Origin of the sequence: Siphonobacter sp. BAB-5405, from assembly GCF_002872335.1 — a bacterium.
Lineage (GTDB): Bacteria > Bacteroidota > Bacteroidia > Cytophagales > Spirosomataceae > Siphonobacter.
On sequence record NZ_NJAG01000030.1, the window covers coordinates 1 to 57671 of the forward strand.

Here is a 57671-nt window from a genome sequence, read left to right on the forward strand (position 1 = left end):
CTCCAGTAACGCTCCCAACGGAAAAGGCACCATCGATGTCGTGGAGATTAACTACCGGGATACGAAAAATGTAGCCAAGAAAACGACCCTGTATTTGACCATCTTCGATTTAGCTCCCAAGCTCCCCTGGGTCTGAAAAGTGTAGTAGCCGTGGCTAGCAAATAAGTAGTATTTCTTGTAGACACACGAACGGCTCGCTTCAGAAAGCGAAGCCGTTCGTGTGTCTACGCCAWTGTTGGGAATTGGCATACCATCATCAGAACCCGGCTATGGCTATACGCTCAAGAATCTTAATATAGTGATTACATGGAATAGGTTATTCCTTCGGATGGATCGTTTAGCTTTGGCACCCGTGACAAGACCTTTGCCCTTTCTAATCAAACGATTATGCGTGTATCCTTCGTAATCATCCCCAACCCACTTCCCCTTTTTTTACTGTTCCTTTCGCTGGTTGATGTTTAGCATTGCCTTACCAGCTACGACCAGACGCTTCACAGATTCCACCGTTTGAATCCAGTGGGTGGATTTACTTTCTTCTTGTCTACTTTTTTTATAGCAAGTTCAGGTACACGACACCTTTCCTTATGCTTGCCCACTACTTCAACCCCAAAACCGAACAGGGCGTTCTTCGCCTGTCCATCGTTGTTACGATTGTGTTGGGCGGTTTCGGTATAGCTTTTGGACTGCTGGCCAGTTCATCGGCCATTATCTTCGATGGCATTTATGATCTGACCGATGCCGGGATGACCTTCCTTGCTCTGCTAGTTTCCAAACTAATAGCGGCCTCTTCGACAGGTAATACCGTCAGGAGCAAACTAACCGAGCGTTTTACGATGGGATTCTGGCATCTGGAGCCCATTGTTTTAGGATTCAATGGCACCTTGCTACTGGGCTCTGCTCTGTACGCTTTGGTGAATGCGGTGGATAGCTTTCTGGATGGGGGTCGAAGGCTGGAGCTTAATTATGCCATCATCTTCACGCTGATTTCGCTGGTATGCACGCTTAGTATGGCTCTTTTCGCCAGCAAAGCCAATCAGTTCATCCGCTCTGAACTTTTGGCCCTGGATGCCAAATCCTGGTTTATTTCCACCGCCCTCAGCATTGCCTGGTTAGTGGCATTTACGTTTGGTATGATCATTGAGGGTACGTATCTGGACTGGATGGTTCCTTACATTGACCCGGCTGTTCTGGCCATTGTTTGTCTCGTCGTTATTCCGCTTCCCATCAGTAATATCCGGCAGGCGGTAGCTGATATTCTTCTAGTAACCCCCGCAGACCTGAAAAAACACGTGGATGAAGTGGCCCAGAAAGTAGTCGAACGCTATGGCTTCATCGCATACCGAGCCTACGTAGCCCGGGTAGGTCGGGGTCGTCAGATCGAGCTTTACTTCATCGTTCCCATGAGCTGGCCCGCCAAACGCCTGGAAGAATGGGACGAACTCCGGGATCAGATCAGCGAAGCCATTGGTGAGGATACCCCCGACCGCTGGCTCACGATCGTCTTTACAACTGATTTGGAATGGGCGGAATAAGGCTTGGTGACGGTTGTTGGTGACGCTATGCTAAACACCAACAACGGCGGGGAGTACTAACGAAATGAGCCCGCATTTGCCAAAAAGGCCAATACGGGCTCATTTCGTTAACGTATTTTACTAAATCTCTTCTGTTACACTTTTCACACCCAGTTCCGTGAAAAACGTTTTCCAGTACTGCGTGATATTCGGATTGTTGATTTTGGATGAAGTCGTCGGTTCGAAGGGTAATACCATGTGAACCGCCACACCCGTCAAATTCGGATACTGACTTTTCAAGCCCAGAGCGTCGGCCTTGGCCCATTCGTCAGCCTGAGCAGTTGTCTTGGGAGGAGTATGATGAAAATCCCGACGACTTTTCTGGGGCATGCTTTCCACCATGTCCGAAAAGTAATACACTTCCACCGGCTCTCCCTTGGACGCGACGGTCCCAATGGCCTGCAAGCTTGCCTGAATATCCGTTTGTTTGTTACTGCGGCTTTCGTTAGGCGTAGCCAGTTGTGAAAGAATTTGCTTGGTAAAGTTGAGCCGCTCTTTCTGTAAGGAAAAATCGTAGTTGGTCTGGGCCGCCTCTACATCGGTCTGACTCATTCCTTCAGTAGTTTCCAGGACCGTGCGGCTGGTAAGCTCCAGGGCTTTCCCTTTAGCGGTATTTTCGTGCATCAGCCATACTTCAATTTTATCACCTATTCCGTTAATATCCTTCTGTACCAAATCCGTCAGCACTTTCGTGTATTTTTTTTCCACGTAAGCGGCATCCTCATTCACACTCAGGGATTTATCCAGAAAAACGAGGGTGTTTTTTGATTTTGAGGACGAAGTAGTTTCGCTCGCTCCGGTTTCCTGTTGGGTATTTTGTTCGGAATTATCGCCCCCGCAAGCCATCAACAGGCCCAGCAGAGCGAAGGTAAGCCAATAGATTTTCATGAATGAATCAATGTTTCGGCGAAGGTTTTCCTCCGCATGCTTCTTGAGGTATCTACGAAAAACCGGCGTCTTTGGCCCGTTACCTCAGCAGTACGATAATTAACGCGAGGGCTGCGGGAAGGGCCTGTACCAGCAGAATCGACCGTGAGGCGGTCCAGCCACCGTAGACCCCGGCTACGACTACACAGCTTAAAAAAAATAGAGCCACATTCCGCGACCATTCGCCGTCGCCAATGAGTAAGGACCAGAACAAACCCGCTGCCAGAAAACCGTTGTACAGGCCCTGATTGGCGGCTAGTCCTTTCGTAGGCTCAAACAGTTCGGGCGGTAAGGACTTAAAGGTGGCTTTACCACGCGTCGTCCACGCAAACATTTCCATCCATAAAATATAGACGTGTTCCAGAGCAACGACGGCGACAAGAATCTGGCTGAGAAGGTACATTTGGCTGGGGATTATGGGTTCGTGTCAAAGGTAAACTTTTTCGGCATTTCATCATTTTTTCGACTTCAGGCAACCCTCCCCTACGGCTTTGCATATATCCCTTTGAAAACCTGTTCGTCGTGGAATTACTCGAAGCCTTACGTAAACAAAATCCTTTTGCCCAGAAACGGGTCTACGATCAGTACGTAGGACGGATGTTTCGCGTATGCCGCCGCTATGTACGCAACGACGAAGAAGCCCGCGACTTGCTGATGACTGGTTTCGTCAAGTTTTTTCAGCGAATACAAACCATTGAATGGCGGGAGGAGCAGGCTCTGGAGCCGTACCTGCGGAAACTCATGGTCAACGAATGTTTGCAACACTTACGGCGGCAGAAGATTTCGTACGTGGCCGTCGATGAGCTTTCCGAACACCAGCAGCCTTTCCAGCCCCCGGATGACCACTGGAGTAGTGAAGAAGTATACCGCCTGATTCTGGAACTACCCGATGGGTACCGCACCGTTTTTAATCTTTACGCCATCGAAGGGTATACCCACCGGGAAATTGCCGAGCAGCTTCAAATCAGTGAAAATACGTCTAAAAGCCAGCTTCATAAAGCCCGGCAATTATTACAGGAAAAACTTAGAAAACGCGGATACGATTATGGAAAATCCCATGGATGACTGGTTTCGAAACCAGCTGGAGGATGTACCGGAAACGGTACCCTTTTCAACGGAATCACTCTGGAAAGACATTCAGACCGCACAAAAAACCAAACCCCTCCCCTACTACCGCTGGGTTGCGACCGCGTGCGTTGCCGTGTTGGTACTGGGAGGACTCGGTTGGTTGTTGACTCAACCCGATCCCGTTGCGGCTACGCCTGAGCTGGCCCAGCGTTCGACTCCTCGTACCACCGCACCCGCCAAACCTGCGATGCCAACTCCCAAACAAGTCCTTCTGGTGCCGGTGCCGTCCACTCCAGTCGAAAGTCGTTTGGCAACGGTTACAAAAAAACCGGCTCCGCAAGTGACTGTACCCCGTGATTCAGCCGTGGATGTTCTCAGCGTTACACCAACGGAAATCATTGCGGTAGAAACCCCGGTCCTTCCGCTGCCTTCATCCGTGGCCACTCGCCCCGTCAAACGGTTCCGGGTCTTGCACGCCAATGATGTACAGGCTCAGCAGGACGCTCAACCTAGACTGTATCGCTCCGAAGGCTTTGTCCGGTTGGGGCCACCAGCGGCCGATTCGGCTCCGGTGCATACCCCTCACCTTTCTACGCATTCTCAACCCTAAATTTCTCTTTCGTATGCTACGTACCTGTTTGCTGAGCTTACTTCTCCTAAGTAAGCTGGGATCGCTATGGGCTCAATCCATTGATCAGACGTATAAAAGTCACATTACCCTTCGGCTAGCCAACAACCAGTCGGTACAGTTGGAATTCAATCAGTTTTCGGACCTGCTGGCACACCGAAACCTGGATTCCGTACTCCATCTGTTTGTAACGGATTACCAGAAAGTACGGGATACTTCCGAAGCCTTGACGGCTCATACCATTCGTTTCCGCTTCGACGAAAACCGGCGACAACTTGATGTACGCTCCTACCCGCAAACGCAGCAGGCTTACCATTTCTCCAGTACGGAAGAACCCGCCCTACTCAAAACCCAAAGTGATACGCTTGAGCTACCCGCCTGGCAAGCTCCTGCTGCTGTAGGCTGGGGTTCGGGTTCGCCCCAATTCTGGGTACGATTCGTACTTAATGACCTGTCGTTTATTAAAACGCAACTGAAAAAAGGTGGTTTCAACCCCTTACTGGAAGAGGCCATTCAGTCGGTGTATCAGTACAAAAATCATCATCTGACCTCGTCTAAGGTAACATTCGATTTAGTACAGGAGGGTAAGAAAGCGACGTTCAGTCAACTGAATTTCGTTCGGGCGGCCTTTATCTCTTTTCAGCCCCGGGCTGAAGTGGGTCTCATTCGGCATCGACTGGTACCCGCACTGGCGGCGGATGTCATGTGGGTACCCGACTCGTACCGGGGTATGGGCTTCTCGATAGGTTTGCAATCGCACTTCTTTTTTCGGGGTACGCCGGAAACGGGTTTTCATACCGATCGCAATGATTTCCTGAATCTGGGCGTCCACTTCTATAGCCGCCGTCCCAACGGTCAGAAAGCGGAGTTCAGTAAACTCCTGACGCACCTGAGTGTGGGCGTTCCGATTCGGCGAACGGGTGGGTACTTTCCCAAAAATACAGTCCGACTGAGCGGGACAGTTTTTAGTCGCGGATTCATTAAACTTGAGCCCGAACTCTACATGACCGGTTTTTTCAGGAACGTCTATCCGGGGGTACGCCTTCGTCTGGGGTTATAGTTTTTCCCGGGGTTTAGCAACAGATCGTCCCTGATTTCCGTATGTATTGCTGTACAGATGCCGGGCGGCTAAAACAATCAGGCTAATTGCTTGTTTATAAGATAATTACGCATCGCCCCCCGATTGAAGCGTCGCTCCGGACTCTTCCAGCCCTACGAGCAGGCTGGCTTGAAAGTTTTCAGCAGATCCAAAAGAATTCCATTTCTAGTTCCAACTATTTGGCTTTAAGCTGTGTCTGTAGTGTAATTTTGCCTGTACCACCGCTAAATGAACCAGAACCTTATCGCTGATTTATAATGAGCCAACCCATCAAAAAAGCAGATATCATCTTCGACTGTGAACGGATGAAGCATGCTCATACGGGTCTTTATCACTTCTGTTTACAACTGGGTAATGCGTTACTTTTGAATCGAAAAAGTATGCAACACCGGTTGGGATTTTACCTACCTTCTTCGGAAAGCGATTTATTTGGCGATAATCCGTTTAACAAACGGCAACATTCGCTGCATAAATATGCCATGCCCTTTGCCAATCAGTACAAAGTCTGGCATGGTACCTACCAGGACTCCAATTATTTTCCCTTACGGAGTTCGGCGAAGAAAGTACTGACGATTCACGATCTGAACTTTTTACACGAGAATAAACCCCCGGAAAAAGTTAAAAAGTACACGCAGAAATTACAGGATAAAATCGATCGGGCGGATCGCATTGTGACCATCTCCAATTACGTAAAAAATGAGATTGAGTCTACGATGCACATGGGTGGGAAGGAAGTACAGGTCGTTTACAACGGCTGTAACATCAACGAACACATCAACCCGATTAAACCCCAGTTTTCAACGGATAATCCCTTTTTGTTCAGTATTGGTACGGTAGCTCCCAAGAAGAATTTTCACGTTTTGCCCGCCATGCTGCTTCAGAACGATCTGGATCTGATCATTGCCGGCACGACTACGCATAAAGAGTATTATCAGAAAGTACTTAACGAATCCAAACGGCTCGGCGTACAGAACCGCGTTCACCTGACGGGACCGATTACTGAAGCCGAAAAATACTGGTTACTGAAAAACTGTGACCTGTTCTGCTTCCCCTCGCTGGCGGAAGGTTTTGGATTACCCGTTATTGAAGCCATGCATTTTGGCAAGAACGTAGTACTCTCCGATGCTACTTCCTTACCCGAAATCGGTGGACCTTACGCTCATTATTTCAACGGCTTTGATCCCGAACAAGTGAGTGATCTAACCACCCAGATTCTGGAACAAATCGATACCAAGTCCGAAAGTGAACTCATCAAGGAATGGTCACAGCAGTTTAACTGGCGGAATACGGCCAACGAATACTGGCGGATCTACGAAGAACTACTGAATGAATAAACGATACTAAAAAAGGCCACCCGATGGGGTGGCCTTTTTCGTGACTATGCTTAAGGATTCGCTTTAGCCGGAGCATTTTTCAGCGAATTAATCCAGGCTGCGATTTTTAACGCATCCCCTTTCGGTACCTGCGGCATGGGGGGCATTTCCGTCGCGTAACCCGGCCAGTTTTGCGGCTTAGGATTATAGATCAGATCCACAATTTTCTCGTTGGAGTAATTGCGTTTGGCCACGTCCCGGTACGCCGGTCCTACCTGACGCTTGTCGGCGTTGTGACAGGCCAGACAGGTATATTTCGAAAGTAGCGGCTTCACTTCTTCGTACGAAGGCACTTTCGCAACGGCAGTTTTGCCGTTTTTCGCTACGGTTTCTTTCGTTGTTGTGGGCTTCTTCACCGTACTCGCTACTGCCGAAGTTTTCGTACTGGCTTCCGAAAGACTCAGTTTTTCACCCGCCGGGATATTATTCAGCGTGTAGTAGGCATTGGGGTGTACCAGACTGAACTTCGTACTTTTTTCGCGAATGCCATCGAGCGTCAACTGGTGGATGTAGTACTGACGCAGGTTATCCACGATGATACGGGCCTTGAGACCATCACTGGATACTTTCACGCCTTTCACCGCATTTTCCACTTCATTGATCGTGGGGCTACCATAGGTGGAGTGGTACTTGTAGATAAAGCTCTTCACCTTGTAGCTGGCCAGATCTTCGGCACTGGCCGCATCAATCGGTTGCGTAAACTCGACTTCGAAGCCGTCCGGCATGGCCCGTACCGCCTTCATTTCGAAGGGTGTTTTACCGGTCCATACGAGTCGTTGCAAGCCTTCGTTGGCTTCGCCAGCAGAACCCCAGCCCCGGTTGGTTTCACCCACGAACAGCGAATGATCTTTACCGAAAGCCATCCGCAGTACACCCGACTGGAAGCCGGAACGGAAGTCGAAAGCCACACCCTGGTATTCACCGTTTACTTGTTCCATGAACACTCGCATGATTTTCGACTGTCCCTGATCACCAATCAGCATTTGTCCGGCGAAAGGTCCGAATGCTCCCTGCGTATCATCACTGATGATCTCCGAGTTCGAAATGCCCAGTACGCCATGGGGTAACCATACGGCGGGCAACTGAATTTCGGGGAACTTCTTTTTGGCTTCAAACAACAACAGCGGATTCTTCTCCGACGCATCGTTTTCGGGTTTGATGGCCCGGCCATTGTTGTCGCGGCGACGGCGTTCGTCGTACGTCTTGTAGAATTCTTCCTGCGAAAGTTTCACGGGTGAGTTCGGCAGCGACGTCCAGCGTAAACCTGCCGGATGCCCTACGAACGCTCCTTTTTTCACGTGCCATACGCCCCCTGAACCCATCCAGTCACCCTGGTTGTCGGTATAGAACAGATCGCCGTTGATCATACCCAATCCGCACGGCGAACGCATCCCGGTTGCCCAGGGCTCCATTTTTCCGTCGGGAGAAATTTTCATGATCCAGCCGCGGTAGGGTACTTTACTTTCCCCCCGCCACCATTCTTCGTCCCCGAAGGCCACGTTGGCACTTACGAAGAAGCTGCCATCGGGAGCCACTTTCGGCCCGAAGCTGTACTCGTGGTAGTGACCAGAAATTGGCCAGGCGTATACCGTCTGGTACTTGTCGGCTTTTCCGTCCCCGTTGGTATCAGTCAGTCGGGTCAATTCACCGCGTTGAGCACAGTAGAATGAACCGTCCTTGTACACCAAACCCAGGATTTCGTGCAGACCGCTGGCAAACTTGCGGAAGAAAGGTCGTGGGCTGCTGGGGTTTTCAATGACCCATACGTCTCCCCGACGCGTGGATACTGCCACATCGCCGTTGGGCATACTGGTTACGCCACCAATTTCGAGCACAATGCCTTCGGGCGTACTCACTTTAACAATTTTGTAGAGATCGCTTTCGGCCGGAGAACTGTCCTGAGCCAGGGCCGCCGTAGTCAGGCCCAGTCCGAGAAGCGTCGTATGAAGAATCCGTTTCATGCGTATATGCTTGTAAAGTAGCTGCTTCGCTTAAAGTCAGCTACGGATCTTATTAAAACAGAATTTCGTATTTGATCGCGTTGGTACTCACCGGCATCAGCAGCTCCTGACGATTGCCGGATTTGCGTAAGGTTGCACCCGTCACGCGGACGTAATACGACTTGCCGTCAATGGCATACAGACCGGGCTGTACCTCTACGATGTCGCTACCCGTGGCTACGAGGTGGTACAGATTGGCCGTCGGATTTTTCACTGTGATTTCGCGGACGAGGTATTTATTACCTTCGGCCGGACGGATTTTATCCGAGACTTCGCTACCGAAATAGGTATAGTTGAAGGTCGGCAGACCCGCTTCATCCACGTCATAACCCAAGGGCTTGTACGTGCCGCCTTCTTCGGGCAGATTCTCCGTCCAGGCTTTGGAAGAAGAACTTAACACGGCAAAATCAGGAAAATCATTGAAAGAAGCCAGTACACCCCGGGGCCGCGAGGAACCATCCCCCCGGTCGTGCCACATCGGTGTAGCATCCAAGAAATCGCCTTTCCAGGCCTGTACCAACGCTCCGTTGTCGAGATCAAAGGTGTAATGCAGACCATCGGCAGAACCTACCTGTACGGCGTGTACAATCCGCTTGCGTTTGCCATCGGGGTAAATGTCCATGAAGCTACGGGTAATCGTATTTTCACGAGCATCAATCAAAATGGGGTCCGTCGATGGATTGGTCAGCAGGGAAGCAGGAGCCGTCAGGCTCGTATGCCGCACACCGGGGCCTTCCACTTCGAGGGCTAAGCCGGGGCGTACCCATTCGTCGCGTTTTACGTAGGCAATTTCTACGTTCGCCGTACCAGCGGGCAGTTTAATGGTCCCCGCATTGTACTGACCGGGTTGCAGAAATCCTTCTTTCACAACGACCTGATTGTTGACTTTCAAACGAGCCGTACCCCCCGCGGAAAGGAAGAATTTGTATTCACCCGCCGTAGGAACCGTAAGCTTACCCGTGTAAAGCAGACCAAAGTTGTTCGTCTGATTGGTGACGTCCCAGTTTACTTCCGAAGGCGTACCCGTACTGGTCGATTTCAGTTTGGAGAAATCGGGAATCTGGGCGAAAGAATCGTTATTGGAAGGCTCGTAGGCTTTGAACTGCGTACCCGTCAATTGCAATTTTTCGTCACCGTAGCTGCGGTAACGAAGATTACGGAAGGCAATCGCCCCGTGATCCCCCTGAATCATGATGGGTCCTTTGGCGGCTTCTTCTTCCGAGATCGGGCCACCCGTCGGTCCGGAAAGTTCTACGTTTTCCTGAATGGTAATGCCGTTCAGCGAAATTTTCAACACCTTGGCGTTGGCAATTTTCTTACCGGAAGCGTCAAAACGAGGAGCCTGGAATGAGATTTCCATGTGTTGCCACAGACCAGGAGCCTTACCGGCATTGATCCGGGGAGCGTGTCCTTCGTACATACGGCCCGAAGGCAGTTCCCGGCGTTTGTAAATTCCGCCCACGTCGCTGTCTGAAGGAGCTTTCACGCCCCAGCTGTCGAGCAATTGAATTTCGTACCGACCTTGCAGGTAGAATCCGGAGTTCGAATGCGAAGCCATCATGAAGTCAAACTCCAGATCAGCATCCCCGTGTTCGAACGTCGTCAGCAGATTCGCCCGGTTGTTGGCATCGGGCTGGTTGACCAGCACGCCCGAACCGGCTTTGGTGGTAAGTACTTCTTTTTGCTGCAAATCGGCCGCTACCTCACCGACAATTTTCCAATTGCCCGCTTTCGTAGGACGAAACGCACTCATATCGGTCAGTGAAAGGGTCTGGGGAACCGTACCAAACTGAGCGAAAGCCGCCGCGTTTAGTCCGGCCACAAGCCACCCGGCAGCCCACAGCCGAAGAAGAGGTCTTTTCATAGTACTGTTGAAATGTTGGTTAGCAATGAACTTGCAAATCAAAGCAGTGAAGCCCACATTCCAACTATACTGATACCCACTTAACAATAAATAATCGTATCTAACCTACTTTAATTAAAATACGACTGGTTTCCGCTAAAGCCGTACAAGTTAAAATCTCGCCTTGGGCCAGCTCCCGTTCGGTCAGTACATCGTTGATGGTCATTTTCACCCGACCTTCCAGACACTGGGCCACACAGGTACTACAACGCCCACCCCGGCAACTATACGGTAACAAAATGCCCGCTTTGAGAGCTGCCGTCAGCAGGTACGTTCCAGCCGGGACTGCGAGCGTATACCGCTGGTTCTGGTACTCGATTTCAACCTGACTCGCGACGCCAAAGCCCTCGGGAATGGCGGGCGTTTGCGGAGGAATGACAAAGTTTTCCTTACGAATCGATTCGGCTGGGAAACCCAGAAACAGCAGTACAATCCGGACGAGTCGCATGAAATCTTCCGGGCCACAGAGGTAGAAAGCAGGCTGATTACGTGTGGGATCCAGATGCCGGGCCAGCAACTTTTCAAAAAGGGTATTGTTGAGGCGGCGGGCCCGTTCATCCGCGGGCGGATTGCTATACAGATACTCGATGGTCAGTCGCTCCGGAAATTGCTGCGTGAGGGCATCCAGCTCGTCTTTGAAAATCGTACTGCTTCGACTGGTATTACTATAAAAAAGTACGATCCGACGCTGCGGCTGCTGATACAAAGCCGCTTTGATCAGCGAATAAATGGGTGTGATGCCGCTACCTGCCGCTACAAGGAGCAGATCCGTATCCGCCTGCGAATCCAGTGTAAACCGGCCAGCGGGCGGCAGGCTTCGTAGCGTATCGCCCACTTGCAGGTTTTGTAAAAGCCAGCGGGACACTTCACCATTAACGACCCGCTTGATTGTCAGACTGAAGCTTGTATCTACTTCCGGCGTGGAGCTGATGGAATACGAACGCCGTAGCTTGTGTCCTTCGTGCTGCAACAATAGCGTCAGAAACTGGCCTGCCCGATACGGTACTGGCAAGCCATCGACTGGCTCGAGCACATACGTTTTACAATCGGCCGTCTCGGGGCGTATGGCCGTTACTTTCCATTCAATCCATTCAACCTTTGAATCCATTGTTTATCTTACGTTAATTTCTGGGCAAAACCCAACCTATCGGGCAAACGCTGTGTCTTAAAGGCGATTAGATATTTCAAGACAATTGAGTCCGCTTTTCCAGCGATTGATCTGATTTTTACAGCAATTCATTCGCTAGCTTTTTATCATTTTTTTTAACATCAGCCAATTTTGTTCCAGACTATGGGTTTCAGAAGCGTCCGTTTACCAGATTGTACTAAAAAATTTTAAGACTCGTGGGGGTAAATCGCTTTCTGACTGTCCTACTGACGATGTTCAGCTTATACACGGTCTTTAACTTCAGGTAAAACAATCCACCCCATGAAAAGGATAAAAAACGGTTCGCTTGAGAAGACACTCCACCAACGTATAACTATCTGTTCCATAGCGGTACTCCAGCACCTTCATGAAACCGTACCTCCTTTATACTTCTGTTATTTTCCAGACCTGGCAGATTAACTGTTACATGCCCCGGTCTGTTTGGATGATGAGGTGCTTCTAACCCTCCTTTTCTGTCAATCGTTTCCTACGGATTCATCCAATTTTTACAGAGCGTTTCTAACCGGCTGTTCATCACCAGGTCTTTAGTAAACGTCCTGCTCCCAACGCGTTCATTACCCCAAGAACTCTATCCATTACCGATCCCGTTGTCCACACCTGCCATGTATCATTTCCCTAAACTTCCTTTTTCCTGGATACTACTCTGCTCATTGAGTGTACTGCTGAGTTTTACGCTGGCAGGCCAGTCTCCTACGCACGAGGTTTCCGGTCAGATTACTGATCAGAAAACGGGCCTGGGTATTCCCTTTGCTTCGGTGGGTGTACTGGGAAAACCCAACGGCACCGTCGCCAACGAAGAAGGTCGTTATCAGCTTCGCTCCAGTCAGCCCCTTGATTCACTACTTATTTCAGCGGTGGGTTACCAGACGACCCGGGTAGCCGTCACGGGGTCTTCGCTTTCGATTTCCCTGCTCCCCATGGCGGCAACGCTGGGTGAAGTAGTCATTCGGGCGGGTGAAAACCCGGCTTTTCGGCTATTGCGGGAAGTGGCAACCCGCCGTTCACAACACGATTTTCAGCAACAGCCCGCCTATACCTATCAGGCGTACAGTCAGCTTACGGTAGGAATCAACAAGATCGATGAGCATTTTCAGCAACGAAAACCCGTTCAAACCATTCTACAGGCCTTACCTAAATCCGAACGGCAGTCGGGCAACCTTCCGGTATTTACTTCCGAAACGCTGTCGAAAATCTACGCTCGTCACCAACCGAACCTGAGCAAGGAAGAGATTCTAAAGACCAACATCAACAGCGTCGGAATTACGGACGACAGCTTTATTGCTCTCTTCACCGGAGCGGGTTTTAATACCCTCAACTTTTACGAAAATCAGGTCAGCCTGTTTCGGAAAGAATTCATGTCGCCCCTCTCCTCCCACGGACGGCAGGCCTATACCTACTTTCTGGCCGATACCACACAACTGGAAGGCCGCTCCTGCTACGTCGTTGAATTCGACCCCAAGCGTAAACACGACCTGGTTTTTGAAGGTCGCCTGTTTGTGGACACCCTCACGTATGCCCTGGCGGGCATTGAGGCTCGTCTGGGGCCCGAAGCAACTATTAATTACATCGAAGGAATGGACCTTTCCATTACGTATGAACCCACTTCAACGGGTGTCTGGGTGCCAACGCTCACGCAGGTAACGGTTCAGGCAGGTGAGGTAGTCAAACACACGTTCGGAGCGATGGTCGCCTACGCCATGGCGTTAACTGATTTCAGCGTGGAAGAGCCCCGTAGCATTCGATTTTTCGATACGGAAGTAGAACTGGCCACCGATCGGCAGCAGGATAGCGAAGCCTTCTGGCAACAGCACCGGGAGCGAATTCCTTTCAGTGAACTGGAGAAAAATCGCCAGCTCGTGGATACCATTCGGAATGTTCCCCTGATTAAGGCCGCCACGCAGGCCGGTGAATTTGTGTACAAGGGAGGTTACGTGCCCATAGCCAAAGGTCTGGAACTGGGTTCCGTATTTTCAACCTGGGCCTACAACCGCCTGGAAGGTCACCGGCTTCGGCTCGGCTTGCAGACGAATGCCCGCTTTAGTAAAACCTGGCAATTTCTGGGCTACATGGCCTATGGCTCCCACGATAAAGTCTGGAAACGAGGTGGAGAAATCCGGTTTATTCCCAGGCGTTCGCCGCTGACCCTTTTTACCCTCCGGCATACGTACGATCTGGAACGACTGGGGCTTCGCCTGGAGCAACTCGCAGATGACCCCATGTTGAGAATTATCAACCGATTCGGCCATTTCAAAAAAGCGTATTACCTGCGAGAAAACGTCCTGACCGCCCAGCAGGATTTAGGACCCAATTTCACGCAGACAGTGGGCGTTCGTCAGCAATGCATGGATTTCCGCTTTCCCATCTTTGTCCCGCTGACCGATCAGTCGATAGCCAGACTAGGCAAACTCTGGAGTCGGGAAGTTTTTCTGGAAACGCGTTACGCACCAGGTCGTTTGCCCAACCGACGGGTGACCAGCCGACGCGTCCGGCAGCGTCCGACGGAAACGGCTCCTGTTGTTACGCTTCGCTATCAGTATGGTACGTTGTATCAGCCCAAAGGATTGGCTACGCCCTATGAGGCTACGTCTTACCAAAAATGGCAGTTGCAACTTGATCATGCCATTCGCTGGGGCATTTGGGGACGAACCCATTACACCCTGCAAGCGGGCTATACCCCTTCAACGTTACCCTATCCTTTGCTGGAAGTGCATCAGGGCAATTCTACGCCCTTTTACAATCGTAATGCTTTCAATCTTATGAACTACGCCGAATTTGTGAGTGATCGGTACGTGTCGCTGGCCGTGGAGCATAAATTTGAAGGACTGTTTACGAATCGCATTCCCGTCGTTCGTGACTGGGGCTTACGAAATTTTATCACCGCAAAAATCCTCTACGGTCAGCTTAGCACTGCCAACCAGCGACTCTTACTGGACCTGGAACGAAAGCCGGTTATTCATACCCTCCAAACCTTGCCCTACGTAGAAGTAGGGTATGGTTTCTCGAACGTATTTCGGGTAGCCCGCATCGAAGCGATGCACCGCCTAACCTATCGAGATAACCCACGTATTCAGCGTTTTGGGGTAAAAGTCTCGTTTCAGTTGAGTTTATAGCCCGTCTATTTCCCTTTCAACGATTTTCTGCTTTCGTCATAACGGAACATTTAACGTTGTGTAAGAGCCTGAGCCGCTATTCCACTATTTAACCTTTCAGCCAGACTCGCTCCGGTAGCCAGCCTGACTGAGATGTATAAGCATTCGGAAAACACCTGCTCATCCCTGACCTGGTCAGAGTCGGGTAAATAGCCTGTCGTATAGCGATGGGGTAGGCGAAAATTAGCCGGATTCAGTAAAAAATAAATGCTCCTGCTGACATAGGGTTGTCAATACCCGGTCTTAGGTTTGCTTCAGAAAATTTACAGCATACCTGTGTCAGGCTGGGGTTTCGTACGGTCCGGTAGTTCATCATGAAAATTCGTCCCTCTATCCTAAAAGTATAGGTTGGTAAAGCCACCCGTCTGACTTTTGAAGTCTCATCCTTAACGCTATGATCCCATGATTGTTATGCAGCGTCTGCTTCGGCGAAGTTTTCTCATCCTGGAAAAAACTTCGTAGCTTTGATCGGTTCCTGTTCGGCCTATTCTTAACCAATCAACGATTCCTTTCACTACGAGTATGAGCTTGTAAAAACTCGGGGGCCAGGCACCTATGGCCCCTATCCGGCTTCATCCCCGGACCCATCATCTTCGGAGTACGTATTCATCCAACGAATCCTTCAACGGGATTCAACGCTTAAGCCGCATTTCGCTTCATAACCGAAATGCGTTCAACACAACCATATCCCATGAAACCACTCATTCTGATCCGATGGGGCACACTTTGGTGTAGCTTCATTGTCAGTTTTACGGGTTTGTGCCAGCAAACCTTCACCCTCAAAGAGGCTGTTGATTACGGGGTCAAAAACAATCGCAATGTTTCCAATACCCAACTGGATGTAGCGATCGCCCAGGCTCGTATCGGCGAAATCAAAGCCACGGGTCTACCCCAGGCCAGCGTAGCACTCGGGCTTTCGCATACCATCAAACCCCAGCCTTTCTTTATGCCACCCGGTATGAGTTTCATTCCCGGTGAGCCCGCTCTGCCGGGCGACGAAGAACTGGCCCTGGCGTTAGGTGGCGTTCGTTACAATTCCAATGCAGTCGCTAATCTGAACTGGCTGTTATTCAGCAGTTCGTATCTGCTAGGTCTGAAAGCCGCCAAGGTGTATACCGAGCTGGCGAACAAAAACCTGACGGCCAGCAAGATTACCATTGCTGAAAACGTAACAAAAGCGTACTACTCCGTACTCGTCAACGAAGAACGGCTGAGTTTGCTGGAAGTAAACGTGCACCGGCTGGATACCCTATTGCGAGATACGCGGGCTTCGAACGTGGAAGGCCTCGTTGAAAAAATCGACGTACAACGAATTGAGGTCCAGCGAAATAACCTTGTTACGGAACAGCAGAATGTACAGCGATTACAGGATCTCGCCTACCTGCTACTCAAGTACCAAATGGGTTACCCACTGGATCAACCGATGGCCTTAAGTGAAAAGCTGGCCAAAACGGAATTCAGCGAAGCGATGATTCAGCAGGTCAAGAAACCCTTTCAATACGCGGACCGCATTGAGTATTCAACCTTGGAAACGCAACGCCAGCTACAGGTACTTGACGTCAAGAATGTCAGCCGCAGTTTATGGCCTACGCTTTCGCTGACGGGGAATTATGGCTTTTATAACGGTCGGCAAACCATTGCCCGCTTTGTTACCCGCCCCTGGCTGGACGCTGGCTCGATTGGCTTCGCCATCAACATACCGGTGTTCGATGGGTTTACGCGACGGTACAAGCTTTCCCAGTCCCGTAGTAACCTCCTCAAGATTGATAACAGCATGAAACTTCTTGAGCAGAGCATCGACTTGCAACTCAGTCAGTCGGAAGTACAGCTTCGTAACTACTGGTTTACCCTAGGCGAGCAACAAAAGAACCTCGATCTGGCTCAGGAAGTCCTGCGAGTTACGCAAATCAAGTACCGGGAGGGTGTAGGTTCCAACATTGAAGTCATCAACGCCGAAGCCAGCTTCCGGGAGTCTCAGACCAATTACTACACTGCCCTGTACAATGCTTTGGTCGCCAAAGTTGACCTGGACAAAGCCGCGGGTAAACTGTACACCGAATAACGGACTTAACCAATCTCTTCACACACGGAAACGATTCTCATGAAAGTCACATACCTACTTGCTATTTCCCTCTTCGTAGTTGCCTGTTCCCAGAAAAAAGAAGGGCTGGAAGGCAAAAGAGCCGAACTGGCTGAATTAAAGAAACAACAGGCCGAGCTAACGGGCCAGATTAAAACGCTGGAAGGTGAAATCGCCAAGCTTGATCCTAAAAAAGCGGAAGAAACCAAAGTGAAGGCCGTCTCCGTAACGCCGCTGCAACCCAGTACCTTCGAACACTTGATTGAGGTGCAGGGTACAGTGGATGCGAAAAACAACGTACAGGTGAGTCCGCAGGCTTCGGGTGTGATCAAAGCCATTTACGTCAAGGAAGGCGATGCGGTGGGCGTGGGTACCCCGCTGGCTAAAATTGACGATGCCATTCTGCGGGAATCCGTGGAGGAAACCAAGAATCAGCTTTCCCTGGCCAGTACCCTGTACGAAAAACAGAAACGCCTCTGGGATCAGCAGATCGGTACGGAGATTCAGTATCTCCAGGCTAAAAACAACAAGGAAGCTCTGGAAAAACGGATTGCGACGCTGCAAGTGCAACTGAATCAGTCGAAGGTTACTTCTCCCATCGCCGGTACGGTCGATCAAGTCGATGGTAAAGTGGGCATGATGGCGACGCCGGGGGTAAGCATCCTTCGCGTCGTCAATTTGAGCAGTCTGAAAGTAATGGCGAAAGTAGCCGACACCTACGCTGCCAACATTCGCCGGGGCGACGCCGTGACCATCAAGCTTCCGGATCTGAAAAAAGAAATGAAAGCGAAACTCAGCTTCGTTGCCACTACGGTAGATCCGCTCTCGCGGACCTTCACCATTGAAGCGACCCTGCCTCCCAGCAAAGACCTCAAACCCAATATGCTGGCTCAGGTACTCATCAATGATGTCACGAAAACCAATGCACTGGTAATTGACCAGAACCTGATTCAGAATACGGAAAACGGTCAGATTGTGTACGTTGCCGCTACTGAAGGCAACAAGAAAGTAGCCAAAGCCCGCCCCGTGAAAACCGGCCTGAGCTACAGCGGCAAGATCGAAATTACGGAAGGCCTGCAAGCCGGTGATGCCCTCATTACGGTGGGTTACCAGGAGTTAACGGACGGACAAGCGGTTAGTTACTAACGAAACGCGGGGCCTGTCTCCGCGTTCTCTCAACCATCCAAGCAATGAAATTTGAAGAATACAAAACCCTCGGTTTTACCAACTGGTGCGTAGAAAACCGAACGACCGTATACATCTTCACGGTCATCATTACGCTGGCGGGGTTTCTGGTGTACACGAACCTGCCCAAGGAGCAGTTCCCGGACATCAAGGTCCCGCAGGTGTACATCAATACGGTCTACTTCGGTACGGCTCCGGCGGATATTGAAAACCTGATTAATAAACCCATCGAAAAGCAGTTGAAGTCGCTTTCGGGGGTGAAGTCGGTCAAGTCGAATGCCTTGAATGATGTGTCGGTCATTCTGGTGGAATTTTTGCCGGAAGTGAACTCGGAAGTCGCCCTCCAACGCGTACGCGACGCCATCGACAAATCGAAACAGGATTTACCCGCCGAACTCGACGCCGGGCCGACGGCTCAAAATGTCGAGTTTTCGGAGTTCCCGATTATGAACGTCAACCTGGCGGGCAATTTCCCCTTACAGAAACTCAAGGATTACGCCGAGGATTTGCAGGATGCCATGGAAGGGCTGCCCGAAATCAGCCGCGTGGATATTGTCGGAGCCTTGGAGCGGGAAATTCAGATCAATGTGGACTTGCCCCGCATGCGATCCACGGGATTAAGCTTTTACGACATTCAGCAGGCCGTTCAGGGTGAAAACATCAACATTTCGGGCGGCGAGTTGAATGTGGATAACGTGCGGCGTACGCTTCGCGTCAAAGGTGAGTTTACCGACGTAGCCCAAATGCGGGAGTTACAGATTCGCACGTCTACGGGGGCAACGGTTCGTTTGGGCGACGTAGCCGACGTACAGGACAGCTACGAAGAACGGCAGGATTTCGCTCGTCTGGACAACAAGGCAGTCGTTACGCTGAACGTCATTAAACGGGCCGGAACTAACCTGATCTCTGCCTCTGAAGGCATCGAAAAGATCATCGAAGAGTACAAACAGGATCGTTTTCCGGCGGGTTTGAAGGTACAGATTACCGCGGACCAGTCCGAGCGAACCAAAGCCGACATCCACGATCTGATCAATACCGTAATCCTCGGTTTCATTTTCGTGGTACTGGTTCTGATGTTCTTCATGGGCGTTCGGGATGCCATTTTTGTGGGACTTTCGGTACCGCTGTCGACGCTGGTTGCGTTTGTTTGCTTCCCGCTCGTAGGGCCGCTGATTGGCTCGGCGTTTACGCTGAATACGCTTGTACTCTTCGCCTTTCTACTCGGCTTAGGGATCGTGGTGGATGACGCCATCGTAGTGATCGAAAACACCCACCGCCTCTTCAATCAGCACAAGGACTGGGACATCAAGCAGGCCGTAAAAGCCGCCGCTGGTGAAGTATTCGTGCCGGTACTTTCGGGTACCCTCACGACGATTGCTCCCTTCTTCCCGCTGTTATTCTGGCCGGGCATTGTGGGTGAATTCATGAAATTCCTGCCCATCACGCTCATCATTACGCTGTTTGCTTCGCTGTTCGTTGCCTACGTCATGAACCCCGTTTTTGCGGTAAGCTTCATGACCCGGCACGACGACGAACACGGCGAACACGTACAGAAACAACACTGGCAACAGCTCCGCAAACCCACGTTTGCCATGCTGGCACTAGCACTGGTAGGCTATTTGATTAACCGGGGTGTGGGTAACTTTTTCGTGTTCCTGCTGCTGCTGTACTACTTCAACCATTTCATCCTGACGCCGCGAATTCTGGTTCCTTTCCAGGAAAACACGCTACCGAAACTGCAACACGGCTATCGGCGACTGGTCAGTTGGGTAATTCAGGGCTGGCGTCCCGTAATGGCCGTTGTCGCGGCCTTCAGCTTGTTGATTGTAGCAATCGTCGCTACGGCGATTCGGCAACCTAAAGTGGTCTTTTTCCCCAGCGGCGAGCCCGATTACATCTACATTTATAACGTGATGCCGGTCGGTACGGATGCCGTCGTTACCGATAGCGTCACGAAGGAAATCGAGCGGCGGGTCTTCAAGATTCTGGCGGATAATCAGGCTACGAAAGCCGTCAACTCCGTTATTTCTAACGTGGGTAAGAATGCGGGAGATCCCTTCAACCCCGACCGCTCGGATACGCCGCACAAATCGAAAGTGACCGTTGCCTTTGTGAAAAGTACCGACCGCGGAGATATTTCTTCACAAGCCATTCTGGAAAAAGTACGCAACGCCATGCAGGGCATTCCGGGTACGGAAATCTCGGTGGAACGCGAGCAGAACGGGCCGCAAACGGGGAAACCCATCCAGGTGGAAATTGCGGGGGATGAATTCGAGCCGCTGATGAAGATTGAAAAGGAATTTCGGCAGAAGCTCAAGGAATCGGGCATTACGGGGATCGATCAGCTGAAATCCGACCTGATTACGAACAAACCCGAAATCATCGTACAGATCGACCGGACCAAGGCCCAACGCGAAGGCATCAGTTCCCAGCAGATTGCCGGAGCCATTCGTACGGCTTTATTCGGCTTAGAAATCAGTAAATTCCGGGATGCGAAAGATGAATATCCGATCATGCTTCGTCTGAAGCCCGACGACCGCAGTCAGATTGAACGCTTGCTGAGTCAGGACGTGGTGTACCGCGATATGAATCTGGGCGGGCAACTGCGGCAGGTACCGCTATCGTCGGTAGCCAACATCAGCTATTCGACCACGTTCAGCCAGATTAACCGGAAAAATCAGGAGCGGGTCATTACGCTGAGTTCGGACGTAGTTCCCGGAGCTAACGCCAACGAAATCAACGTTCAGCTCCAACAGGTGATTAACCAGATGGAATTGCCCAACGGCTATACGATGGCTCTGGGCGGTGAACAGGAAGCTCAGGCCGAAACCTCCAACTTCCTGGGCGGTGCGTTTCTGGGAGCCATTCTGCTGATTTATCTAGTCCTGGCCACGCAGTTCAACTCGGCCGTTAAGCCCGTCATCATTTTCAGTACCATTCTGCTCTCGCTGATTGGGGTACTGCTGGGCTTTACGATTTTCAACCAGACGTTTTCGGTGATCATGTCGGGCGTAGGGATTTTCGCTCTGGCGGGGATCGTAATTAAAAACGGTATCCTGCTGATTGAATTTACCGAAGAATTGCGACAACGGGGCTTCCCGCTCCGGCAGGCGATTATTGAAGCCGGTGGGATTCGGATGACGCCTGTACTGCTCACGGCTTCGGCGGTAATTCTGGGTCTGATTCCGCTGGCCATTGGTCTGACGGTAGATTTTGCCAGCTTCTTTAGCGATTTCAACCCGCATATTGTGATCGGTGGCGATAGTGCCGTATTCTGGAATATCCTCGCCTGGACGATCATCTACGGGGTTATTTTCTCGACGGTACTGACGCTGATCGTGGTGCCCTGTCTGTACTACATCAACGAACGAGTACGGATGAAGTGGTTCGGAAAAGTGGACCCGGCCGAGGGAAAACCCTTACCGGAATCCGCTGAGATGGCGATTTAATTTTTCCTTACAATCCCCGGCCAAGTAGCCGGGGATTTTTCTTTTGCTGCTGAACGTAGGCCCACGCGGCCGGAATGGCAATCGCCAGGGTTTTACTGATTCCGGCATACGAAGCCCAGGCCTCCGACCAGGAATGGCCTTTCAGCCAGGGATACACGACTTCCATACCTACGCCAATGCCCTGCATTATTAGAGCATAGCCTAAGAAGTAAACGAAATAGCGTTGGAGCGAACGACCTCTTTTCATACGCCTATTACTGAAACAGGAACATGACTAGAATACAAACCAGGTTATGTAAGCCATGCTGTCCTACACCATACCAGAATCCGTACCGCATCCGGGTGTAGCCCAGTAAACAACCGCTGATCAATTGGGGTAAGGTGACCAGCGGGTACAGCAACAGCGGAACGTGTGTATAGTTACTCACGTGAACGAAGCCAAACATCAGTACCGAACCGTAAAATAGCAGGGGAAAGATTCGGGAAAAGAAGGGATACAAAGCCGCATCGAGTCGATGGATTCGCGTCCGGCCCAGTCCTTCGATCAGGATTCCGATTACTAAATACCCCAGCCAGAAATAAAGCACCGGCATGGTCCATACCGGTTGCAGGACGACAAACAAGCCATAGAGTGGCAAGGCACTCAGCACATACAAGGCCTGGTGGGGACTGCGTAACCAGCTCCGAAATAGAAATTCTTCCAGCAGCGGAGCAATCCCTACGCCCGCCAGCAGGGCCATCGGCAGATGCTCAAATAACTTCCTGTATTCCGGACTCAGCTCGGTTTCTTCCAGCATGCCCTGCTGTCGCAGAAAGGTCAGCAGCAGACCCACAACCGCCGCCAGGAAGAAATTCGCAACCGTCAGTAACCCCACCTGACGCACCCGGATAGCCAGCGATGAATCAGACGAAGCCCGTACCTTGGGGTGGCGGAGAAATCGCAGTACATCTTTGAAGAGGGCTTTCGGTGAAAAAGAACGGTGACCCGCGTAGGTCGTTTTGAAGGTGTACGAGGAAAGTAGCAGCGTTTTCATGCGTAGGTCTTGGGTTTAGAGGATCGTGGATTTACGGAAGGCCTGTACCAGTGTTGTCACCAGTACGAACAGCAAAAGGGCCGGGAGAATGATATTCAGAACGCTGGTTGCTCCCCAGTACCCGAGGTTGTACCAGATGGACTTATCCGTACATTTTCCGAAGTCCATGGTAGCTAGTTTCTGGCTACCCTGAACCAGTTTTACCAAGATTTGAAGGGTCAGTACAGCCGTGGCTAATCTCAGACGAATGGCAGTGTTCATGATTTTTGGATGGTTTGTGTGTGATTGATGATCCAAAATTGGCCGCTCTCCGGGGCTTAGAAAAGTTAAGATGACCAAGCCCGCCTACGCCGTGACGAAGCCGGGTTACACCGGGTAAAAGGCTTCGTACCGCCGAATCGGGGATTCGTCCATTCCAGTAGGGTTCGTACAAAGGCTACGGGTATTCATCCACCCGGACGGGGGATTGATCATACAAACCCGTCGACCATTTCTTTTCTGCGTACTTTTGATTTTCTCTGAACTCCTGCGTATGCCCCTGTTTATAAAAGCGTTGCCGAAGTGGTTGGGACTAGTCGTGGCGTTTGGCCTGTACGGGCTGGTGTTTTACGGATTGATCGTTGCCGACGGAGCTACGTATTTACGGAACTACGCTCTGGTTTTTATCAGCTCGGGTGTATTGTTGTTTGTCAGTCAGTATTACGTCTGCCTCCCCTACTGGCAGCAAAGCAAACGGGCGGAGTTTCTGCTGGCTACGCTCCTGCTACTCGGAGTCTGGACCGCGTTCCGTTCCTGGTTCCTGTTGCAGTATACCCCGGTCGATCGACTCCTTTCGACGAATTCCGATGCCCAGCGGGGCTTCAGGGATGGGTTGATGGAAAGCAAACCGGCCTTTGCTCCCGTGTTACCTCAGATCGTCGGGATCCTGCTGAATCTAGGCTTCACCCTACTGGAAGGACTGATTTTTACAGTATTAATTCTTTGGTATCAACGGGGCAGGCAGCCCTTACCCCTCTTTTCCAAACGGCTGGAACAGTGGATACAACCGTCAAAAACCAGCAGTCTGGTCTTAGGTCACCTGCTGGGCTGGGTAGCGTATCTGCTCCTTTCCAACCTGTTTGATTTCTTTCGAAAAACGTTTTATCTGCCCATGGAACTGCTCCTGCTGGTTCCTACGGTAGCGGCCTTTTACCTTTGTCTACGCAGCAGTTTCCGTTTTTTATCCCAGAACCGGTTGATTGTGGCCGTGGTGAGTGCCTTAGGTATTGGGGTGATTTCGGCGATCCTGAAAGGAATTCTCTTCGGTATCGCCGTGAAAGCAGGCTGGCCGCCGTACCTGGATGGCATCGACGTGTTGGCGAACCACGCGAACTTCCATACGATTTCCGTGGCTAAGCTTACCGGCTATGGCATGGCCCGTACCTTGTCGAGCGAAGCGTATCCCATTCTGATCAGCTTTATTTATGGCTATGCCCTACAGGCCGTACGGGATCAGCAGAAGCTCCGTCTCTTGAGTGAAGAACGGCAAAGGGAAATCCAACGCCAGCAACAACTCGAAAATGAAGTCACCGCGGCGAAACTTCAAACCCTCCGCTATCAGATCAACCCGCACTTCCTCTTCAACAGTCTCAACTTTCTGTACGCCCAGGCTCTGCCTTTATCCGAAAATCTATCCCGGGCGACGTTGCTGCTTTCGGAAATCATGCGGTATGGCCTGCAGGAATCCGAAACGAAAGTACCGCTGGAACAGGAAGTACGACATCTACAGAATTTTGTGGATTTCAATCAGTTGCGGTTCGCCAATCGCCTACAGGTACAGTTTACGATGGAAGGCAGTCCCGCCTTTCGTCGTATCATGCCCCTGCTTTTGATCACTTTTGTAGAAAATGCGTTTAAATACGGCGAGTTACACGACCCTGGTTTCCCTTTACAGATTAACTTACGGGTTGATTCCGAAAGGCTTTCCTTCTTCGTTCGTAATAAAAAACGGCAGGGACCGAAGGAAGAATCGACGGGTATTGGGCTGGATAATATTCGCAGGCGACTCGAACTGGCTTACCCTTCCCGCTATACGCTGAATTTACACGATCAGCTCCAGGAGTATACCGCTGAACTTCAGATCCAACTCTAATGCATCCATTGAACTGCCTGCTGGTCGACGACGAGCCCGCTGCTCTCGACATTCTGACGCACTACGTCAATCAGACGCCTTTCCTGAAACTGGCGGGGCGTTGCCTGGGACCGATTGAAGCCCTGCAAAAAGTATATAGTGAACCCATTGACCTGATTTTTATCGACATTCACATGCCCGAGCTTTCGGGGCTGGATTTTATCAAGGTACTCAACGGCCGGGCCAAAGTAATTCTGACCACAGCTTATAGTCAGTACGCTCTGGAGGGGTACGAATACAACGTAGTCGATTACCTGCTCAAGCCCGTAGCGTTTGACCGGTTCCTCAAAGCCGCCCAGAAAGCTCTGGACCAGCGTTCACCCCTAACGCCACCCAACCCTACCGTACCTCCGCAACCCGCCGAGGAAGATTACATTTTCGTCAAAGCCGACAACCGTACCCAGCGGATTACGCTTTCCGACATTCAGTACGTGGAAGGGCTGGGCAACTACGTGAGCATCTATACGGATCAGGGCCGCGTAGTCACCTTACTGACGATGAAAGAAGTGGAAGAACGCCTGCCCGAACGCCGCTTCATGCGGATTCACCGGAGCTATCTGATCGCTCTGGATCGTCTCCAGTACATTGAAGGCAATGAAGTATTCCTGGATAAAAAAACGGCGATTCCTTTGGGTGAAACGTACCGGGAAAAGTTTTTCAAAGCCCTGGAGTCTAAGACGTTAAACAAACGCTAACGTAGACCGTTGCGGATAAAGCCCTGGCGAAACTGGAGAGATAACTCCTAAAACCAGGCAGACCACCCGCCCTAAAGGAGCGTGGGTGGTCTGCGAGCAATCCTTCACTGTCTTACGAAATGGCGGCGTAACGAACGACCTTCCTTACCAGCCGGGGTTTTGAATCATCGCCTGATTTTTATCCACTTCACTTTGGGGAATGGGCCACCAGTAGTGCTTATTTTCAAAAACTCTGGTTTCAAAAACGGTTCGTTTGAAGAAACTTTCGTCGGTTGCACTGGAGCCTAAATCAACGGACATGCCCTCAAAACTTCCCTTTAAATCCGAGGCCTGTTTCCAGCGACGTAAATCGAAATAGCGTAACTGTTCGCTGGCCAGTTCAATCGCCCGCTCATGCTGAATTTTTTTACGAAACTCGGTTTGCGAAAGACCGGAGGCTAGAGCCGGAAGCCCCGCTCTTGAACGGATTTTATTCACGTACCCAATGGCATCAGCGGTTGGTCCTTCCAGTTCATTAGAAGCCTCGGCGTACATCAAATAAATATCAGCGAGTCGAATGTAGGGGAATAGTTTCGCCCGGTTCCGGTTGGCGATCGGATCACTGACAGGGTCTATGAATTTACGCAGCAGATAACCCGTCCGGGAATGATCATCCCGGCCCACTTCCTTGCCGTCTTTTCCTTTGTAAAAGAATTCCGCTTTGGTATTGTCCCACCAGGGTGCTCCGGAGTAGTTGACCGTTACGTAGAAACGAGGCTCACGGCCCACGTACATGTTCCAGGTTCCTTTGGGGGCGTAAGTCGTAGCCTGTTGGGAGAAACCCGTTTCCACGTAGCCCGAGCCCGACTCCGTGATGGCTTTTCCATTCGCCATTTCATATTCATCAACTGATTTCTGTGTAACTGCTACGCCATTCCATCCGCCTTTGCTGCGTAACATACAGTGTCGATCCAGCACCAGGGAATTACCCCCGTCCAGATTCCGTCCCCAGATCATTTCTTCATTGGCGTACTGGCTAATAAACAATCCCTTGTAGGAAGCCATGGGATTGACGGCTCCTTTATCATCCAGTACGGTATACAGATTATAGATACCCAAATCAATCACGGCCTTACTGGCTGCCTTGGCCAATTGCCACCGCTCTTTACTGTAAGCCGTAGGAAATAATGCTTTTCCATCGCGGTTCACCAGTCCAGCCAGGTCAGGATTTCCGTTGACTAATGGGCTGGCAGCCCAGAGCAGGATGCGGGCTTTCATCGCCAAAGCCGTTCCTTTGGTAGGTTTCCCAGCCCAGATGTTCTCATGTTTCAGGGGCAAATCGGTGGCCGCCTCGTCGAGGTCTTTCAAAATTTGGGTCAGGCACTCGTCGAACGTATTACGAGGAATATTGAAGGTACTGGCTTCAAAGGATACCTGATCCAGAATCAGCGGAACCGGCCCGTACAATTGAACCAGATTCATGTAATAATAGGCTCTCAAGAATTTGGCTTCAGCCTTGTAGAGCGTCTTGTTTTGCGTAGAAATCGGGGCTTTATCGACATTATCCAGGAAAATTGCAATTTGCCGGAACGACTGATAGTAATTTTTCCAAAGGTTCGTCACCAGACCCGTGGTTGGATTCCAGTTACCTAAATTCATATCGTAGCTAGGGTAATTACTGCGATTCCAGGTAATGTCTGTATCATCGGCCAAGCCATTATACGGGAGATCCGTCCAGAAGTTATAGCTGGGTAAATACGCGTAAATGCGATACAGGAAGTTCTCCGTATACTGACGATTGGCGAACGTAACTTCCAGCGATAGAAGCTCATCGGGGGCTTTATCCAGGTACTTTTCGCAGGAAGTAAACAGGCTAACGGTAACCAGAATCAGGAATCGTACTACTATCTTTTTCATACATTTAATAGTCTTAGAAGTTCACATTGAGGCCCATGTTGATAACGCGTGACGGCGGATATTTTCCAGCACCGTCGCCGCTCTCCGGGTCATAGAGTTTGATCCGATCCCACAGCAGTAAGTTCAGGCCATTCACATACAGCCGGATATTGTCAGCCTTGATCCGTTGAGCCCAGAGTTTCGGAATTGTATAGCCGAGCTGGGCGTTTTTCAGGCGTAAATAATTACCATTGATTTGCCAGAAGGTACTGTTGCGATAGTTGTTGTCATTGTTCCCAGGATACAGTCTCGGGAAAGAAGCGTTAGGATTGGGATTTTCCGTGGTCCAGCGGTCTAAAGCTACCTGCAGGACATTCCCAAACTGGCCCTGAGCAAAAGGAATATAGCCCTCGTAGTTGCGGAACACGGATACGTTACCTACGCCCTGGAATAGAAAAGACAAGTCAAATCCTTGATACGTGAAGGTTCCTCCAAAGCCGTAAACCATTTCGGGAATGTTAGAAAACCCAATGGGCTTTTCATCATAGATATCTATCGTTCCGTCGTTATTCGTATCCCGGTACTTGACATCACCCGGAACCACCGTCGAGTTAAAAACCTGTTTGGGGCTGTTGTTGATTTCTTCCTGACTGCTAAAGATCCCCATAGCTTCCAGACCAAAAGGCTGACCAATTCGCTGGCCTGTCCGACGTAAATAATCGTATCGGCGTGAAGGTTCGTCGTTATGAATAATGCGATTACGGGCAAACGTATACGTTCCTTTCAGATCCATTCGGACGGGTCCAATGGACGTTCGATACGTCAGGGTCGCATCAATGCCTTTATTGTCTACGATTCCGATATTTGCATAGGGCAGCGACTGAATTCCTAAAAGGTCGGGTACCGTTCCTCGTTGGGTAAGAATATTGGTGCGGTGCTCCCGAAAAAAGTCAAGTATCAGGGAAATTCGATCTTTCATCGCACGCAGTTCCATGCCCACATTCGACTTGCGAGAAGTCTCCCAGGTAATGTTGGCATTACCAATGGCATCTTCCATAATGCCTCCGATTCCATTATTGAACTCGGTTCCAAACAGGTATCCATCGGTTGTTTTTAGGGTAGTCAGGTACATAAACCGCTGGTTGTTGATCTGGTCATTCCCTACAATCCCGTAAGAACCTTTCAGTTTCAGGAGCGAAATAAAAGGCACGTTATTCTTGAAGAAAGGTTCATCCGAAACGACCCATCCGCCGGAGAAAGCAGGAAACAAGCCAAATCGCTTACCCCGTGGAAAGTTTTCTGAACCATTATAGCCAAAGTTAATTTCGGCAAAATACCGCTCTTTCCAGCCGTAGGTAGCTCTTCCGACCAGGCCCATCCGTCGGTAAGGTAACGACCCGATGGCTGAACCAGCCGTAGCCTGCCGGCCACCCTGATTGTAGAGAAGCATCCCGCCAATGTCATGCCTGCCAAAACTGCGACTATAATTCAGGCTTGCTTCCAGGTAACTGCGGCTTTCACCCCAGGTATCAATACCGTAGCCTAAAAACTTGTCCCCTTCAGCCGTCAGATTGTAGATCGGCTCGCTGGTAGTGGGGTCATTCTCAGCAGAAACCAGCCACGTTTCAAAGTTTTTCTTACGAGCGATATTACTACTACTATAGCTATCAAAAGCAAAACGCCCCATCGCACTCAAGCCTTTCGTTAATCGGCCGAGATTATACTTCAGTCCAAAGGTTCCCTGCGTCGTTCCTCTGAACTCGGTGGCGTAGCCGGTTTGCGTCAGCCGACCGTACGGATTTTGCTGGGCAGAAGCAACGGTGCCAGGTATACGTCCATTCGGATACACCATCGGATACAGAATCGGGGTTGCTTTGTTCATCAGGTTGAAAATCTCCTGAGTCCCGGTTCCGGGGAAATTCCGGTTTTCCGTAATGCCCGTAATGCCAATGCTCAACTCCAGATCTTTACTGAGATTGATATCGACATTGGTTCTTAAATTGAAGCGACGGCGACCCAGATTGGTTGAATAGGCGTTGCGGGGATCTTCAATAAAAAAACCTTTATCATGAAAATAGGACGTAGAGACGAAATACCGTACCGTTGTATTTCCACCCGAAATGTTGAGGTTTACGTGTTCCTGACCCGCCGAACGCTTCATTAGCTTCATCCAGTCTACGTTAGGGTATCGAAGAGGATCACTCTGGTCTTTAATTTTCTGTAATACCTCGTCGGTAAAAGGCAGGGGTAAGTCAGCATTCCGGTTCGCTTCATTATACAGCGTAGCGTAGGTGTATCCATCTACATATTCGGGCAAACGAGTCGGACTTAAAAATCCTTTTTCTACGGTAAGAGATACCTTGGGTTTACCCCCGGTTCCTTTACGCGTGTTTACCAATACCACGCCATTGGCCCCTCGTACCCCAAACACGGCTGTAGCAGAGGCATCTTTGAGAATGGTAAAGCTCTCGACTTCGTGTGGGTCGATGTTGTTGAAATCCCGTTCTACCCCATCCACGAGTACTAAAGGCGACTGGTTTGAGCCGAAAGTACCCAGGCCCCGAATCCAAATGTTGGCCCCATCGTAACCGGGCTCCCCCGAACGCTGCACCGTAACCAACCCCGCCATACGCCCGCCCAGGGCATTACTCAGCAGAGCCGTTGGGCTTTGCTTCAATTCACGGGTTGTGATGATGGACTCGGATCCGGTGAAGCTTACCTTCTTTTGTTCGCCATACCCCACGACTACCACCTCCTGTAAAGCTTTTTCATCGGGTTTCAGCTGTACGTTCACCAGCGTTTGACTGCCCAGGGGAATTTCCTGTTTGAGATAGCCAATGGAGGTTATTACTAAAATGGCGGATGAACCCTCTGGTACCGACAACTGGTAGTTCCCATCGTTATTGGTATTGACGCCCACGTTTGTCCCTTTCACCATGACATTGACGCCGGGCAACGCCTCGCCCGTTTCAGAGGTAATCTGTCCACGAACGATCCGATCCGGCAGGGGTTGAAGCTCTACGGATGGCAAAGGAGACCCTCTTTCCTGCAACGACATAGCGAGGGCCGAAGCGGGTGTGCTTACGGTTGAGGACATTACCCGACTCAGTACAATGTTTCCATTGATGATTTCATACTTGATCTGCAAGGGTATAAGCAAACGATCCAGAATGTTTTTTACCTTTTCACGTTTGCTGACCAGGTTCACTTTCTGATCCAGTGCAATAACATTTTGACTATAGACAAAATGCAACGAAGCCCTTTTTTCCAGCGATTGAATCGCTTGTTTCAGGGTAACATTGGACCAGTTTACGGAAATTATTTTTTCAATTTCAGGCTGAGCATGGGTTACTTCTGCTTTCCCGATGCTGACCAGAAGTAAGAAGAAAAGCTGCATGCGTGCGATCCGCATAATTTTTCCAACGAATGGTGAAATAAGGAGATTTTGCTTCATAGATTTAGGGTGAATTGAGTCAATAAGCTCCCTGTCACTCGGTTAGAGTGATGCCGGAGGTGAGGAAGGGTGCTGGTACCACCCTTCTTCTTTTTAGAAAATAGCGTATACGAATTGAAAAGAGGGTTCTGTTGCTATAGGGAACAACCCTGACCTTTAACGATGACTCGGTTCTGGTTAAGCTCGTATGAAATGTTTAGTGATTTACTGATCATTTCCAGGATATCAGGTAAATTTTGATTAGTGAAATGAGCAGAGAGCTGGCACTGATAAATTTTTTCGTCTTCTATCTCGAATACAACGCCAAATCGCTGGGTTAAAGCCTCCGTAATAGACGTTAAGGGCGTATCTACAAATACGAAATCGCCTTTCTCCCAGACCTTCGAAGGATCTCGCTCTGACGTTTCATATACTTTGGTCTCTTCCCCCTTTTGATAGTATGCTTTCTGTTTAGGTAACAGCACGATATAGTTTTTCGACTGTTCCTCTTTCACCCGTACTTTCCCCGTAAGCACCGAAACCTCTACCCTACGCGAAGTCGGATTTGCATCAATCAGAAAGCTGGTTCCCAGCACCTGCGTTACCAGTCCTTTGCTATGAATGATAAAAGGGCGACGCTCATCACGCTTGACCTGAAAGAAGGCAATCCCTGTTAAGGTTAAGGAGCGGGTATCATCGCCAAAATCTTTGTCTAAGTTGACACGTGCACCAGGATACAGACATAGTTGGGATTGGTCAGGCAACGTGAGTCGCTTCAGTTCTTTGGTTGGATTCTCGTAAACCATCTGTTGCGAGCCCGTCATTTCTCGCTTCCAGACATAGAAACCTAAGGATAGAACCAGGACAATTCCAGAAGCGATAGCAATGGCTCGTTTCCAGTCGAACAGGGAACGCTGCCTGGGAAGGCCGACTTGTTCTGTAATTTTACTGTATAGCTCCTTTTTTATTTCTTCCCGTTCGGGTGCACGCCAGGAGTCGGATAAATCTTTATCGGACTCGAAGGACTTGTACCATCGTTCTACCTGCTCCCGTTCCTCGGGAGAAGCGTTTCCAGCTGTATATTTTTCTAGTAACTCAACGGGTAAGAGTGGCTTCATACCTAGACAGCGAAAGTACACATTGATCTTCTATGTACCAAGTGTGGCAACGCAGGGTTTACCCCCAAGCCTGTCACCGAAAAATTTAAAATTTTATGAGAAAATAAACAAAACGAAGACGCTGACGTATTCTCGCAGGGAGCTACGTAAGGCTCTGATAGCTCTACCTAAGTGATTTTCAGCGGTTTTCTCGGAAATATTTAACTGCTGAGCAATTTCTGGAATCGTCAGGTGATGCTGTCGGCTCAGCTCATAGACTCTTTTACTTTGCGGAGGTAAGTACGCAACGTGTTGCTGTAAGACATTTTCTAACTCATTGAAGGCCAATTCTTCTTCCGTACAGGAAGTCTCTGGATCGTTATTCTGTTCGTAATAGGCTAAGTACCGATGGCGAACTTCTTCCCGCTGGAAATAGTTGATAACCAGATATTTTACTGCCGTTCTTAAATACGCTTCGAGGGAAGAAGTAATCCGTAAGTCGGCTCGTCTTTCCCACAAATCGGCGAATAACTCCTGGATGACTTCTTCTGTACTATCTCTAAATTTTAAGCGTTTATAGGCCTGACTATAGAGTTTCGACCAATAACGGTTGTAAATTTCTTCAAACGCTTGAGCGTTGCTCTGACGAAGTAACAGCAGCAGGTTTTCATCAGTATGAAGAAGCCGTCTTTTCATTGCTAAGCATGGTCTAGGGTATATCGGAACAAACTATTACAAAAATCATAAAAAAGGTACAAATAATTCAAAACTTATTCAATTACATTTAGTGGAAATGGTACCTTGTGCAGCGTTATTCGCTTTTTGAGCGTATACGTTCAAGGTTGGACTTGACCAAGGCTCTTAAGTGTCGTCTTACCTAGAAATGGCATTTTGGATAAAAGCTTCCCATGCGTTTCTCTGGCAAAGACGGGTAGCTTTTTCCCCAAAGGAATACTTTTTTAATGTATTGTAAGCAGAAGTAAAGCGAATCCTTATGAACTCAACAAATCTCTGGAGTAATTCGGCTACTCCTGACCCTCAGCCCAAAGATAATCAAGAAGGTAATGATGAAGAACCTTCCAGTACTAGTGTTCGTGAAGACGCAGATTTTCCAAATACGGAATCCAAAATACTGGAAAAACTAATAGAAGAACTGGAAGGAGGTTCTAAAAAGTAATTACTTCCACCTAGTGAAAAAGCCGCCCACGGTATCCACGGGCGGCTTTTTCTATGCATTACAGTTAACCAAACTATTTACCGGCTAGCCAGCTTTCCGGGTTCATCTTTCCGCGACCTTTCCAGATCTGGAAGTTGATTTCCGCTCCACCGTTTCGATCTGACAACGCTGTTCCAATAGCTTCACGAGCTTTTACCCGATGCCCCTCGGATACCGAGGCACTGGCCAGCTTGGCGTAAATAGTAAAATATTCGCCATGCTGTATGGTAATTACAGTTCCCATGCCCGGTACGGACATGACGTTCCGCACGATGCCTTCGTACACAGCCCGAACGGGCTCACCTATATTGGTAGCAATATCCACACCCAGGTTCCGGGTCGTAATTCCCGGCAAGGGAGAGTTCAGTCCAAAATGTTCGGAAATATACCCTGAACGAACCGGCCAGGGCAACCGTCCCCGGGAAGAGCCAAACGAAGCCCCAGCTTCGGCCTCAGGAGCCGCTCCAATATTGGCCCGAACGGGTTCGGCTGGCCGCACTTCGGGGGTCTTCGCGACTTCTTCCTCGGCTTCTTTAATAATTTCTTTCGCTTTTTCGGGCGTTTCGGCTTTCGCTGCTTTGGCAGCAGCATCCGCCCGGGCTTTAGCAATGGCTTCGGCTCGGGCTTTGGCGGCAGCTTCCTGCCGCTCGGCCTGCTCGCGGGCAATACGTTCCCGCCGGAGTCGCTCCTCCCGCTCTCGGGCAGCCCGCTGAATTTCACGCTCAATCACATTCGCGATGGCATTATCCAGTCGGTTGACAGCTTTGGTCCGTTCGCCCAGTTCTCCTTTCAGGGTAGTTTCCTGTTTGCTTAGTTCACTGGCTACGGCAGCTTGCCGTTCTTTAGTAACCTCCAGCGTCTTGGTTTCCGTTACCTGAGCCTGTAAGACGTCGGTTTTTCGAACCTGCTTGTACTTGATCGTTTGCTGCTTGGTGGCGAGTTCGCCGCGTACTTGCTCAATGTGCCGGGCCTGCGTTTCGCGGGCTTCCGTGTACTGACGCAGGTATTGGTACCGCATCACCAGGGAATTGAAGCTGTTGGCTGAGAAGAGAAAACTCAGCTTATTGTACGTGTTGGCCGTTTTGGAAGCCGCGTACACCATGGAGGCATATTCCCGCTTCAGGTTTTTCAGATCACGGGCCAGTTTGCCGGACTGTACGGCCAACCCCCGCATTTCCTGATTCAACAGGTTCAAATCCTGGGAAAGCAGATCAATCTGCTTGGACTTGGTTTCGATTTTACTGTTAAGGGCCTTGAGTTCGGTCAGCGTAGCCGTTTTTTTGCTGGCAGTCTGGTTGAGTACCCGGTTGATCTCCGTAATACGTTCCTGATTTCGGCGTTTTTCGGCTTCGAGCTGCTGACGGCTTTGTCGTAAGGAGACTTCGGTATCCTCCGTTTCGGCTCGCGAGGTACGCCGGGACGTGGGCCTTTGCGACGTTGTTTTTTTCGGAGCTGGCTGGGGTTTCGTCGGTTTTTTAGCCTTCGCGGGAGCCTGTTTCGCTTTTGCTTTTCCAGCAGCAGACTGCTGACGCGTAGGCGTTTTCTTTTTTCCCCGCTGGGCCAGTACGGGCTGAAGACCTACCAGAAAAAGTAAAATGCCCAGCCCCATCAGCTTTGGCTGTACGATTCGCTTTACCAAAGACAAGGTTGGGAAAATACGCAAAATGTGAAAAGGCAAAAGTTGAACCACTACTATGAATAAATTACGACTTGGCTAGTTACGGGTGTACCGCGAGGGAATACTGAACGGAAAGGTTTGTACCTGATTGGTCAGCTCCACTTTGCGGTGCCGGAGTTCCACGACGGTTTGCTGCGGCGTTCCCGTTCCGGTCTTTCCTGCCAGGGTCAGGGTACTACTCAGCGGAAACAGGAAACGTTCAATGGTTGTGAAATCCTGGAATGACAAAAGTAAGTGACGGGAGCCTTCCGAAGCTTCTACCTGCACAATTTTACGAGTAGCTGGATTGAGATAACTGGCAATCTGTACGGGTCCCGAACGCTGACGAAGGATATAGGTACTGCTATCTTTTTGAATTTGCTCGATCTGGGTTTTCCAGGGCATGCTGCCAATGATAATGGATTGTAACAGATCATAACTGACTTCAATACCCAGGCGGGCACTCAATTGCGGGAAGCTCAGTTGCGTATAACTCCGATGCAGCACATCGACGATCGTGACCGAATCACGCGTGATACGTCCCCGGGCTCCGGTAATGCCAAACTGACCAGCCGTGAACCAGATGAGGCTGTCTTTTTTCATTCGGAGTGTTAAATCGGCATTGTCAATACCATCTGCTTTCGAACGGAAAGACACTTTAGAACGAGCCACCAGATACGTGAAATCGACCTCATCAATGGCTACTTTCTCGCTGGTTCCTTCCGGTGTCCGGATCGTAGGTAGCTTCGTAACTTCTGTAGGGCCGCTGGCCGAATCGACGCGGGCCATCGGAGCTGATTTACGCGTTTTCTGCCGCTTACAACTTACCGTCGTACTCAGAACTATTCCTAAAAAAAGATATACAAACCAATGCTTCATGGTCAATCGTTACAAGTGCGGTCTTTTCCTCGCTCACCCGGTACTGTAAATGCGTTCACTACCTTACAGCGATCCGGTGGATATTTTCTTCTCAATTCGCTCCGAAGCTACGCCCAGGCTTTTTGCTTTTTTCCACTGTTCCAGGGCTTTCTCTTTCTCGTTTAACTGAAAGAGTACGTCACCGTAATGTTCCCAGATGGTTCCATTCGAAGCGTCGAGTTTGACGGCTTTTTCCAGGAACGTACGGGCCATGGCATACTCACCCCGAGCAAAATACACCCAGGCATGGGTATCCAGATACGTGGCGTTCTGCGGGAACAGTTTCACAAGGCGGCTCGTCATTTCGGTAGCCTTATCAAGTTTAACCTTACGCAGAGACAAAAAATAACCGTAATTGTTTAAGACATGCTCATTATTGGCATCAATTTTCAGGGCGTCTTCGTAGGCTCCGTCCGAAGCTTCGAACTTACCCATTGCATTGTACGCATCCCCTAACTGGGCATGAATGAACGTTAGCAATTTCGTATCGCTCGAAAGACGTCGGGCTTCTTCCAGAGCATCCGCTGCTTTTTTATACTGCTTTTTTGCCAGATTGGCCGAGCCACTAGCGTACCAGAATACGGCCTGGTTGGGAAATACTTCCAGAGCCTGTTCGGCATGCGTGACGACGCTGTCCATCTGGTTAAGATCGCCGTCGAGTTGAATGACCCGTTGCCAGACTTCGTTGAGCGAACCATCCAGCCGGACCGCTTTCGCGTAACTATCCCGGGCGGCGGCTTTATCATTTCGCTGAGCCAGTAAATCACCGAGAATGACGTGTCCCTGGGACTGCTCCGGATGACTTTGCACCAGACTGCGGGCGAAGGTAAGTACATCCTCGTTCTGACTCTCCTGCGGCAACATGGCCATGTAGCTCGTCAGTACGCGGGCTTTCGTCGTGGCATCGAGTGAAGGGTCGGCAAAGGCTTTGCCTAATTCTTCATTACAGCGTTTCAGATCGCCTTTCTTGCGGTAAAGTTCCGCCAGCATGATATGGGCCTGAGCGTTGTCGGAGCGAAGCTGGAGGATTTTTTCGAGGACTGGAATAGCCTGTTCCGAGCGGTCGTGCGTCATGAGCAGTTCGGCCTGATCCACCAGGTATTCTACTTCCGAAGGATCGGAATTGATGAGTCGTTCGCCTTCCTTGATCGCTTCGTTTACTTTGCCCTGCTTAAGCAGTACCATTTGCTTCTGCTGGGTAATTTCCTCCGAAAGTCCCAGCGTTTTTTCCACTTTGTCGTACGCTTTCAGAGCTTCAGCGTACTGATCCTGCTGTAAGTACAGCGAGGCTAATTCAATGGCGTATTCCGTATTTTCGGGGTACCGCGTCGCCAGCAGTTGATACAGCTTGGCGGCCTCGGCAAACTTGTGTTTTTTCTCGTAAATATCGGCCAGTAAGGTGGTTGCGAATTTATTCTCGGGGCTGAGCAGAAAGGCCTTTTCGGCGTGCGGCATGGCCTTGTCTGTATCTCCTTTTTTATCGTAGGCTTTGGCCAGGGAATAACTAACCCCGGCGTTTTCCGGGGACATTTCCAGGGACTTCTGGAAGGCAGGAATAGCCTGATCGAAATCATCCTGCACAAAGAACTTCATCCCTTCCGCAAATACGCGTTCTGCCTCGGCGATTTGCTCTGCCGTAGGTGCTTCTTTTTTCTTTTTTTGCTGGGCAATCGTAGGCCCGGCCAAAAAAGCCATCAATACGGCTAGGGCAACTGCTTTCATAGAGGCTGTCAGTGGGCTCTGGATTGCGAAAAAATAACCTTCGGAGCTTTTTACTTTTACAATTTACTGTATTTCAACGAATTGAAAGCAAAAATTAATACTTTCAATACCCACAAAAAAACGCCTGTGGGTACTGAAAGTATACAAACACGGGCTCGCTCTAAAGCTACGCCCGTCATTTCTAAGCAGATACGAACGGCTGCGTGGTTTGCTTAAACCGTAATCGAGTTATAATCGCCGACACTCAAATCCGCAGCTTTACTGGTCAGGTGAACGAAGTTGCCCACCATGGAATTCTCCAGGTTGACACTTTCGATCACCGTATTTTCCTGCACGATGGAATTGCGGATTACGGAATCCTTCACGCTGGTCTTCTTACCCACGGAAACGTGCGGCCCGAGTACTGTATTTTCAATGACGGCATTTTCGCCCACAAATACGGGGGGAATGACCACCGAGTTGATCAGCTTTACGGATTCGTGAATGAGGTTCTGATCGCGGACGAATTCCAGGTAACGGCGGTTGGTTTCTACCGTAGCCTGTTTATTGCCGCAATCCAGCCATTCCTGTACCTGACCCGGTACAAACTTCAGGCCTTTCCGACGCATATTTTCAATAGCATCCGTCAGCTGATACTCACCCGAAACTTTGATATTGTTATCCACCAGATACTGCAATTCCTTCCGCAGGTTTTCACCGTCTTTGAAATAGTAGATACCGATGATCGCCAGATCCGATACGAAGGTTTGCGGTTTCTCCACAAAACCGATGATTTCGCCCGCTTCGTTTACCTGAGCTACGCCAAACGCACTCGGATCTTCCACCGCCTGTACCCAGATGATGGCGTCCTGATCCGTCTCCAGTTTAAAATCTGCCCGGAACAGGGTATCGGCATACGCAACAATAACATTTCCGTCCAGGCTTTCAGCCCCGCACAAAATGGCGTGAGCCGTTCCGAGGGGTTCGTTCTGGTAGCAAATCCGTCCTTTCGCTCCGACTGACTCGGCAATGGCCAGCAGTCGTTGTTCTACTTCCTGACCAAAATCACCAATGACAAAAGCTATTTCATCAATGGGGGTGCCACATACCTGGGCGATGTCTTCTACTAACCGCTGTACAATGGGTTTTCCGGCGATGGGAATCAGGGGTTTAGGGATACTAAGGGTGTGAGGCCGCATCCGCTTACCCATCCCTGCCATGGGAATAATAATGTTCATGACTAAATTTTCTTCGATTCGTTACGTAGCACTAGGTGGTTGAATAGAATTCAGGTATAGCGGTGATTGATTGTCGGCGTTACCAGTACTGGCTACAAACATAAGCCGATAGTTCTGCTTCAGCAAGTTTTAAATTTGTGAAGCCAAACGGGTGATCCACAGGCTTTTTCGCATTCGTTTGGATTTTTTTTTAAAAAATATTGCTTCAGGTATTGCTTTTGGCTGTTTATGCTACTACTTTTGCAGTCCCAAAACACACGTAGTAGCGGGACAAAAAATGGTGAAGTAGCTCAGTTGGTAGAGCAACGGACTGAAAATCCGTGTGTCGGCGGTTCGAACCCGCCCTTTACCACCCTTTTTAGAAGCACGTTAGTCTTTGGCTAACGTGCTTTTTTTATGCCCTTTGCCGAAGAATCATTTTCTGCTTCCCGAATGATTCAATCCTTTCCTGCATGAAACCATTGGTTTTTTCCTGAGTCGTCGACATTTTCCAGCAAAAAATCTATTTTCCTTCCGCGATTTGACTTCGTGGCCCCGATTGCGTCCAATACGGGCTATGGCCATTCTGTTCACCTGGGGGGCACGGATGAGCTAATCAAATCCGATGAGCCAACTCCTAATTCAATACATTTTATGATGCGAATGACGCTGGCCCTGGGGCTGGTACTCGTGACGTGCTTTTACGGTTACGGTCAACAGGTGTATTCATTCCGCCAAACCCTGAAACGGGTACGGGAAGCCAACCCTACGTTGCAGTTACAGACGCTGGACGTAGCCGCCAGCCGCTCGGATGAAATTACGGCGGGCCTTCGAAGCAATCCTATCCTCAATAATCAAACCCTCCTTCAGCTTTCGTCGAAACGCCTTCCCGCCGACGCAGGTTACCTGAGCCGACAGAATCGGCAGTTCTGGTTGCAGTTAACCAAGGAGTTTGATCTCTACGGAAAACGAAACCGTCGGGTAGCCTTTGCTCAGGGCCTGACGCAGGTTTCAGAAGCGAATCTGAAAGAAAATACCCGTCAGATGCTACGCGATGTAGCCCTTAGCTGGCTGGATGCCTGGTATGCGTCGGTGAAACTGGATTTATTGCAACAAACCCAGGCTAACCTGGATAGCCTGGTGGCCGTCAATCGGGTGCGTCTTCGGAATCAGGTCGTGAGCACATCGGATCTGACCCGGACGGAAGTGTTCTCCGAACGCAATGCCGTACTGATTCTGACGGCCCGACAAGCGTTCGCCAACCAGCTCATGATGCTACAGGTTCAGCTGGGTCAAACCGATAGTGTACAAATTGATTTGAAAGATCCCGTTCTGTCACAGGTACAGTTTGATAGTCTGCTAAACTACGCACTTCAGCAACGCTCCGACGTGCAACTGGCCCGAAGTGGTATGGTGGCTGCCCAACGAAATGTGGAATTGCAACGTGTACTGGCGAAACCCGGCAACGAACTCGGAGCCATCTGGAACCCACAGAATGCCGTACCGTATCTGGGCGTGTTTCTGACCTTCGAGCTGCCCGTTTTCAGTCGTAATCAGGGCGAAATTCAGAAGTCAAAAATTTTACAGCAGCAGGCTCAGGATCAGCGTACGTTTCTGGAAAAGCGAATCAGCGTAGAGCTTCAGACCGCTGTCAACACCTTTCGTAATCACCAGCGGTCCATTCAGCGGTTCGAACAGTTGCTTCGCCAATCTGATCAGGTGCTCAATGCCGTACGCTACACCTACGTGAAAGGAGCAACGACACTGGTCGATTACCTGGAGGCCCAGCGGGCCTGGTACGAAACCCGACAAAGCTACTTTGACGCCTTGTACGATTACCGGAAAAGCTTCGTAGACGTGCTGTATACTTCCGGTCTAATTTCTGAATGGTAACCCCTCACTTGAATGAACGTACGTATCTACACCTGCCTACTTCTGCTGGGACTTCTGGCCTGTCAGAAAACCGAGAAAAAAGCTCCCCCCGAACTACTCCGCCCAACCATCACTCCGGATGGCCAACTGATTACCATGCCAACGGATACAATGGCGGCCGATTTCAAAACCATCGTTACGCAACCCGGTAATCTGCGGTCCGATTTTGAAGCTCCGGCTCAGGTAGCTGCCACCGTGATTCCCTCGCAGGAGAACCCCTCGCAAAATCTGGTACTTTTCAACGATGCAGAACTGGCTTCGGAATATACCCAGCTACTCCAGCACCGGATCAACATTCGTACGCTGAAGGTAAATGTGGCCCGGGCGAAAGATCTGGCCAATAACGGAGCCGGTACGGGACGCGACGTACTGGAAGCCGAAACGCAACTGGAGAACGAAAAGGCCGCGTTGATCGAGCACGAAGCCCGGCTGCAAATGGGCGGTTTTCCGGCGGATTTACTGATGAAAGCCCGTACCCGGACGGCCTGGGTGGTGTGCGAAGTCCCCGAAAGCCAGCTTACCCGCGTGAAACAGGGCCAAAGCTGTCAGCTCAGTTTTACGGCTTATCCCGGCGAAATGTTCCGGGGCACCTTACAGGCCATCAACGAAATTGCGGACGTGCAAACCCGTATGATCAAATTGCGGATTCTGGTCGCCAATGCCGGTAGTCGCCTCAAGGCGGGGATGTTCGCTACGGTTCGTTTTGGTAGCAACGAAGGAAATTTCCTGTCGGTACCACAGTCGGCAGTTGTAACCATTCAGGGAAAAGACTATGTGTTTGTCCAAACCCAGCCCCGCAGTTTCGTTCGCCGGCCGGTCACCACGGGTTCTCAAACGGGTTCGTCCATCATCATTCTCTCGGGCCTGAAAGCGGGTGAAGCCGTAGTCTCCGAAAACACCATGCAGCTCAAGGGGCTGAGTTTTGGATTTTAACCTGTCCATCGATTCCATACGCTGTTAACTGAAAATACCCATGCTCCTTCAGGCTCAGATTATTCTCAACAAGGACGAAATGGATGACCAGGGCCATCCGCTGTACCTTACGATTCTGCAATGGATGGTTCAGCAACACCTGCCTTCGGCCCGGGTTCTGGAAGGCATCAGCGGCATTGGACAACAGCGGATTATCCATCCCGGAGCCCTGTTTTCTTTCGATGAACCACCCATTCTGATTCTCTTTGAAGCCGAAGCCGAGCGGGTACGGCATGCCCTCCGGGAGATTCGCCAGTTTTCGCCCACGGCTTTGATGCTGGCTTACGAAGTCGAATTATTCTAATCCCCCCGCTCGGTACCCTGGTATCGAGTGACGTCCTACTACTTTTTCCATGATTCGCAGTCTTCTATTGTTCTCCCTCAAGAACCGATGGGTGGTCGTGGCCCTGGCGGCAGCCCTGATGGGCGTGGGATACGCGTGTTTCCGTACGCTCAAAATTGAGGCTTACCCGGATATTGCCGATACCAATGTAATCGTCATTGCCAAGTACGACGGGCGGGCCGCCGAGGAAGTCGAACAGCAGGTAACCATTCCTATCGAACGGGCTCTGAATAATACGCCCCACGTAACGGACCGCCGTTCGCGTACCATTTTTGGTTTGTCGGTAGTACAGCTCAATTTTGACGAAACCGTTACGGATTATTTTGCCCGTCAGCAGGTACTCGAACGCATTGCGGACGCCGAATTGCCCGATGGTGTTACGACCGAACTGGCTCCGCTGACGACGGCCGTGGGTGAGATTTTTCGTTACGTGGTGGAAGCTCCGCCGACGTACACGCCCATGCAACTCCGCGATTTGCAGGATTGGCGAATTGTACCGCAACTCTTACAGGTGCCGGGTATTGCCGATGTGGTTACGTTCGGAGGACCTCTGAAAGAATTCCATATTCTAACCGATCCGGCCAAGTTGCGGAAGTACAACCTGAGCCTGCCCCAGGTGATGGAGGCCGTTAGTAAAAACAACCAGAATACGGGCGGAAATCTGATTGATCGGGGCGGACAGGGCTTTGCCGTACGCGGACTGGGTGTACTGAAAACGCCCAAAGACATTGAGAACATCGTACTAACGGCGGTGGACGGCGTACCCGTTTTCCTTTCCGACGTAGCTCGCGTGGAAATTTCGCCGCCTGCTCCGTCGGGTATCCTGGGCTACACCGTACGCGATGCGAAGGTCGATGTAACGGGTTCTACTGAAGGCATTGTCGTACTCCGACGCGGTGAAAACCCCAGTGAAGCCCTGGAAGCGTTGAAAGCGAAAATGGCCGAACTCGAAGCCCGCGAGTTGCCCAAGGGCGTACGGCTACGGGTGCTGTACGATCGAAGTTTCCTGATTGATCATTCGCTGGAAACCGTTGCTCACACCCTTTTCGAAGGCATTTCCATTGTCATCATTCTGCTGGTATTGTTTCTGGGAAGCTTTCGGGCGGCCCTGGTTGTTACGGTTACCATTCCTTTTGCCCTGCTCTTTGCCTTTATGCTGATGAAACTGGCAGGCATACCGGCCAACCTGCTTTCGCTGGGAGCCATTGATTTTGGGATCATCGTAGACGGAGCCTGCGTGATGGTTGAGCACCTGGTGCGGCGGTATCGATCGGCCACGGCTGAAGAAAAACGCCGGGGAATTGTCCCGCTCACCTTATCGGCGGCTCAGGAAGTAGGCCGGGAGATTTTCTTTTCCGTAACCATTATCATTCTGGCGTATTTGCCCATTCTGCTCATGCAGCGGGTAGAAGGCAAACTATTCCGCCCCATGGCCCTCACGCTGGCGTTTGCGGTGGTTGGTTCCATGCTGGCCGCTCTGACCTTCATTCCGGTACTGGTTTCCTTCGCTTTCAAGAAAGCCCTCGATCCAAACGCCAAGCCTTTAAAAGAGCACCGAAACATCTTTTTACTGCCCTTCGAAAAGGGGTACGCCTGGCTGCTGACCCGCCTGCTCAAAGGCCCTAAACTGGTACTGACCCTGGGCTTTGCGGTGGTTCTGCTGCTGATTGGTATGGGTGCCCGGCTGGGTACGGAGTTTCTTCCGGAACTGGATGAAGGCTCCATCTTCCTACGGTCGTTTATGCCATCGGGCGTAACCATTCAGGAGAACGCCAAGATTGCTCCGAAAATCAGGTCGATTATCGCGAAGAATTATCCGGTCGATTTCGTGATTACCCAGACCGGACGCAACGATACGGGTACCGACCCTTTCCCGCCCAACCGAACAGAAATTCTGGTGGGTTTGAAGGATTACTCAACCTGGACGGATAGCCTCCGCAAAAAAGACCTTGTCGCCCGCATCCAGACCGAGTTACAAAATGCTTTTCCCGGCTCCTTCTTTTCTTCGGGACAACCCATCATCGATCAGGTAATGGAGATCGTCACGGGCTCGGCGGCGGATCTGGCCATTTCAGTCGTCGGAAACGACCTGGATTTATTACGGGAAAAAGCCAATCGGATTTCGAAGATTGTCCAGCAAACAGCGGGAGCTTCGGCCACCAATATCGAACAGGAAGGTCCGCAGGATCAGCTTTCCATTCAGGTCAACCGACAGGCTGCCGCCCGCTATGGTGTGAACGTAAGCGACGTGGAAACCATGGTTGAAGCCGCCGTAGGTGGCAAAGATGTCGGTACGATTTACGACGAAGACCGTCGCTACGATCTCGTGATCCGGTTCACACCCGAGAGCCGGAACTCCATCGATGTCATCCGGCAGTTGCAGGTACCGGCCGCCTCGGGGGCACTGGTTCCCATGAGCGAACTGGCCGACATCAAGTACGTACAGGGCCAGACCAACATCTACCGCATTGACAGCAAACGGATGGTTACGGTGCGTACCAATATTCGGGGTCGCGATCAGGGGGGCTTTGTGCAGGAAGTCCAGCAGAAAATTCAGCAGCAGGTCCAGATTCCCGAAGGGTATCAGGTCATCTACGGCGGGCAGTACGAAAACCTCGAACGGGCCGGCGGACAACTGTTACTGACCATTCCGCTGACGGTGCTCGTCGTGTTTCTGTTCCTGTACATTCTCTTCCGGAATTTCCAGGATACCTTACTCACGCTTACCTGTATCCTGTTTGCCCTGGGCGGCGGTATTGTGGCTTTGCTGATGCGGGGTTATAATTTCAACGTGTCGGCAGGCGTGGGCTTCGTTTCAATTTTCGGCATTTCCGTGATGGCGGGTGTACTGCTGGTTTCGGCCCTTAACCGGGCGACGATTGAAGGCAGAGAGCTATTCACCACCGTTTACGACATATCCCGCGAACAACTGCGGGCCATCATGGCGATTATGCTGGTCGCCATCATTGGTCTGGTACCGGCGGCGACGTCCTCGGGCATTGGCTCGGATGTGCAGCGACCGCTGGCGACGGTAATTATTGGTGGACTTACGTCTACGCTGATCTTTGCTCCTTTATTGATTCCGCCCCTGTTTCTACTGCTGGCTCAGCGGGCCGCTCGTCGTCCCAAACGCGTTTCCAGCGAATCAACCGAAGAACTTTAGTTTTTTAAAGATGACGTATAACCTTCGGGTAGCTTAGACGGTTTTGAGTGATAGACTACCGTTTTCAAACGGATTCTGGTTTCGAAGCCATAGAATCCGTTTATTTTGTGCTTTCAATCCGATGAACTGCCCGTAATGTGTACACGCTTCCTCTTTTTCGTTCTGGTTTTTTGTGGTTGTCAGGCGTTTGCTCAGCAGATTTCGCCCAAGCGGGAGCTTCGGGCCGTATGGATTGCTACCGTCGATAATATCGACTGGCCGCGTCCGGGTGACTATAATCCCGCTTCTCAGCAACAATCGTTTCGACAAATACTCGATAATCACCGCCAGTCGGGAATGAACGCCATTTTCGTGCAGGTGCGTGATGCGGCCGATGCGTACTACGCCAAAGGAGCTATCGAACCCTGGTCGGAATGGTTGACGGGTCGTCAGGGAAGGGCTCCCGAGCCTTTTTATGATCCGCTGGACTTTATGATTGCCGAATCGCACCAGCGGAATCTGGAATTTCACGCCTGGCTTAACCTGAACCGGGCCGTATTCAAAGGACATCCGAACGTAACGCCTGATCACGTAAGTCGCCAGCACCCGGACTGGATGCTAACGTATGACGGGACTAAATTTTTCAACGTCGGTGTCCCCGAAGTTCGGAACTACATTACCACCATCGTCACGAACCTGATCCGAAATTATGACGTAGATGGCATTCACTTTGACGACTATTTTTATCCGTACAAGGTGGTCGGGCAGATCCTGAATGATCAGGTTACGTTTTATAAATACGGAGCGGGTTACGCAAACATCCACGACTGGCGGCGGGACAATATTGACCAGCTCATACACCAGATTTCGGATTCGGTGAAAGCCGTTAAGCCTTACGTAAAATTTGGAATCAGTCCCTTTGGCATCTGGCGAAATCGCAGTTCGCTGGCCCCGGATGGCTCCGAAACCCGTGGTTTGAGTTCCTACGACGATCTGTACGCCGATACGCGGAAGTGGCTGCAAATGGGCTGGATCGATTACATTGCTCCGCAGGTTTATTTTCACCGGGGGCATAAACGGGTACCCTATCAGCCTCTGGTGGACTGGTGGCGGAAAAACTGCTTTGGACGACATCTGTACATCGGCCAGGGAGCCTATCGGATGAATGGCGAAAGTGGCTGGGATAGTCCCGATGAAATGCCCATTCAGATTCGTTTCAATCGGCAGCATCCGGAAATTCAGGGGAGTATCTACTTCAGTTCGCGGTCCTTACTGAACAACTACAAGGGGTTCCAGGATACGCTTCGCCGGGATTTATACCGACTGCCGGCTCTGGTACCTACGATGCCCTGGAAAGATCATACGCCGCCCCTCCCACCCCAGGAATTTGAACTCAAACGTACCCAGACGCAGGTATTGATGCGTTGGCAAATGCCCCCCGCCGCCGTAGATGGTGAAGTACCCCGTCGTTTTGTAGTGTACCGATTCCGGGAAAATGAGCCGATTGTGCTGAATAATACTTCTAAAATTCTGGCGATTCTTCCGGCTCCACAAACGTACTACGCCGATACCCCACCCACGCGGGGCAGTTACCGATACGTCGTCACGGCCCTGGATCGCCTACAGAATGAAAGTTACGGCGTAATGACCGATGTGGAGGTGCAATGAAGAAATGAATCAGATTCATTCGATTCTTCACTCATTCTATCATTCCTTCATTGAACTCCTAGCCCGTGATATTCAGGTAAATCGTATCCAGAATACGAACCAGATCGTCGAAATCCTGATCGGAGAGATTGGCCCAGCCGATTTTGCGTACTTCCGCTACTACCGGGAATGCTATGTGGTACTTGTCCGTACCCGCGGTCGTTAAGTGAAGATTAAACTTGCGACGGTCTTCTTCGGCCATCCGGCGTTCGATGAGTCCTTTTTTCACCAGAATATCCAGGATCCGCGTAACAGTAGGATTGTCTTTGGCCGTTTTCTCGGCCAGAGCATTCTGACTGATACCCGGAAAATGAAAAACGTGGTCGAGCAAAACCCACTGATCTACCGTTAGTTCCATTCCCGCCTCATCCAGGCGTTTCTGAAATACGTAACGGACCTTTTTAATGGTTGTATCAATTTTGAAGAAATAAGCCCGTTGATCAGAAGCCGTCATGTGTACTGGAATGTTAGGAGTCGAACTAATTTCAAAGATAGACTTCAAACGATAGAATCCTGCTTTTACTAAATACGAGGGATGGAATCTGAACCCGTCACGGTTCCTGAATGCTGAAGAAGCGAGCGAAGCAGATCGTCCGGTAGGTACTGGGCCTACAACTTACCGGCCCAGTACGACCCGAACTAGTGTTGATGAAGTATAAGGAATAATTAGCAAAGCAATTATTCGTATACAAATAGAATACAAGAAAAAAGAAAAGTCAACTCTATACGTATAATTTTATTTCCGGCTGAAATCGTTTTTATACCGTTGACAAGCAAAAGAAGGCCTTACTTTTGCACGTTGATTTTCCTGTTTATATGCAAAAGACCGAAGAGTTGGTGCTGGCCAGTGTAGGGAATCGGTTCCTGGCCCATTTGATTGATTATCTGCTGATTAATATCGCAACCCTGTTGATTGCCTACCTGGTAGGTATACCGATTTTTAAGCTTGACTGGCAGTATCTGAATACCCATCCCGAAGCCTTGTCGGCTCTGTATACGCAGTTATTGATGGTCATTGTACCCACGAGTTTCTTCTACCGATTTTTTCAGGAAAGTTCTCGTTATCAGGCTACTTTCGGCAAGCGTATCCTGAAATTACGTGTTGTGAAAGTAACGGGAGAACCGCTCAGCTATAAGGATGCCTTTATCCGCAATGCCGCCAAGGAACTCAGCGGTTATTTTTATCTGGTGTACATTTTCGGGCTTTTCAGCCGTTTTCACCAGTGTTTACACGACCTGGCGGCTCGTACCTACGTAGTCGATAACGTGTAAGCCCACTGCGTTTTGCTGGCTATGCGTGCACGATTCTGGATTTGGGGCGTCTGTATCAGTCTGGGGCTTGGGGTGCTCCTCGATTGCCTGTTTCCTTTCCGGGTACAACCCCGCTATTCTGCCCTGGTTGAAGCCGCAGACGGATCTATGTTGCACGCCTTTCTCAATGAAGAAGACAAGTGGCGACTTTATACCGAGCTGGATGAAATTAGTCCTACCCTCCACAAAACACTGATTTTCAAAGAAGATCGCTGGTTTTACTGGCACCCCGGCGTAAATCCGGTGGCCGTCGTACGGGCTCTTTTCAACAATACGACTACTGGACGACGTACTTCCGGAGCATCGACCATTACCATGCAGGTGGTTCGTTTGCTGGAGCCCCGTCCGCGAACCTATGCCAATAAGGTAGTGGAGATTCTGCGGGCCTTTCAACTGGAAGCCCATTTTTCCAAGGATGAAATTTTGCAGTTGTACCTCAATCTCGTTCCCTACGGATCGAACATTGAAGGGATCAAATCGGCTTCCTGGCTGTACTTTCAGAAACCACCACAAATTCTGAGTCTGGCAGAAGTCACGGCCCTGACGATCATCCCCAACCGTCCGAACAGTTTACAACCTGGCCGTAGCAATGCCTATTTGATACAGGAACGCAACCGCTGGCTTCGGCGATTTCAGGAAGAACACTTGTTTGACCAAGCTATAGTAGCCGATGCCCTTACCGAACCCCTACAGGCTCGTCGAAGTAACGCCCCACAGGCGGCTCCGCATCTGGCCCTTCGCCTGAAAAAAGAATTTCCCGGCCAGCCTATCCTCCGAACAACGCTTGTACCGGCCCGGCAATCGGCTCTGGAACGGCTGGTTAAAAATTACGTCAGCCGACTGAAAGTCAATCGCATTCAGAATGCCGCCGTATTGGTGATCAACAATCGAACGATGGCCGTAGAAGCCTACGTAGGTTCGGCAGATTTTCGGGACGCTTCGGACGGTGGGCAGGTGGATGGCATTCGGGCAGTACGCTCACCGGGCAGTACGCTGAAACCGCTGTTGTACGCCACTGCTTTCGATCAGGGCCTGCTAACGCCCAAATCAGTGGTATATGACGTGCCGAGTAACTTCATGGGCTTTGAACCCGAAAACTTTGACCGTCAGTTTCACGGCAAAGTCACCATTGAATACGCCCTGGCCAATTCCCTGAACGTACCCGCCGTGCAGGTGTTGCAGCAGATGGGAGCTTCTGCGTTGGTTGAAAAACTTAAAAAGGCCCAGTTTCAAACCATTCAGAAACAATCCGGGAAATTAGGTTTATCGATGATTTTGGGCGGCTGTGGCGTTACGCTTGAGGAACTGACTACGCTGTTTGCCAGCTTCGCCAATCAGGGGCAGTTTAACAAAGCCTACTTTCTGAAAAATCCGGATTTTCATAATGCCACGGAATTAGTTAGCGAAGAAGCCAGCTTTCTCATTACGCAGATTCTGACGCAGGTGGCCCGCCCGGATTTACCCAATAATTACGCTTATACGTATCGATTGCCGCGAATTGCCTGGAAAACAGGGACTTCGTTTGGGAAGAAAGATGCCTGGAGTATTGGGTACAACGCTCACTATACCGTCGGCGTCTGGGTGGGTAATTTCTCGGGTGAAGGCGTCCCCGAACTCAACGGAGCCAACACGGCTACGCCCCTGCTTTTCGAAATTTTCAATACGATTGATTACAACGCGGCGGCTCAGTGGTTTAGTCCACCCGACGGGCTGGCTACGCGGCAGGTCTGTGCCGAAACGGGTTTGTTACCCGATGAATTCTGCACGCACACGTTACCGGATTATTACCTGCCCGGCGTGTCTTCAACCCGACGCTGTATGCACAAAAAACGCGTATGGCTGGACCTGAAACGGCAAATGAGTTACTGCCCCTACTGCAAGCCCGATGAAGGAAGCGTAAAAACCTGGGTAGCGAATGATCCGCCGGAACTGATTCACTGGTACGAAACCCGACACATTGCGTACGAACGCATCCCGCCGCATAATCCGGCCTGTACGCAGGTGGCGGGAACAACGCATCGGCTAAACATTACGTTTCCGGTGGATGGGGCAAGCTATCGCCTCAGTCGGCAGGAAAAGAACCAGCTATCGCTCAATGTTCAGGTGGGAAATGACGTAAAGAAGGTTTACTGGTATCTGAACGATCAGCTCATTCAAACGGCCGACCCGACGCAGGCGGTATTCTGTCAGCCCCCCGCTGGAACCGTAAAAATTTCCTGTGCGGATGATCAGGGCAGGCATACGGACATTCGGGTGAAGGTGAGTTATGAGTAAGTTAGGCAGTTGGAAACTGTCGGCTGGAGGGTACAGGTTTGGAAACTGCATCAGTAATGGTTAGGAGGTCTATACCTTCTTCATGAAAATACCGAGTCCCTCTGCATCAGGCACAGCATGTACTGTACAAAAATGCGGAGGGACTCGGTATTTCTTTCACTGGTACAAGCTTTCCAGCTTATCCCGGCGAGGTATTAGTCATCGCTGGCCGCTCCCAGAGCACCGGAAACGAGCGAAACGATAAAGCTAAATATCAGGGCGATCAGCCAGTTATCAACGGCAAACCCGTCAACGAGGTAATCGGTCATTTTGATAATCAAAACGTTGATTACCAGCAGGAACAAGCCTAGCGTCAGAATCGTAATCGGCAGGCTGAGAATTTGTAAAATCGGCTTGACAAACGTGTTCAGTAAAGCCAGTACTACGGCTACGATCAGAGCCGTGGTGAAACCATCGACCGAAACCCCGGGCAGAAAACTGGCCACCAGGTACACGACAACGGCATTAATCAATAAACGGACAATAAGGCCCATAAGAAGAAGGTGTTAGTACAAAGGCTGAACATGCAAAATTTTGTACCAAAAACCTAAGTCTCCTAGTGATTATTGCCGCTCGCGGTGACGATCTTCGAGAATGGCAATGACCTCGTCAAGATCGATATTGCGGTCTTCGAGCAGGATCAGGTAGTGAAACAGCAGATCTGCTGCTTCGTTTTTGAACAGCTGGTCATCGTTGGACATGGCTTCGATGACCAATTCAACGGCTTCTTCACCCACTTTCTGGGCAATTTTATGCGTACCACGGGCGAACAATTTAGCCGTATACGAACCTTCACTGGCGGATTGTTTCCGCTCCCGGATAATAGCTTTTAACTGATCTAAGAATTCAACGGCCATACAGAATGGGCAAGGTTGCCTTTAAAATGGGATAAAGTAGGACGGAAGAAGCAAACGCTCCTACCGGGGATTTTCTTCAAAAAAACAGGTATCCGCTCCCGTATGACACACGGGGCCCACGGGTTCTACCTTAATCAACAGCGTATCCTGATCGCAGTCGATACGGATTTCCCTGACGTGCAGAAAATGGCCGGAGGTTTCGCCCTTGGTCCACAGCCGATTTTTGGTACGGCTGAAAAAGGTTACTATCTGGTCGGACTCCGTTTTGGCGTAGGCTTCTTCGTTCATAAAGCCCAGCATGAGCACTTTATTCGTCTGAACGTCCTGGATGATGGCCGGAATCAGACCGCCGGCTTTTTCAAAATTCAGTTTCATAAGACTTGATTACAGTCGCATCGTGACGCCCTTTTCCTGGAGGTACATTTTCAAAGGCTGAATACCAATTTCCCGGAAGTGGAAAATACTGGCAGCCAGTCCGGCATCGGCTTTTCCGGTCGTGAATACTTCGTGGAAATGTTCCATTAACCCCGCTCCACCCGAAGCAATCACGGGAATACTGAGTTGTCCGGAAACCGCCGCCGTTAGCTCCAGAGCAAACCCGGCTTTGGTACCGTCGGCGTCCATGGAAGTCAGCAGTATTTCACCCGCTCCACGTTCCTGAGCTTCTTTCGCCCAGGGCAAGGTACGCAGCTCGGTAGCCTTACGGCCCCCATGCGTGTGTACGACGTGCTCGGTCGTCAGGCGAATTTCGTGGGTACTGACACGTTCGTTACCAAAACGGCTGGTCGTGGTTTCCTGATGGCTCACCACATCGCTGGGTACGGAAATCTCCCGCGTATCAATCGCTACGATGATACACTGCGAACCGAACTGCAAAGCCAGTTCGTCGATGAGTTCAGGCCGACGGACGGCCGAAGAATTGATTGAAATTTTATCGGCTCCGGCGTTAAGTAAGGCCGATACATCGGCTACGGAACTGATACCGCCGCCAACGGTAAAAGGAATATTCACGTGACGAGCTACATTACGAACCAGCTCTACGAGTGTTTTCCGATTATCGACGGTTGCCGTAATGTCGAGAAATACCAGTTCGTCGGCTCCCTGTTCGGCGTACAAAGCCCCCAGTTCTACCGGATCTCCGGCATCCCGCAGGTTCACGAAATTCGTTCCTTTGACCGTACGTCCGTCCTTGATGTCCAGGCACGGAATGATGCGTTTGGTTAACATAGTGGCCTAGTTTTCAACGAAGGTACTTAAATCTTTCAGGGAAACCCGGCCTTCGTAAATGGCCTTCCCAACAATCACGCCGTATACGTTCATTTCTGCCAGCTTCTCCAGATCGGCTAGCGAACTCACACCACCCGAGGCAATCACCCGCAGGGCTGGCGACTGCTGCTGAAGCTTCTCGTACAGATCAAAGCTGGGGCCCTGTAAAAGGCCGTCTTTGGCGACGTCGGTCGAAATGATGTACTGAATGCCTTTTTCTTCCCACTGCTTCACGAAATCATACACCCACAACTGCGTTCCTTCTTCCCAGCCACTCACGGCGATGCGTTCGTTTTTGGCGTCGGCTCCGAGAATCATTTTCTCCCCGCCGTACTGACTGAGCCAGCTGGCAAACAAATCGGGATTTTTTACGGCAATGCTCCCGCCCGTCACCTGCGTTGCTCCGCTTTCGAAGACGATTTTCAGATCCTCGTCCGATTGTACCCCACCACCAAAATCAACCTGCAAACGCGTCTGTGTAGTGATGGTTTCGAGTACTTTCCAGTTAATGACTTTCTTAGCTTTTGCTCCATCGAGGTCCACCAGATGCAGACGTGTCAGCCCGGCTCCTTCAAACTCCTTGGCTACTTCCAGCGGATGGGCGTTGTAGACGGTTTTCTGCGAATAATCGCCCTGCGTCAATCGAACGGCTTTGCCTTCAATCAAGTCGATGGCGGGAATAATAAACATAGCTACTTAGAGTTTCAGGAAGTTTTCAAGAATGAGCTGCCCTTCTTTTCCGCTGATTTCAGCGTGAAACTGAGCGGCGTAGAAATTGTCTTTGTGCAGCATCGCCGAAAAGGGCACGACGTAATCGCAACTGGCTACCGTGTACTCGCATACCGGAGCCGCGTAACTGTGGACAAAGTACACGTACGGATGGGGCGTCATCCCCTCCGTCAGCGGCGACTTCAAATCGTACAGGTTATTCCAGCCCACGTGCGGTACCTTGAGTTCACCCGCCGGAAAACGTCTGACGTCCACCGGAAAAATGCCCAGTGCCTGCGTCTGGTTTTCCTCCGAATACTGGCACATCAACTGCATACCCACGCAGGTGCCCAGTACGGGTTGCTGGAGCGTAGGAATAACGCGGTCAAGGCCCTTTTCCCGCAGGTACGCCATGGCGGTTGAGGCTTCGCCAACGCCCGGAAAAATGACTTTATCGGCGGTACGGATCTCGGCCTCATCGTCCGTCCAGAGGTACGATGCCCCGATGCGTTCGAGAGCATACATGACGCTCTGTACATTGCCGGCGTTGTATTTGATAATGACGGTTTTCATAACCTTCAGCGATTACGTTCGATCATAAAAAAACGCCCGATTCGGTGAATCAGGCGTTTGTATCTGTTATTCGGTGTTTGCTAGACCATAAAACCGGAATCACATCAGCCTGTTCAGCGGAGCCATACATGGGAATGATGATGAAATACGGTGCAATTCATACGGCAAAAGTAGAAGAATTTTCCAGAAATCGCATTTCTGCGAAAGGGATACATCCGCTTTTCTTTAAAACAGACTCATCTGATCGACTTTCGGTAAAAACTTAGGTAGCTTCAGTGCCAAGCCCAGATGCGTATTCAATTCCTGAATCCAGTAGTTGGACAACTCGGGAGCACACTCACTCTGTCCACAGTGAATGAACGCGTAGAGTTCCTCCAGACCCTCCTGCTGCCATTTTTTAAGGCGTTGAATCCATTCGTCGGTACGGGTATAATCCGTGAAATGCAGTTCATTGCCCACAAAACGGATCACAGCTTTGGGAACCGTCAGCGTCTGATGCAGCACATCCCGGCGGCCCGACACATCGGTAATCACCGCCGCGTGCCCCGCCTCCCGCAGGATTTCACAGGTACGGGCCCAGATGCGGGGATTGGCAAACCAGTCCGGATGCCGGAATTCCACGGCAATCGTCATTCCTTCCGGAATGAGTTTCAGGAATTCCACCAAGCCTTTGCCTTTTTGCGGCGTATAAGCCGGCCCCAGTTGCAGAAACGGAATGCCTAAATGATCGCCCAGTTTCAGTAACTGCCGACAGAAAAATTGCGTCGCGTCTTCTACACCAAGCAGTTCCTTTTCGTGACTGATGGCTTTGGGAAATTTGGGACAGTATTTGAAACCCGGCGTAGCCTCTTCCAGCCAACGCTCGATGGTTTCGTCGTTGGGCATCTGGTAATGGGTACCGTTGAGTTCGATGGTATTGAACTGCTGGGTGTAGTGAGCCAGTGCTTCTTTATCCTTCATGGCCGAAGGATAGATTTTGCCCAGCCAGCTTTTTTCCATCCAGACGGGGCAACCCACATACGCGGGCAAGGGATGAGCCACCGGCTGGCCCGACAATACCTGCATATTCAGGGGCGAGTCGGCGGGAAGCGTAAAATTGATGGTATTGATTTGACCGGGTGAAACTTTACCAAAGTCCATGATACGTGCAAATTAGGTGGCATCCGTGATGAAAAAGTCAGGCCACCTTAGTCCCAGTCCTCGCCCAGTACTTTCCAGACCAGGCCCGATTCGTAGCCTTTGCTCAGGGCGTACCGAACCAGTTTCTGTTTCCGTACCCGTGGGTCGGTATCTTTCAGGGAAGCGTCTTTCTTCGCCAGTAAGCTTTTCAACGAGTCGTGGTATTCCGTCTGGTCAATTTCTTCCAGAGCGTTTTTGCGGTCGGTTTCGCCGAGGCCTTTCCGCCGCATTTCCATTTCGATTTTGATTTTTCCCCAGTGGCGGGTTCTGAATTTTCCCCGGGAAAAACTTTTGGCAAAGCGTTCTTCGCTGAGGTACCCGTCCTGAATTAATCGGGCCAGGATAGCTTCCGTATCTTCTTCGGATACATCCCAGGCGTTGAGTTTCTGACGGACTTCCTGCACCGTTCGTTCCTGGTAGGCACAAAACGAAGCGGCCTGTCGTAGGGCATCTGCATTCATGGCAAAAAGGGCTTAATTCTTAAAATTACGAATTTTTTAGCGAATTTGGAAGGCTTCATTCCTTTCTTTCTCGGGAGAAAACAGGGAATGCTTACCTTTGATTTTCTTACACTAGTTTATTCTTCTTCCCCCCACTCTACCCATGATTTTACAACTCTATCGATCCGCCTATAGCGGGCTTTCGCGATCTATATGGTTGCTGGCTCTGGTCATGTTTATCAATCGTTGTGGCACCATGGTCATTCCCTTTTTGGGCGTTTACCTGACGGAGTCGCTGCACCTGAGTATTGACCAGTCTGGCGTAATTATGGCTCTGTTTGGGGTTGGTTCCATTGGCGGCACCCTGCTCGGCGGACGACTTACCGACCGCCTCGGAGCCTACCGGGTTATGTGGGTCTGCCTGGGACTGGGTGGCCTAATGTTCCTGGTAGTAGGCCAGCTTAAAACGTTCGAAAGCTTATGCCTGGGCACCTTTGTACTGGGACTGGTTGCCGAGGGGTTCCGTCCCGCCGTTACGGCCGCAGTAGCCTTGTACAGCACACCCGAAAACCGAACCCGTTCGTACTCGCTGAACCGCCTGGCCCTGAATCTGGGCTGGTCGGTAGGGCCAGCGGTAGGTGGCTGGCTGGCATCCATTGATTACTCGCTACTGTTTTGGGCGGACGGCTGCACCTGTCTGGCCGCGACGCTTCTGCTGGTACTAATTCTACCTCAATCTTCCGTTTCACATGAAAGTCAAACCGTTCAGCAATCCCGTCAGGATTCGGCCTATCGGGATACGCATTTCATGATTTTCATGGTTTTTGTTACTCTATTTGCCATCACTTTTTTTCAGTTGTTCTCAACGGTTCCGCTGTATTACAAGCAAGTGTATCACCTACCCGAAAATCAGATTGGTACATTGATGGCACTAAACGGGGTATTAATTGTAGCTGTCGAAATGGTGCTGGTACATCAACTGGAAAATCGTTTTGTCCATTTACGGCTCATGGCTATTGGGACGTTACTGGTCGGTATATCCTACCTCATTTTTAATGTATTCTTTGGCGTCATCTGGTTAGTACTAGCCATGATTCTGGCTACGCTGGCCGAAATGTTGGCCATGCCTTTTATGAACTCGTACGCCATTGCCCGTTCCAAACCGCATAATCGAGGACAGTACACGGCAGCCTACACAGCCTCGTGGTCCATTGCTCAAATTTCAGCTCCTCTGCTCGGTACACAGTTTATCAGTCGCGTCGGCTTTGCATCGGCTTGGTGGTTAATGATCAGCTTTTCGATAGTAGCCACCATCGGTTTTTTAAGCCTTTCGTACCGTTCCGAAAAAAGTTGAAGTTTTCATAAAAAATTATGAGATTATTTTTCAACCCTGAAACTTTCTGATAGGGTTCGCCGTTTTACCTACAATTGCGACTAAAACGTGTAAAAGACCCGACTACTCAATTAGCCGGGTCTTTTGTTTTTCCTTCATTTGTAGCTTACAATTTCAGCTTTAGGTGACTCGCTTCATCCTGAGTCAGCGTCTTCAGTTTTTCAAGCGAGTGTTTTAGCTCGTCCCTATGATGGCTGATCAAGGCCTGCACCCGATCCTCCCCACTTTGGTTATTCTGCCACTCCTGTTGGTACTTCTCCAGATTTGCCTCTTCGGCACAGCACAACGCATCCAGAATAGCCTTGGAATCATGACCGGACAGTTTCGAGCGGAAGTCAATCCATAAATTGTGTAAATCTCCGGAAAGGGTACTTTGCTCTTCCCATTCCAGATTCAATTCCTGCGAGAGTGTTCGGATTTCTTCCATCATCTTTCTGCTTTCCCGTTCTCCATTACCAAACATCTCTTTCAAATGAGATTCGTTCGCTTCTTCCCGAGCGTTCTGGTACTGCTCATGGCGATCACTGCAGACTGCATACAGAAAATTTAATATTTGCCTTTGTTCACTTACATCCATAGCGATTGCTCTTCGAAAGAGTGGTTTATTGCTGAGAAAGAAAGGTCCATCGTTGTATTACCTCGAAAACAACATCCGCTTGAAACCGAAAATGTAGTGCCACTTCCCTAGTCCAGAGAATCTGGCTTATCTTTCGAAAAGTTACCTGATCTGGACTACCTTTTTATTGACTTTTACCGCCCCTTACTACTTTATTCCCATGCTTATTCAAGCCAGTTGTCAGATTGAACTAGAAGCTATAGGACACGTTCCTGCCGTTTTCATGCTTCGCCCCCGCAGTGGAGCCAGCCAGTTTATTGTTAAAGAAGAATACATTGTAGATCCCCTGGTCCAGATCACTGAATA

The 57671-nt window shown here is 50.4% G+C and carries 45 protein-coding genes, 1 tRNA gene and 1 pseudogene (1 of these 47 running past the window's edge); 22 read left to right on the plus strand and 25 right to left on the minus strand.

Annotated features, from left to right (window positions below):
- Positions 1 to 584 precede the first annotated feature (584 nt).
- Positions 585 to 1532, plus strand: a complete 948-nt coding sequence (locus BWI97_RS18785; protein WP_094814819.1) for a cation diffusion facilitator family transporter — start codon at positions 585 to 587, stop codon at positions 1530 to 1532.
- Positions 1533 to 1652: 120 nt separating this feature from the next.
- Here BWI97_RS18785 and BWI97_RS18790 read toward each other — a convergent pair whose 3' ends face one another.
- A complete protein-coding gene (locus BWI97_RS18790; RefSeq protein WP_094814821.1) occupies positions 1653 to 2459 on the minus strand; it encodes a hypothetical protein in 807 nt (268 codons plus the stop codon).
- A gap of 79 nt (positions 2460 to 2538) precedes the next feature.
- The gene (locus BWI97_RS18795; RefSeq protein ID WP_102202327.1) at positions 2539 to 2901 is read right to left on the minus strand and encodes a DUF1304 domain-containing protein; all 363 of its coding nucleotides are present in this window, start codon (positions 2899 to 2901) and stop codon (positions 2539 to 2541) included.
- A 119-nt stretch (positions 2902 to 3020) separates the two neighbouring features.
- Between BWI97_RS18795 and BWI97_RS18800 the strand changes: the two genes are divergently transcribed.
- From BWI97_RS18800 to BWI97_RS18815, 4 genes are all read left to right on the plus strand, one after another.
- Complete coding sequence (locus tag BWI97_RS18800) at positions 3021 to 3563, plus strand: RNA polymerase sigma factor (protein WP_233207908.1); 543 nt, start codon at positions 3021 to 3023, stop codon at positions 3561 to 3563.
- Positions 3544 to 4176 carry a hypothetical protein gene (locus tag BWI97_RS18805; RefSeq protein WP_102202329.1) on the plus strand — a complete coding sequence of 211 codons (633 nt, stop codon included), beginning with the start codon at positions 3544 to 3546 and terminating at the stop codon, positions 4174 to 4176. The genes BWI97_RS18800 and BWI97_RS18805 overlap by 20 nt, the downstream gene beginning before the upstream one ends.
- A gap of 13 nt (positions 4177 to 4189) precedes the next feature.
- Positions 4190 to 5254, plus strand: coding sequence for a hypothetical protein (locus tag BWI97_RS18810; protein ID WP_102202330.1), 1065 nt, complete (start codon positions 4190 to 4192; stop codon positions 5252 to 5254).
- Positions 5255 to 5673: 419 nt separating this feature from the next.
- Positions 5674 to 6627: a glycosyltransferase family 1 protein gene (locus BWI97_RS18815; RefSeq protein ID WP_158242796.1), complete on the plus strand. Its 954-nt coding sequence runs from the start codon at positions 5674 to 5676 to the stop codon at positions 6625 to 6627.
- Positions 6628 to 6677: 50 nt separating this feature from the next.
- Here BWI97_RS18815 and BWI97_RS18820 read toward each other — a convergent pair whose 3' ends face one another.
- From BWI97_RS18820 to BWI97_RS18830, 3 genes are all read right to left on the minus strand, one after another.
- Positions 6678 to 8627: a hypothetical protein gene (locus BWI97_RS18820; RefSeq protein ID WP_102202331.1), complete on the minus strand. Its 1950-nt coding sequence runs from the start codon at positions 8625 to 8627 to the stop codon at positions 6678 to 6680.
- A gap of 52 nt (positions 8628 to 8679) precedes the next feature.
- On the minus strand, positions 8680 to 10530 hold the full coding sequence (locus BWI97_RS18825) for a family 16 glycoside hydrolase (protein ID WP_102202332.1): 1851 nt from the start codon (positions 10528 to 10530) through the stop codon (positions 8680 to 8682).
- A gap of 100 nt (positions 10531 to 10630) precedes the next feature.
- The gene (locus BWI97_RS18830; protein ID WP_102202333.1) at positions 10631 to 11677 is read right to left on the minus strand and encodes a ferredoxin--NADP reductase; all 1047 of its coding nucleotides are present in this window, start codon (positions 11675 to 11677) and stop codon (positions 10631 to 10633) included.
- Between the two features lie 662 nt (positions 11678 to 12339).
- On the opposite strand from BWI97_RS18830, the gene BWI97_RS18835 reads away from it, so the two are divergent.
- The 4 genes from BWI97_RS18835 to BWI97_RS18850 all read left to right on the plus strand — a co-directional run bounded on the left by BWI97_RS18835 (position 12340) and on the right by BWI97_RS18850 (position 21600).
- The gene (locus tag BWI97_RS18835; RefSeq protein ID WP_102202334.1) at positions 12340 to 14847 is read left to right on the plus strand and encodes a DUF5686 and carboxypeptidase-like regulatory domain-containing protein; all 2508 of its coding nucleotides are present in this window, start codon (positions 12340 to 12342) and stop codon (positions 14845 to 14847) included.
- A 730-nt stretch (positions 14848 to 15577) separates the two neighbouring features.
- Positions 15578 to 16948 (plus strand): TolC family protein, encoded by a 1371-nt coding sequence (locus BWI97_RS18840; RefSeq protein WP_094814842.1) that lies wholly within the window; start codon positions 15578 to 15580, stop codon positions 16946 to 16948.
- 39 nt (positions 16949 to 16987) lie between these two features.
- Positions 16988 to 18112: an efflux RND transporter periplasmic adaptor subunit gene (locus BWI97_RS18845; RefSeq protein WP_102202336.1), complete on the plus strand. Its 1125-nt coding sequence runs from the start codon at positions 16988 to 16990 to the stop codon at positions 18110 to 18112.
- A 44-nt stretch (positions 18113 to 18156) separates the two neighbouring features.
- Positions 18157 to 21600: an efflux RND transporter permease subunit gene (locus BWI97_RS18850; protein WP_102202337.1), complete on the plus strand. Its 3444-nt coding sequence runs from the start codon at positions 18157 to 18159 to the stop codon at positions 21598 to 21600.
- 7 nt (positions 21601 to 21607) lie between these two features.
- On the opposite strand, the gene BWI97_RS18855 is transcribed toward BWI97_RS18850, so the two are convergent.
- From BWI97_RS18855 to BWI97_RS18865, 3 genes are read right to left on the minus strand one after another with little or no spacing between them, the layout of a single operon-like run.
- Positions 21608 to 21847 carry a hypothetical protein gene (locus BWI97_RS18855; RefSeq protein WP_141217549.1) on the minus strand — a complete coding sequence of 80 codons (240 nt, stop codon included), beginning with the start codon at positions 21845 to 21847 and terminating at the stop codon, positions 21608 to 21610.
- 7 nt (positions 21848 to 21854) lie between these two features.
- Positions 21855 to 22634: a CPBP family glutamic-type intramembrane protease gene (locus BWI97_RS18860; RefSeq protein WP_102202338.1), complete on the minus strand. Its 780-nt coding sequence runs from the start codon at positions 22632 to 22634 to the stop codon at positions 21855 to 21857.
- Positions 22635 to 22649: 15 nt separating this feature from the next.
- The gene (locus BWI97_RS18865; protein WP_102202339.1) at positions 22650 to 22895 is read right to left on the minus strand and encodes a hypothetical protein; all 246 of its coding nucleotides are present in this window, start codon (positions 22893 to 22895) and stop codon (positions 22650 to 22652) included.
- A gap of 271 nt (positions 22896 to 23166) precedes the next feature.
- Here BWI97_RS18865 and BWI97_RS18870 point away from each other — a divergent pair, with 271 nt between their 5' ends.
- Both BWI97_RS18870 and BWI97_RS18875 read left to right on the plus strand, forming a co-directional pair.
- The gene (locus BWI97_RS18870; RefSeq protein ID WP_146010974.1) at positions 23167 to 24765 is read left to right on the plus strand and encodes a sensor histidine kinase; all 1599 of its coding nucleotides are present in this window, start codon (positions 23167 to 23169) and stop codon (positions 24763 to 24765) included.
- Positions 24765 to 25499: a LytTR family DNA-binding domain-containing protein gene (locus tag BWI97_RS18875; RefSeq protein WP_102202341.1), complete on the plus strand. Its 735-nt coding sequence runs from the start codon at positions 24765 to 24767 to the stop codon at positions 25497 to 25499. Before BWI97_RS18870 ends, BWI97_RS18875 begins: the two co-directional genes overlap by 1 nt.
- A gap of 144 nt (positions 25500 to 25643) precedes the next feature.
- Here the strand turns inward: BWI97_RS18875 and BWI97_RS18880 are convergent, their stop codons facing one another.
- The 4 genes from BWI97_RS18880 to BWI97_RS18895 all read right to left on the minus strand — a co-directional run bounded on the left by BWI97_RS18880 (position 25644) and on the right by BWI97_RS18895 (position 32600).
- The gene (locus BWI97_RS18880; protein WP_102202342.1) at positions 25644 to 27395 is read right to left on the minus strand and encodes a RagB/SusD family nutrient uptake outer membrane protein; all 1752 of its coding nucleotides are present in this window, start codon (positions 27393 to 27395) and stop codon (positions 25644 to 25646) included.
- A 13-nt stretch (positions 27396 to 27408) separates the two neighbouring features.
- Positions 27409 to 30786, minus strand: a complete 3378-nt coding sequence (locus BWI97_RS18885; protein ID WP_158242797.1) for a TonB-dependent receptor — start codon at positions 30784 to 30786, stop codon at positions 27409 to 27411.
- A 176-nt stretch (positions 30787 to 30962) separates the two neighbouring features.
- Complete coding sequence (locus tag BWI97_RS18890) at positions 30963 to 31925, minus strand: FecR family protein (RefSeq protein WP_146010975.1); 963 nt, start codon at positions 31923 to 31925, stop codon at positions 30963 to 30965.
- Positions 31926 to 32018: 93 nt separating this feature from the next.
- Complete coding sequence (locus BWI97_RS18895) at positions 32019 to 32600, minus strand: RNA polymerase sigma-70 factor (RefSeq protein WP_102202345.1); 582 nt, start codon at positions 32598 to 32600, stop codon at positions 32019 to 32021.
- A gap of 298 nt (positions 32601 to 32898) precedes the next feature.
- On the opposite strand from BWI97_RS18895, the gene BWI97_RS18900 reads away from it, so the two are divergent.
- Positions 32899 to 33081, plus strand: coding sequence for a hypothetical protein (locus tag BWI97_RS18900; protein WP_094814866.1), 183 nt, complete (start codon positions 32899 to 32901; stop codon positions 33079 to 33081).
- Positions 33082 to 33154: 73 nt separating this feature from the next.
- Here the strand turns inward: BWI97_RS18900 and BWI97_RS18905 are convergent, their stop codons facing one another.
- The 4 genes from BWI97_RS18905 to BWI97_RS18920 all read right to left on the minus strand — a co-directional run bounded on the left by BWI97_RS18905 (position 33155) and on the right by BWI97_RS18920 (position 38634).
- Positions 33155 to 34759 (minus strand): murein hydrolase activator EnvC, encoded by a 1605-nt coding sequence (locus tag BWI97_RS18905; RefSeq protein WP_102202346.1) that lies wholly within the window; start codon positions 34757 to 34759, stop codon positions 33155 to 33157.
- Positions 34760 to 34834: 75 nt separating this feature from the next.
- Positions 34835 to 35566, minus strand: coding sequence for a DUF4292 domain-containing protein (locus BWI97_RS18910; protein WP_233207909.1), 732 nt, complete (start codon positions 35564 to 35566; stop codon positions 34835 to 34837).
- A gap of 153 nt (positions 35567 to 35719) precedes the next feature.
- Positions 35720 to 37417, minus strand: coding sequence for a tetratricopeptide repeat protein (locus tag BWI97_RS18915; RefSeq protein ID WP_102202348.1), 1698 nt, complete (start codon positions 37415 to 37417; stop codon positions 35720 to 35722).
- A gap of 212 nt (positions 37418 to 37629) precedes the next feature.
- A complete protein-coding gene (locus BWI97_RS18920; protein WP_094814876.1) occupies positions 37630 to 38634 on the minus strand; it encodes a sugar phosphate nucleotidyltransferase in 1005 nt (334 codons plus the stop codon).
- Positions 38635 to 38913: 279 nt separating this feature from the next.
- On the opposite strand from BWI97_RS18920, the gene BWI97_RS18925 reads away from it, so the two are divergent.
- From BWI97_RS18925 to BWI97_RS18950, 6 genes are all read left to right on the plus strand, one after another.
- Positions 38914 to 38986: transfer RNA gene (locus tag BWI97_RS18925), tRNA-Phe, on the plus strand.
- Positions 38987 to 39267: 281 nt separating this feature from the next.
- Positions 39268 to 40506: a TolC family protein gene (locus BWI97_RS18930; RefSeq protein WP_094814878.1), complete on the plus strand. Its 1239-nt coding sequence runs from the start codon at positions 39268 to 39270 to the stop codon at positions 40504 to 40506.
- 12 nt (positions 40507 to 40518) lie between these two features.
- Positions 40519 to 41478 carry an efflux RND transporter periplasmic adaptor subunit gene (locus tag BWI97_RS18935; protein ID WP_102202349.1) on the plus strand — a complete coding sequence of 320 codons (960 nt, stop codon included), beginning with the start codon at positions 40519 to 40521 and terminating at the stop codon, positions 41476 to 41478.
- A 40-nt stretch (positions 41479 to 41518) separates the two neighbouring features.
- On the plus strand, positions 41519 to 41821 hold the full coding sequence (locus tag BWI97_RS18940) for a DUF190 domain-containing protein (RefSeq protein WP_094814882.1): 303 nt from the start codon (positions 41519 to 41521) through the stop codon (positions 41819 to 41821).
- A gap of 49 nt (positions 41822 to 41870) precedes the next feature.
- Positions 41871 to 45023: an efflux RND transporter permease subunit gene (locus BWI97_RS18945; RefSeq protein ID WP_102202350.1), complete on the plus strand. Its 3153-nt coding sequence runs from the start codon at positions 41871 to 41873 to the stop codon at positions 45021 to 45023.
- 135 nt (positions 45024 to 45158) lie between these two features.
- Entirely contained in the window at positions 45159 to 46670 is a 1512-nt protein-coding gene (locus BWI97_RS18950; RefSeq protein ID WP_094815054.1) for a glycoside hydrolase family 10 protein, read from the plus strand.
- A gap of 58 nt (positions 46671 to 46728) precedes the next feature.
- On the opposite strand, the gene BWI97_RS18955 is transcribed toward BWI97_RS18950, so the two are convergent.
- Positions 46729 to 47163: a MarR family winged helix-turn-helix transcriptional regulator gene (locus BWI97_RS18955; protein ID WP_102202351.1), complete on the minus strand. Its 435-nt coding sequence runs from the start codon at positions 47161 to 47163 to the stop codon at positions 46729 to 46731.
- 362 nt (positions 47164 to 47525) lie between these two features.
- On the opposite strand from BWI97_RS18955, the gene BWI97_RS18960 reads away from it, so the two are divergent.
- Both BWI97_RS18960 and pbpC read left to right on the plus strand, forming a co-directional pair.
- Entirely contained in the window at positions 47526 to 47981 is a 456-nt protein-coding gene (locus BWI97_RS18960) for an RDD family protein (RefSeq protein WP_141217553.1), read from the plus strand.
- Positions 47982 to 48002: 21 nt separating this feature from the next.
- A complete protein-coding gene (pbpC, locus tag BWI97_RS18965; protein WP_102202352.1) occupies positions 48003 to 50294 on the plus strand; it encodes a penicillin-binding protein 1C in 2292 nt (763 codons plus the stop codon).
- 194 nt (positions 50295 to 50488) lie between these two features.
- Here pbpC and BWI97_RS18970 read toward each other — a convergent pair whose 3' ends face one another.
- The 7 genes and pseudogenes from BWI97_RS18970 to BWI97_RS19000 all read right to left on the minus strand — a co-directional run bounded on the left by BWI97_RS18970 (position 50489) and on the right by BWI97_RS19000 (position 55377).
- A complete protein-coding gene (locus BWI97_RS18970; RefSeq protein ID WP_094814890.1) occupies positions 50489 to 50827 on the minus strand; it encodes a phage holin family protein in 339 nt (112 codons plus the stop codon).
- A 69-nt stretch (positions 50828 to 50896) separates the two neighbouring features.
- Positions 50897 to 51565, minus strand: a pseudogene (hisIE, locus tag BWI97_RS18975) (bifunctional phosphoribosyl-AMP cyclohydrolase/phosphoribosyl-ATP diphosphatase HisIE).
- 9 nt (positions 51566 to 51574) lie between these two features.
- Positions 51575 to 52417, minus strand: a complete 843-nt coding sequence (gene hisF, locus BWI97_RS18980) for an imidazole glycerol phosphate synthase subunit HisF (protein WP_102202353.1) — start codon at positions 52415 to 52417, stop codon at positions 51575 to 51577.
- Between the two features lie 6 nt (positions 52418 to 52423).
- Entirely contained in the window at positions 52424 to 53146 is a 723-nt protein-coding gene (hisA, locus tag BWI97_RS18985; protein ID WP_102202354.1) for a 1-(5-phosphoribosyl)-5-[(5-phosphoribosylamino)methylideneamino]imidazole-4-carboxamide isomerase, read from the minus strand.
- Positions 53147 to 53152: 6 nt separating this feature from the next.
- The gene (gene hisH, locus BWI97_RS18990; RefSeq protein ID WP_102202355.1) at positions 53153 to 53737 is read right to left on the minus strand and encodes an imidazole glycerol phosphate synthase subunit HisH; all 585 of its coding nucleotides are present in this window, start codon (positions 53735 to 53737) and stop codon (positions 53153 to 53155) included.
- A gap of 225 nt (positions 53738 to 53962) precedes the next feature.
- Complete coding sequence (locus BWI97_RS18995) at positions 53963 to 54877, minus strand: DUF72 domain-containing protein (protein WP_102202356.1); 915 nt, start codon at positions 54875 to 54877, stop codon at positions 53963 to 53965.
- A 47-nt stretch (positions 54878 to 54924) separates the two neighbouring features.
- Positions 54925 to 55377, minus strand: coding sequence for a regulatory protein RecX (locus tag BWI97_RS19000; protein WP_094814896.1), 453 nt, complete (start codon positions 55375 to 55377; stop codon positions 54925 to 54927).
- Positions 55378 to 55519: 142 nt separating this feature from the next.
- On the opposite strand from BWI97_RS19000, the gene BWI97_RS19005 reads away from it, so the two are divergent.
- Entirely contained in the window at positions 55520 to 56710 is a 1191-nt protein-coding gene (locus BWI97_RS19005) for an MFS transporter (protein WP_102202357.1), read from the plus strand.
- Positions 56711 to 56855: 145 nt separating this feature from the next.
- Here BWI97_RS19005 and BWI97_RS19010 read toward each other — a convergent pair whose 3' ends face one another.
- On the minus strand, positions 56856 to 57326 hold the full coding sequence (locus BWI97_RS19010; RefSeq protein WP_102202358.1) for a PA2169 family four-helix-bundle protein: 471 nt from the start codon (positions 57324 to 57326) through the stop codon (positions 56856 to 56858).
- Positions 57327 to 57525: 199 nt separating this feature from the next.
- On the opposite strand from BWI97_RS19010, the gene BWI97_RS19015 reads away from it, so the two are divergent.
- Positions 57526 to 57671, plus strand: the 5' end (the start) of a protein-coding gene (locus BWI97_RS19015) for a transglutaminase family protein (protein ID WP_094815057.1). 664 nt of this gene lie beyond the right edge of the window; the window shows 146 of its 810 coding nt (coding positions 1-146); it begins with the start codon at positions 57526 to 57528; the stop codon falls past the right edge of the window.

Excerpts from the sequence above, each read along its gene's own strand:
- BWI97_RS18955 (WP_102202351.1), bottom strand. The coding sequence starts at position 47,163 with ATGACGGCTTCTGATCAACGGGCTTATTTCTTCAAAATTGATACAACC.
- BWI97_RS18870 (WP_146010974.1), top strand. The coding sequence starts at position 23,167 with ATGCCCCTGTTTATAAAAGCGTTGCCGAAGTGGTTGGGACTAGTCGTG.
- BWI97_RS18785 (WP_094814819.1), top strand. The coding sequence starts at position 585 with ATGCTTGCCCACTACTTCAACCCCAAAACCGAACAGGGCGTTCTTCGC.
- BWI97_RS19010 (WP_102202358.1), bottom strand. The coding sequence starts at position 57,326 with ATGGATGTAAGTGAACAAAGGCAAATATTAAATTTTCTGTATGCAGTC.
- BWI97_RS19000 (WP_094814896.1), bottom strand. The coding sequence starts at position 55,377 with ATGAATGCAGATGCCCTACGACAGGCCGCTTCGTTTTGTGCCTACCAG.
- BWI97_RS18900 (WP_094814866.1), top strand. The coding sequence starts at position 32,899 with ATGAACTCAACAAATCTCTGGAGTAATTCGGCTACTCCTGACCCTCAG.
- BWI97_RS18820 (WP_102202331.1), bottom strand. The coding sequence starts at position 8,627 with ATGAAACGGATTCTTCATACGACGCTTCTCGGACTGGGCCTGACTACG.
- BWI97_RS18825 (WP_102202332.1), bottom strand. The coding sequence starts at position 10,530 with ATGAAAAGACCTCTTCTTCGGCTGTGGGCTGCCGGGTGGCTTGTGGCC.
- BWI97_RS18845 (WP_102202336.1), top strand. The coding sequence starts at position 16,988 with ATGAAAGTCACATACCTACTTGCTATTTCCCTCTTCGTAGTTGCCTGT.
- BWI97_RS18970 (WP_094814890.1), bottom strand. The coding sequence starts at position 50,827 with ATGGGCCTTATTGTCCGTTTATTGATTAATGCCGTTGTCGTGTACCTG.
- BWI97_RS18840 (WP_094814842.1), top strand. The coding sequence starts at position 15,578 with ATGAAACCACTCATTCTGATCCGATGGGGCACACTTTGGTGTAGCTTC.
- BWI97_RS18860 (WP_102202338.1), bottom strand. The coding sequence starts at position 22,634 with ATGAAAACGCTGCTACTTTCCTCGTACACCTTCAAAACGACCTACGCG.
- hisH (WP_102202355.1), bottom strand. The coding sequence starts at position 53,737 with ATGAAAACCGTCATTATCAAATACAACGCCGGCAATGTACAGAGCGTC.
- BWI97_RS18855 (WP_141217549.1), bottom strand. The coding sequence starts at position 21,847 with ATGAAAAGAGGTCGTTCGCTCCAACGCTATTTCGTTTACTTCTTAGGC.
- BWI97_RS18880 (WP_102202342.1), bottom strand. The coding sequence starts at position 27,395 with ATGAAAAAGATAGTAGTACGATTCCTGATTCTGGTTACCGTTAGCCTG.
- BWI97_RS18890 (WP_146010975.1), bottom strand. The coding sequence starts at position 31,925 with ATGAAGCCACTCTTACCCGTTGAGTTACTAGAAAAATATACAGCTGGA.
- hisA (WP_102202354.1), bottom strand. The coding sequence starts at position 53,146 with ATGTTTATTATTCCCGCCATCGACTTGATTGAAGGCAAAGCCGTTCGA.
- BWI97_RS18940 (WP_094814882.1), top strand. The coding sequence starts at position 41,519 with ATGCTCCTTCAGGCTCAGATTATTCTCAACAAGGACGAAATGGATGAC.
- BWI97_RS18995 (WP_102202356.1), bottom strand. The coding sequence starts at position 54,877 with ATGGACTTTGGTAAAGTTTCACCCGGTCAAATCAATACCATCAATTTT.
- BWI97_RS18865 (WP_102202339.1), bottom strand. The coding sequence starts at position 22,895 with ATGAACACTGCCATTCGTCTGAGATTAGCCACGGCTGTACTGACCCTT.
- BWI97_RS18930 (WP_094814878.1), top strand. The coding sequence starts at position 39,268 with ATGATGCGAATGACGCTGGCCCTGGGGCTGGTACTCGTGACGTGCTTT.
- BWI97_RS18810 (WP_102202330.1), top strand. The coding sequence starts at position 4,190 with ATGCTACGTACCTGTTTGCTGAGCTTACTTCTCCTAAGTAAGCTGGGA.
- BWI97_RS18910 (WP_233207909.1), bottom strand. The coding sequence starts at position 35,566 with ATGGCCCGCGTCGATTCGGCCAGCGGCCCTACAGAAGTTACGAAGCTA.
- BWI97_RS18875 (WP_102202341.1), top strand. The coding sequence starts at position 24,765 with ATGCATCCATTGAACTGCCTGCTGGTCGACGACGAGCCCGCTGCTCTC.
- pbpC (WP_102202352.1), top strand. The coding sequence starts at position 48,003 with ATGCGTGCACGATTCTGGATTTGGGGCGTCTGTATCAGTCTGGGGCTT.
- BWI97_RS18790 (WP_094814821.1), bottom strand. The coding sequence starts at position 2,459 with ATGAAAATCTATTGGCTTACCTTCGCTCTGCTGGGCCTGTTGATGGCT.
- BWI97_RS18915 (WP_102202348.1), bottom strand. The coding sequence starts at position 37,417 with ATGAAAGCAGTTGCCCTAGCCGTATTGATGGCTTTTTTGGCCGGGCCT.
- BWI97_RS18850 (WP_102202337.1), top strand. The coding sequence starts at position 18,157 with ATGAAATTTGAAGAATACAAAACCCTCGGTTTTACCAACTGGTGCGTA.
- BWI97_RS18885 (WP_158242797.1), bottom strand. The coding sequence starts at position 30,786 with ATGCGGATCGCACGCATGCAGCTTTTCTTCTTACTTCTGGTCAGCATC.
- BWI97_RS18815 (WP_158242796.1), top strand. The coding sequence starts at position 5,674 with ATGCAACACCGGTTGGGATTTTACCTACCTTCTTCGGAAAGCGATTTA.
- hisF (WP_102202353.1), bottom strand. The coding sequence starts at position 52,417 with ATGTTAACCAAACGCATCATTCCGTGCCTGGACATCAAGGACGGACGT.
- BWI97_RS18960 (WP_141217553.1), top strand. The coding sequence starts at position 47,526 with ATGCAAAAGACCGAAGAGTTGGTGCTGGCCAGTGTAGGGAATCGGTTC.
- BWI97_RS18945 (WP_102202350.1), top strand. The coding sequence starts at position 41,871 with ATGATTCGCAGTCTTCTATTGTTCTCCCTCAAGAACCGATGGGTGGTC.
- BWI97_RS18795 (WP_102202327.1), bottom strand. The coding sequence starts at position 2,901 with ATGTACCTTCTCAGCCAGATTCTTGTCGCCGTCGTTGCTCTGGAACAC.
- BWI97_RS18920 (WP_094814876.1), bottom strand. The coding sequence starts at position 38,634 with ATGAACATTATTATTCCCATGGCAGGGATGGGTAAGCGGATGCGGCCT.
- BWI97_RS18805 (WP_102202329.1), top strand. The coding sequence starts at position 3,544 with ATGGAAAATCCCATGGATGACTGGTTTCGAAACCAGCTGGAGGATGTA.
- BWI97_RS18895 (WP_102202345.1), bottom strand. The coding sequence starts at position 32,600 with ATGAAAAGACGGCTTCTTCATACTGATGAAAACCTGCTGCTGTTACTT.
- BWI97_RS18935 (WP_102202349.1), top strand. The coding sequence starts at position 40,519 with ATGAACGTACGTATCTACACCTGCCTACTTCTGCTGGGACTTCTGGCC.
- BWI97_RS18830 (WP_102202333.1), bottom strand. The coding sequence starts at position 11,677 with ATGGATTCAAAGGTTGAATGGATTGAATGGAAAGTAACGGCCATACGC.
- BWI97_RS19005 (WP_102202357.1), top strand. The coding sequence starts at position 55,520 with ATGATTTTACAACTCTATCGATCCGCCTATAGCGGGCTTTCGCGATCT.
- BWI97_RS18950 (WP_094815054.1), top strand. The coding sequence starts at position 45,159 with ATGTGTACACGCTTCCTCTTTTTCGTTCTGGTTTTTTGTGGTTGTCAG.
- BWI97_RS18835 (WP_102202334.1), top strand. The coding sequence starts at position 12,340 with ATGTATCATTTCCCTAAACTTCCTTTTTCCTGGATACTACTCTGCTCA.